This window comes from Ureibacillus yapensis (assembly GCF_003515775.1).
Taxonomy (GTDB): domain Bacteria; phylum Bacillota; class Bacilli; order Bacillales_A; family Planococcaceae; genus Ureibacillus; species Ureibacillus yapensis.
The window spans coordinates 1-57671 of record NZ_QWEI01000005.1 but is presented as its reverse complement, the minus strand read 5'-3'; the positions used below and the strand labels follow the sequence as shown (position 1 = coordinate 57671).

At 39.2% G+C, this 57671-nt stretch carries 50 protein-coding genes; 15 read left to right on the top strand and 35 right to left on the bottom strand.

What is annotated here, in order from left to right; translation table 11 throughout:
• The first annotated feature begins 109 nt into the window (after positions 1-109).
• The 4 genes from D1B33_RS10910 (at position 110) to D1B33_RS10895 (ending at position 6093) form a co-directional block, all read left to right on the top strand.
• Positions 110-1561, top strand: a complete 1452-nt coding sequence (locus D1B33_RS10910) for a S8 family serine peptidase (protein WP_118876434.1) — start codon at positions 110-112, stop codon at positions 1559-1561.
• Between the two features lie 308 nt (positions 1562-1869).
• Complete coding sequence (locus D1B33_RS10905; protein WP_118876433.1) at positions 1870-3279, top strand: YfcC family protein; 1410 nt, start codon at positions 1870-1872, stop codon at positions 3277-3279.
• A gap of 20 nt (positions 3280-3299) precedes the next feature.
• On the top strand, positions 3300-4457 hold the full coding sequence (locus D1B33_RS10900; RefSeq protein ID WP_118876432.1) for a M20 metallopeptidase family protein: 1158 nt from the start codon (positions 3300-3302) through the stop codon (positions 4455-4457).
• 736 nt (positions 4458-5193) lie between these two features.
• Positions 5194-6093 carry a sulfurtransferase gene (locus D1B33_RS10895; protein ID WP_118876431.1) on the top strand — a complete coding sequence of 300 codons (900 nt, stop codon included), beginning with the start codon at positions 5194-5196 and terminating at the stop codon, positions 6091-6093.
• A gap of 80 nt (positions 6094-6173) precedes the next feature.
• On the opposite strand, the gene rlmH is transcribed toward D1B33_RS10895, so the two are convergent.
• From rlmH to rpsF, 21 genes are all read right to left on the bottom strand, one after another.
• On the bottom strand, positions 6174-6653 hold the full coding sequence (rlmH, locus tag D1B33_RS10890) for a 23S rRNA (pseudouridine(1915)-N(3))-methyltransferase RlmH (protein ID WP_118876430.1): 480 nt from the start codon (positions 6651-6653) through the stop codon (positions 6174-6176).
• A gap of 231 nt (positions 6654-6884) precedes the next feature.
• Complete coding sequence (locus D1B33_RS10885) at positions 6885-7049, bottom strand: CxxH/CxxC protein (protein WP_118876429.1); 165 nt, start codon at positions 7047-7049, stop codon at positions 6885-6887.
• Between the two features lie 169 nt (positions 7050-7218).
• Positions 7219-8499 (bottom strand): S1C family serine protease, encoded by a 1281-nt coding sequence (locus tag D1B33_RS10880; protein WP_118876428.1) that lies wholly within the window; start codon positions 8497-8499, stop codon positions 7219-7221.
• Between the two features lie 137 nt (positions 8500-8636).
• Positions 8637-9425 carry an MBL fold metallo-hydrolase gene (locus tag D1B33_RS10875; RefSeq protein ID WP_118876427.1) on the bottom strand — a complete coding sequence of 263 codons (789 nt, stop codon included), beginning with the start codon at positions 9423-9425 and terminating at the stop codon, positions 8637-8639.
• Between the two features lie 36 nt (positions 9426-9461).
• Positions 9462-10319 (bottom strand): two-component system regulatory protein YycI, encoded by an 858-nt coding sequence (locus tag D1B33_RS10870; protein ID WP_158582961.1) that lies wholly within the window; start codon positions 10317-10319, stop codon positions 9462-9464.
• The gene (locus tag D1B33_RS10865) at positions 10306-11610 is read right to left on the bottom strand and encodes a YycH family regulatory protein (RefSeq protein WP_233549462.1); all 1305 of its coding nucleotides are present in this window, start codon (positions 11608-11610) and stop codon (positions 10306-10308) included. The genes D1B33_RS10870 and D1B33_RS10865 overlap by 14 nt, the downstream gene beginning before the upstream one ends.
• Positions 11607-13430 (bottom strand): cell wall metabolism sensor histidine kinase WalK, encoded by a 1824-nt coding sequence (walK, locus tag D1B33_RS10860; protein WP_118876424.1) that lies wholly within the window; start codon positions 13428-13430, stop codon positions 11607-11609. Before walK ends, D1B33_RS10865 begins: the two co-directional genes overlap by 4 nt.
• Before the next feature lie 5 nt (positions 13431-13435).
• On the bottom strand, positions 13436-14146 hold the full coding sequence (gene yycF, locus D1B33_RS10855) for a response regulator YycF (RefSeq protein ID WP_118876423.1): 711 nt from the start codon (positions 14144-14146) through the stop codon (positions 13436-13438).
• A 333-nt stretch (positions 14147-14479) separates the two neighbouring features.
• The gene (locus D1B33_RS10850; RefSeq protein WP_118876422.1) at positions 14480-15964 is read right to left on the bottom strand and encodes a M23 family metallopeptidase; all 1485 of its coding nucleotides are present in this window, start codon (positions 15962-15964) and stop codon (positions 14480-14482) included.
• 428 nt (positions 15965-16392) lie between these two features.
• Positions 16393-16614 (bottom strand): helix-turn-helix domain-containing protein, encoded by a 222-nt coding sequence (locus tag D1B33_RS10845; protein ID WP_118876421.1) that lies wholly within the window; start codon positions 16612-16614, stop codon positions 16393-16395.
• Positions 16615-16623: 9 nt separating this feature from the next.
• Positions 16624-17115 (bottom strand): DUF2975 domain-containing protein, encoded by a 492-nt coding sequence (locus D1B33_RS10840; protein WP_118876420.1) that lies wholly within the window; start codon positions 17113-17115, stop codon positions 16624-16626.
• Positions 17116-17260: 145 nt separating this feature from the next.
• Positions 17261-19228, bottom strand: a complete 1968-nt coding sequence (locus tag D1B33_RS10835) for a methyl-accepting chemotaxis protein (protein WP_158582960.1) — start codon at positions 19226-19228, stop codon at positions 17261-17263.
• Between the two features lie 580 nt (positions 19229-19808).
• Complete coding sequence (locus tag D1B33_RS10830) at positions 19809-21095, bottom strand: adenylosuccinate synthase (RefSeq protein ID WP_118876418.1); 1287 nt, start codon at positions 21093-21095, stop codon at positions 19809-19811.
• 199 nt (positions 21096-21294) lie between these two features.
• The gene (dnaB, locus tag D1B33_RS10825) at positions 21295-22656 is read right to left on the bottom strand and encodes a replicative DNA helicase (protein ID WP_118876582.1); all 1362 of its coding nucleotides are present in this window, start codon (positions 22654-22656) and stop codon (positions 21295-21297) included.
• 11 nt (positions 22657-22667) lie between these two features.
• Entirely contained in the window at positions 22668-23114 is a 447-nt protein-coding gene (rplI, locus tag D1B33_RS10820; protein ID WP_118876417.1) for a 50S ribosomal protein L9, read from the bottom strand.
• The gene (locus tag D1B33_RS10815) at positions 23111-25084 is read right to left on the bottom strand and encodes a DHH family phosphoesterase (protein WP_118876416.1); all 1974 of its coding nucleotides are present in this window, start codon (positions 25082-25084) and stop codon (positions 23111-23113) included. The genes rplI and D1B33_RS10815 overlap by 4 nt, the downstream gene beginning before the upstream one ends.
• Before the next feature lie 12 nt (positions 25085-25096).
• On the bottom strand, positions 25097-26038 hold the full coding sequence (locus D1B33_RS10810; protein ID WP_118876415.1) for a YybS family protein: 942 nt from the start codon (positions 26036-26038) through the stop codon (positions 25097-25099).
• 416 nt (positions 26039-26454) lie between these two features.
• Entirely contained in the window at positions 26455-27810 is a 1356-nt protein-coding gene (locus D1B33_RS10805; protein ID WP_118876414.1) for an MFS transporter, read from the bottom strand.
• 448 nt (positions 27811-28258) lie between these two features.
• Complete coding sequence (rpsR, locus tag D1B33_RS10800) at positions 28259-28495, bottom strand: 30S ribosomal protein S18 (RefSeq protein ID WP_118876413.1); 237 nt, start codon at positions 28493-28495, stop codon at positions 28259-28261.
• A gap of 176 nt (positions 28496-28671) precedes the next feature.
• A complete protein-coding gene (gene ssb, locus D1B33_RS10795) occupies positions 28672-29244 on the bottom strand; it encodes a single-stranded DNA-binding protein (protein ID WP_118876412.1) in 573 nt (190 codons plus the stop codon).
• Between the two features lie 46 nt (positions 29245-29290).
• A complete protein-coding gene (rpsF, locus tag D1B33_RS10790) occupies positions 29291-29578 on the bottom strand; it encodes a 30S ribosomal protein S6 (RefSeq protein WP_118876411.1) in 288 nt (95 codons plus the stop codon).
• A gap of 250 nt (positions 29579-29828) precedes the next feature.
• On the opposite strand from rpsF, the gene D1B33_RS10785 reads away from it, so the two are divergent.
• The 3 genes from D1B33_RS10785 (at position 29829) to D1B33_RS10775 (ending at position 32660) form a co-directional block, all read left to right on the top strand.
• The gene (locus D1B33_RS10785; protein ID WP_118876410.1) at positions 29829-30377 is read left to right on the top strand and encodes a DUF3267 domain-containing protein; all 549 of its coding nucleotides are present in this window, start codon (positions 29829-29831) and stop codon (positions 30375-30377) included.
• Between the two features lie 2 nt (positions 30378-30379).
• Positions 30380-30943 (top strand): metalloprotease family protein, encoded by a 564-nt coding sequence (locus D1B33_RS10780; protein ID WP_118876409.1) that lies wholly within the window; start codon positions 30380-30382, stop codon positions 30941-30943.
• A 253-nt stretch (positions 30944-31196) separates the two neighbouring features.
• Complete coding sequence (locus D1B33_RS10775; protein ID WP_118876408.1) at positions 31197-32660, top strand: S8 family peptidase; 1464 nt, start codon at positions 31197-31199, stop codon at positions 32658-32660.
• A gap of 109 nt (positions 32661-32769) precedes the next feature.
• Here the strand turns inward: D1B33_RS10775 and ychF are convergent, their stop codons facing one another.
• From ychF to D1B33_RS10760, 3 genes are all read right to left on the bottom strand, one after another.
• The gene (ychF, locus tag D1B33_RS10770) at positions 32770-33870 is read right to left on the bottom strand and encodes a redox-regulated ATPase YchF (protein WP_118876407.1); all 1101 of its coding nucleotides are present in this window, start codon (positions 33868-33870) and stop codon (positions 32770-32772) included.
• Between the two features lie 188 nt (positions 33871-34058).
• On the bottom strand, positions 34059-34262 hold the full coding sequence (locus tag D1B33_RS10765) for a DUF951 domain-containing protein (protein WP_118876406.1): 204 nt from the start codon (positions 34260-34262) through the stop codon (positions 34059-34061).
• Positions 34262-35173 carry a mechanosensitive ion channel family protein gene (locus tag D1B33_RS10760; RefSeq protein ID WP_118876405.1) on the bottom strand — a complete coding sequence of 304 codons (912 nt, stop codon included), beginning with the start codon at positions 35171-35173 and terminating at the stop codon, positions 34262-34264. The genes D1B33_RS10765 and D1B33_RS10760 overlap by 1 nt, the downstream gene beginning before the upstream one ends.
• Positions 35174-35277: 104 nt before the next feature.
• Between D1B33_RS10760 and yyaC the strand changes: the two genes are divergently transcribed.
• Positions 35278-35910, top strand: a complete 633-nt coding sequence (gene yyaC / locus D1B33_RS10755) for a spore protease YyaC (protein ID WP_118876404.1) — start codon at positions 35278-35280, stop codon at positions 35908-35910.
• On the opposite strand, the gene D1B33_RS10750 is transcribed toward yyaC, so the two are convergent.
• The 11 genes from D1B33_RS10750 to rpmH form a co-directional block, all read right to left on the bottom strand.
• Positions 35827-36534 (bottom strand): DUF554 domain-containing protein, encoded by a 708-nt coding sequence (locus tag D1B33_RS10750; protein ID WP_118876403.1) that lies wholly within the window; start codon positions 36532-36534, stop codon positions 35827-35829. The two genes, yyaC and D1B33_RS10750, sit on opposite strands and share 84 nt — an antisense overlap.
• Positions 36535-36785: 251 nt before the next feature.
• A complete protein-coding gene (locus D1B33_RS10745) occupies positions 36786-37646 on the bottom strand; it encodes a ParB/RepB/Spo0J family partition protein (protein ID WP_118876402.1) in 861 nt (286 codons plus the stop codon).
• Positions 37639-38400, bottom strand: a complete 762-nt coding sequence (locus D1B33_RS10740) for a ParA family protein (RefSeq protein ID WP_118876581.1) — start codon at positions 38398-38400, stop codon at positions 37639-37641. The genes D1B33_RS10745 and D1B33_RS10740 overlap by 8 nt, the downstream gene beginning before the upstream one ends.
• 212 nt (positions 38401-38612) lie before the next feature.
• Complete coding sequence (gene noc, locus D1B33_RS10735) at positions 38613-39500, bottom strand: nucleoid occlusion protein (RefSeq protein WP_118876401.1); 888 nt, start codon at positions 39498-39500, stop codon at positions 38613-38615.
• Between the two features lie 281 nt (positions 39501-39781).
• The gene (gene rsmG / locus D1B33_RS10730; RefSeq protein WP_118876400.1) at positions 39782-40498 is read right to left on the bottom strand and encodes a 16S rRNA (guanine(527)-N(7))-methyltransferase RsmG; all 717 of its coding nucleotides are present in this window, start codon (positions 40496-40498) and stop codon (positions 39782-39784) included.
• An 88-nt stretch (positions 40499-40586) separates the two neighbouring features.
• Entirely contained in the window at positions 40587-42479 is a 1893-nt protein-coding gene (mnmG, locus tag D1B33_RS10725; protein ID WP_118876399.1) for a tRNA uridine-5-carboxymethylaminomethyl(34) synthesis enzyme MnmG, read from the bottom strand.
• A 38-nt stretch (positions 42480-42517) separates the two neighbouring features.
• Complete coding sequence (gene mnmE / locus D1B33_RS10720) at positions 42518-43903, bottom strand: tRNA uridine-5-carboxymethylaminomethyl(34) synthesis GTPase MnmE (protein ID WP_118876398.1); 1386 nt, start codon at positions 43901-43903, stop codon at positions 42518-42520.
• 339 nt (positions 43904-44242) lie between these two features.
• A complete protein-coding gene (gene jag / locus D1B33_RS10715; RefSeq protein WP_118876397.1) occupies positions 44243-45016 on the bottom strand; it encodes an RNA-binding cell elongation regulator Jag/EloR in 774 nt (257 codons plus the stop codon).
• A complete protein-coding gene (gene yidC, locus D1B33_RS10710) occupies positions 45013-45783 on the bottom strand; it encodes a membrane protein insertase YidC (RefSeq protein WP_118876396.1) in 771 nt (256 codons plus the stop codon). The genes jag and yidC overlap by 4 nt, the downstream gene beginning before the upstream one ends.
• Positions 45784-45934: 151 nt before the next feature.
• Positions 45935-46282 (bottom strand): ribonuclease P protein component, encoded by a 348-nt coding sequence (gene rnpA / locus D1B33_RS10705; protein ID WP_118876395.1) that lies wholly within the window; start codon positions 46280-46282, stop codon positions 45935-45937.
• Positions 46283-46358: 76 nt separating this feature from the next.
• Positions 46359-46493, bottom strand: coding sequence for a 50S ribosomal protein L34 (gene rpmH / locus D1B33_RS10700; RefSeq protein WP_118876394.1), 135 nt, complete (start codon positions 46491-46493; stop codon positions 46359-46361).
• Between the two features lie 635 nt (positions 46494-47128).
• On the opposite strand from rpmH, the gene dnaA reads away from it, so the two are divergent.
• The 7 genes from dnaA to D1B33_RS10665 all read left to right on the top strand — a co-directional run bounded on the left by dnaA (position 47129) and on the right by D1B33_RS10665 (position 57368).
• Positions 47129-48472, top strand: a complete 1344-nt coding sequence (gene dnaA, locus D1B33_RS10695; RefSeq protein WP_118876393.1) for a chromosomal replication initiator protein DnaA — start codon at positions 47129-47131, stop codon at positions 48470-48472.
• 171 nt (positions 48473-48643) lie between these two features.
• A complete protein-coding gene (gene dnaN, locus D1B33_RS10690) occupies positions 48644-49780 on the top strand; it encodes a DNA polymerase III subunit beta (RefSeq protein ID WP_118876392.1) in 1137 nt (378 codons plus the stop codon).
• 165 nt (positions 49781-49945) lie between these two features.
• Positions 49946-50173 (top strand): S4 domain-containing protein YaaA, encoded by a 228-nt coding sequence (gene yaaA, locus D1B33_RS10685; protein WP_118876391.1) that lies wholly within the window; start codon positions 49946-49948, stop codon positions 50171-50173.
• The gene (recF, locus tag D1B33_RS10680; protein ID WP_118876390.1) at positions 50174-51289 is read left to right on the top strand and encodes a DNA replication/repair protein RecF; all 1116 of its coding nucleotides are present in this window, start codon (positions 50174-50176) and stop codon (positions 51287-51289) included. It abuts the gene before it with no gap.
• Positions 51290-51427: 138 nt separating this feature from the next.
• Positions 51428-53356 carry a DNA topoisomerase (ATP-hydrolyzing) subunit B gene (gene gyrB, locus D1B33_RS10675; protein ID WP_199677396.1) on the top strand — a complete coding sequence of 643 codons (1929 nt, stop codon included), beginning with the start codon at positions 51428-51430 and terminating at the stop codon, positions 53354-53356.
• A gap of 167 nt (positions 53357-53523) precedes the next feature.
• Complete coding sequence (gene gyrA / locus D1B33_RS10670; protein ID WP_118876389.1) at positions 53524-56058, top strand: DNA gyrase subunit A; 2535 nt, start codon at positions 53524-53526, stop codon at positions 56056-56058.
• A 212-nt stretch (positions 56059-56270) separates the two neighbouring features.
• The gene (locus D1B33_RS10665; protein WP_118876388.1) at positions 56271-57368 is read left to right on the top strand and encodes an HD-GYP domain-containing protein; all 1098 of its coding nucleotides are present in this window, start codon (positions 56271-56273) and stop codon (positions 57366-57368) included.
• Positions 57369-57671: the final 303 nt, after the last annotated feature.

Below are 57671 nucleotides of genomic sequence, written 5' to 3'. Positions count from 1 at the left end.
GAATACTATAGATAGGCAAATCATCTCCTTTTTTAAAGTTTAAGGATAAACCTTCTAAACGTTGAATAGATAAAAGTATATTTTATTTTTTCAAAGGAGGAGAGTTTAAATGAAGAAAAAACTAGCAATTCTATCTATCTGTTCGGCTCTATCATTTTCTGCATTCGTTGGGTTTCCAACAAATGAAACGAAGGCTGCACCTGAAGAGGAGCATTATGTATTAGCGTATAAAGGGAATTTGCCGGGTAATTACTCAGAAACAATCTCTAAGGCAGGAGGAGCTGTTGAAAGAGTTATACCAGAAATCGGGATTGTTGAAGCAGCATCAGCAAATCCCGATTTTCTTTCAAAAGTGAAGGAAGATAAAAGTATTCAATCAGCTGGAAGAGAACTTGAAGCATACTTGGAAACTGATCCTGATGAGGCAGTGAATTTTACTCCTGGTACCCCAAACGGGCAGAAAGTGACTTTGGATTCAAACGCAGAAAGCTATTGGGATAAACAATGGGACATGCACCGTATTACCCATGAAGGGAAATCATATAAGTTAAATACAGGTAATCATGATACGGTTATCGCGGTTATCGATACAGGAATTGATTTTAGTCATCCGGATTTGAAGGAAAATGCAGATTTAGCGGGTTCAAAAACCTTCGTACCCGGCACTACAGATCCCTGGGACAAAAATGGCCACGGCACGCATGTTGCTGGATCCATTGCAGCTAACGGAAAGGTAAAAGGTGTTGGACCGGATTTAACGGTGAGAGCATACCGAGTTTTTGGAGCAACTGGGGGAGCACAGCAATCATGGATTACCGATGCAATTGTAGAGGCGGCAAATGATGGAGTAGAAGTGATTAATATGTCAATCGGAGGCTGGCGTTGGATGGCTCAAAACTTGGAGGAGAAGGGCGATTCTGCTTCAATGGTAGCCTACCACCGTTCCATTCAGTATGCCATCCAAAAAGGTGTTACTGTTGTGGTGTCGGCCGGAAATGACTCAAAAAATCTCGGTGATTTCCACGATATGCAGGCATATTGGAAGGATACTTACGGTATAGACATTAAAGGTCCATCCCGTGTCGTTCCAGCCCAAATTCCAGGGGTAATTACGGTATCTTCCTCAAATGAATGGTCCAATAATAGCATTGCCTTCTACTCAAATTACGGAAATGGCATCGACGTAGCCGGTCCAGGCGGAGATAACGGCCCATTATATGATAGTTTGTATCGTCAGAACCCAGCTGGGAACTATTTAAATAAACGTGACTTCACTTATCGAACATTGTCTACCTACCCTACCTATCCAGTCGCAGGTGGGAACGCAACTACGGAGTTTAGTGACGGCCAATGGCATGGCTATTCCTATTTGCATGGAACTTCCATGGCTGCACCGAAAGTCGCTGGAGTTGCTGGAGTCATTAAAGCCGCTCACCCTGAGTATACTCCTTCCCAAGTGGCAGCGGCTATCAGACAAAGCGCCATTGATTTCGGGAAAGTGGGGAATGATCCACTATACGGGGCAGGCGAAGCCAATATTTATAACTTCTTATCAAAGTAGGAATCGATAAATAATAGTTAGACCGCTGAGTATAAACTCAGCGGTTTTATTAATGAGTTAGGCTATAAATAATTCTTATTGATAGTCATGTTCATTATGAAGGCAATTCTCATAAATATACACAGTTCACCTAATCAACTGATAATAAAGATATACATATACAACTTTACATTAAATTACCACCACATAAAATTAATAAATTATAAAAAAATATATTAAAAATCATTGAATTGCATTTGAATATATATTAATATAAACTGCATAAATATTCACCAAAACTTAAATTAAACATAAAGGAGTTTATATTCATGCATCACGAACAGACAAAAGGAATAATTAAGAGCAAAAGAGCTCTCAACATAAACGCATTTGTTTTACTATTTTGCATTATTGTTATCGGGGCAATCCTCACCTATTTTTTACCGGCAGGTGAGTATGAGCGAATTGAAGAAAATGGCCGAACTTTAGTCGTACCAGATTCATTTCAATATACAGAATCATCACCTGTAGGTTTTTTAGATATTTTTAATAATATTCATATTGGGATGGTTAATGGAGCTGGCATAATATTCTTCGTTTTAATTGTCGGGGGAGCGTTTGGAATTTTAAAAGCTACCGGTGCCCTCGATGCTTTCATCATTTCAATCACAAAGAAATTGGGAAATAGAGAATTACTGCTAATTCCTGTACTTATGTTCTTTTTTGCCGTAGCCGGTGCCTTAATGGGATTGGCTGAAGAAACGATTGTCTATATTGCCATCATTGCGCCATTGGCTGTATCTTTAAAGTTGGATGCTATCGTTGGATATGCAATTGTTTCATTGGGTGCCGGGGTAGGATTTATGGCTGCAGTTCTCAACCCCTTTAATATAGGAGTTGCGCAAAGTATTGCAGAATTGCCTACGTTCTCTGGCATTGGCTTAAGAATCGCGCTCTTTTTTGTGTTGTATTTTGCTGCGGTACTATATGTATATCGATACGCGAAAAAAGTTAAGGCCAATCCAAACCTTAGATTTTTAGGTCATTTTACAAATGAAGACCAAGTTAAAATAAAGGCAGATGCCATTTTAACTTTCCGTCATAAAATAATATTAACTTTATTCTTGCTAAACTTTGTTGTTTTAATTTTTGGTGTGATCAAATATGGTTGGTATATTACTGAAATAGCAGGATTGTTTTTATTATTCGGGATTATATTTGGGATTGTAGGAAACTTATCCGCAAGCCAGATTGCAGATAGTTTTATTGATGGAGCAAAAGAATTAATTGGAGGAGCTTTAATCATTGGATTTGCTCAAGCAATTCTTGTCGTTATACAAGATGGAAAATTAATCGATACAATCCTGTACTCTGCTTCTACTTTACTTAGTCAGCTATCCCCTTTTTTCAATGTCATCGGAATGTTCTTTTTGCAACTTTTCCTAAATTTCCTAGTGCCGTCCGGAAGTGGGCAAGCTGCACTCACAATGCCAATCATGGCACCATTAGCTGATCTTGTTGGCATAACAAGACAAACGGCTGTACTTGCTTACCAACTTGGAGATGGTATTTCGAATTCCCTATTTCCTACTTCAGGTGTCCTGCTTGCAGGACTAGCTGTTGCTGGAATTCCTTTTACAAAATGGATTAAGTGGGTTTTGCCATTTATCTTTATCCAAATCATAATTAGTATTATTTTCTTGATTATTGCACAAGCCATTCAATATGGCCCATTTTAGTGAACTAATGGAGGTACTTCATGTTTCAATTACACTACGTTGATCAACAGCTAATTGACTGGTCGATTAAACAACGCAGACATTTTCATATGTACCCTGAATTATCGGGACAAGAATATCAAACGGCAGCTTACGTAAGAGAAAAATTAGGCGAATTCGGGATTCCGATAATGGAAAAATTTTCAAAGCCCAGCGTCATCGCTCATTTTAAAGGAACAGATGGTGAAAAAACGATCGCTTTGCGAGCAGATATGGATGCTCTCCCCATTATTGAAGAAGGAGACAAGCCCTATTCTTCAAAAGTTTCTGGCGTCATGCATGCATGCGCACACGATGGTCATACTGCTACTTTACTTGCAGCTGCCAAGTGGATGAGTGAAAATGCACATTTGGTAAAAAACAACATTGTCCTCATTTTCCAAAGCTCTGAAGAAATGTCGCCAAGCGGGGCACAACAACTTGTAAAAGAAGGAGTATTGGATAATGTTGATGCCATTTACGGTATTCATTATATGTCGAATATCCCTTTAGGCCAAATTGGATTTCCAGTAGGTCCCTTCATGGCATCAAGTGATGACTTTGATATCGTTATTGAAGGGAAAGGCGGCCATGCTGGGAACCCTCATGAAACGGTGGATCCCATTTTTATTGCAAGTCACCTTATACAAGCATTTCAGTCGATTGTCAGCCGTAATTTAAATCCTATACACGGCGGCGTGATGTCGATTACCGGAATTCAAACGGGTATGTCCTACAATGTAATTCCCGATAAAGTGATACTTTCAGGAACAATTAGAGCCTTAACGCAAGAAGGTGCCGAATTAATGCTCCGGAAAACGGCAAAGTTAACGGAGTACATTTGCGAAAGCTTTGATGCAAAGGGTCATTTAAAATTAATCGAGGGGACTCCTCCACTATACAATCACCAAGAAGCGTGTGACGTTGCCAGAGGAATTATAGAGAAAACCTTTGGCAATGAAGTCTTCTCATCAATTGAACCTGTATTCGGAGCAGAAGATTTTGCCTTCTACGTGAAGGAAAAAGTCGGGGCCTTCATTCATGTCGGCATGAAAAGTGAAAACAGCTCGTACCCTCACCATCACCCAAAATTCGATTTAGATGAAGCAGCGATTCCAGCGGGGATTGAACTGATGATCCAACTTGCAGTGAACGCGTAATGGGAGAACAATCGATAATGAACAAAAAGCCTTTGGTGTATACCAGAGGCTTTTTCATTGTTTACTTTTCTCTTATTCCTTTTTTAAGTTAGAAAATAACAGCCACCCGCTGATTATAAAAGCATGAGTTCAACCTTCTGCTTACCATTTAAAGAGATAAGCCGAATTTATAATTTATTTCACAAATGAAAAATCCATATAAGGGCATATTATGGTAGTCAAAATTATCGATAATAGAGTGAATTATATGCAAGGAAAGACAGCGATTATTACAGGCCGGGGCAGTGGATTCGGAAGAGAAACCTACTGACATGAATATCCCTCATTTACCAAATTAATTTTATACATAAATATTTCTGCATTTACTCTTCTACCTTTTAAATTCTTCTCTAATCATTTTGGTATACCCTTCTAAAGGTAAAAAAACACCTGAAACACGTTTATACCAGTATTCCTAGAAACATTTTTCTATTATCTATGATAAAGTTCTGCCTCCAAATTTAACTTTCAATTTACTGTGGCAAAACGGTAAACAAGTGCATAGTGCGGCTATTGCAGAATTTTTTGCGAGAGGACCGCAGCAAACCTAAAGTACAGAAAATCCTTGATATTATTAGACTTTACATTGCAAAAACTAGCTAAAGAATAAATAATTTAAACTAACCATTGTTTTACCAAATTTTTTTTGATACATTAATACCAAGTAAACAAATAAGAAAAGTTAAGGGGATGTATTATGACAACTATTCCATTGGTTGTAGATAGCGCTTGGTTACATGAGCGTTTAGATGACCCAAACTTAAGACTGCTTGATGCTACGACATTTTTAAGTATTCCAAACAAGGATGGTGAAACACCTGGCTTATGGTCTGGTCAGGATGCCTTTGATGAAGAGCATATTCCTAATGCTGTATTTGCAGATATTTTGAAAAATTTCTCAGATCGTAACGCAGCATTACCGATGACAATTCCAAGTCGTGAACAATTTGTAGAGGAAATCGAAAAACTTGGTGTTGGTGAAGACACGTACGTTGTAATCTATGATCGCGGTGCACTTGCCAATGCAGATGTAATTGCTTCTTACTGGGCATCTCGTCTTCGCTGGCAGCTAAAATATGAAGGCTTTGACAATGTCGCAATTTTAGATGGTGGACTTGTAAAATGGAAACTTGACGGTTATCCAACAACAACAGATAAGACAAGTTATCCAAAAGGCACATTCAACTTTACACGCCGCCCTGAGCTAGTCGTTAATAAAGATCAAGTACGTAAAGCGATTGATGATGATTCTGTTGTATTAATTAATAGCCTTTCTCCAGCGGATTTTTACGGTGAAACAAACACTTACCCACGTAAGGGCCATATCCCTACAAGTTTTAACGTCTTTTTTGGAAGCCACTCAAATCCTGAAACACATCTACTTTGGGACGACGAAAAGCTAAGTAAAGTTTTTTCTGAAATTGGCGCTCTAGATACAGAAAAAACAGTTATTACTTATTGTGGCGGTGGAATTGCTGCTACGTGGAATGCATTACTTTTAAACAAGCTTGGGCAAGAAAATGTGGCAATCTATGATGGCTCTATGAACGAATGGGCAGCTGATCCTAGTTGTCCGCTTGTAACTGGTAGAGAATAAAAAAACACCAAATAACAATCATAAAAATATGTGTTTTAAAATAAAAAAGCATGAGAATTTTTGTTCTCATGCTTTTTCTATTACTTATGGTACGGTTCTCCCTTAATAATCCGAAAACTCCGATAGACCTGCTCAACTAGCACAAGCTTCATCAACTGATGAGGAAGGGTCATTTTGCCGAAGCTCAGTTTTTCATCCGCGCGCTTGAGTACTTCGTCGTGCAGGCCGAGTGAGCCGCCGATGACGAAGGCGATTTTACTGGTGCCGTAGGTCATGAGGGATTCCAGGTCGGCTGCCATTTCTTCGGAGGATTTCATTTTTCCGTTGATTGCCAAGGCAATGACATGCGTACTGTCATTGATTTTTGCCAGGATCCGCTCACCTTCTTTCCGTTTCACCATGTCCATTTCCGCTTCGCTTAATTGTTCGGGTGCTTTTTCGTCCGGAACCTCTATTAATTCGATTTTGGCATAGGCGCTCAATCGTTTGACGTATTCCTCAATTCCCATCTTTAAATATTTTTCTTTTAGCTTTCCGACTGAGAGTATCGTTATATTCACAGCTTATCCACCTTTACTTTACCTTCACAATTTTATTTCCCAATCGTTCGCTTAAATTTCAATTTTCAATCTCTAATGCATCTGCACTGCATTCTTAGTGCCTTTCTTTTTTCATTTTAATTTGAAAATTTAAATACAAACAATTTATCCACCTTAATATTTCATTTACAAACAACTTATCCACAAAAGTTATCCACATATCCACACAAACAATCTATATATGGTGTAAAGTTATTTACTTGATACTATATATGTTGCATGCTCTTCACAGTAGGAACACTTTGTGGATAACTTTTCTTCTTCCGATACTTTATCCAGGATTGGGAACTCTTCCGTTTCTGCCACAAACATATCTAAAGCTTGATTTATATGGGTTTCACAGCTATAACTAATCAAATTTTTCTGCCTCCTTCTTTGCAAAAATTTTCACAAAATTATTCACAATTTGTTATAAGTTATCCACAAACTATTGTATCAGACAAAAAAAGAGTAGGAAAGAAGAGGTTTTTCTTTCACTACTCAGTGTGTATAAATTTCTATAAGTTATCCACAATTGAAAAATGTTCTATAAAGTCGTTCCTTCAGTTAACGTCATAGTTAACTCCACTAGCTTTCCTTGTCGGTACACTTTTATTGGTAATGAATCGCCAATATCCGTTTCGTTGTACAAGTAATGGCGAAGATCAATGGAGTTTTCGATTTTCTGTCCGCCCATTTCAACAATAACATCATACTGTTCCATACCTGCTTTATGGGCTGGTGACCCTTGAGCAACCTGTGTAACGACAACTCCTGTTGTTACTTCCTCAGGCAAACGCAATGTTTGTTGTTGATAGAAAATCGGAACGTCCGTTAAGTCCAATAGGCCAATTCCCATGGTTGGACGTTTCACTTCACCCGTTTTTTCCAGTTCCTCAATAATTGGGATTACACTATTAATCGGAATGGAGAAGCCCAATCCTTCAATTGTATCTTGTGCAATTTTCATGGAGTTAATGCCGATTAATTCTCCTGCAATATTAATAAGCGCTCCTCCACTATTCCCTGGGTTGATGGCTGCATCCGTTTGAAGTACTTCTACTTCCCAGTCCACCGATCCATTCCCATCTAAGTCAACCGGTACGGAACGCTCCGTTCCTGAAATAACTCCAGTAGTAACAGAACCGTAGAATTCCAGCCCTAATGGGTTCCCAATGGCGATTACTGTTTCTCCTTGCTTCAATAGGTCGGAGTTTCCAAACTCTGCAACTGTATCTACTTTTTCGCTGCTGATAGAAATAACAGCAAGGTCCGTCCAAATATCGCTCCCTACCAATTGGGCTTCTTCTTTAGAGCCGTCTTCCAGAGTTACTTCAAGCTGTTCCGCTCCTTCTACTACATGGTGATTTGTCACGATGTAAGCAGTGTCCCCATCTACTTTATAAATAACCCCGGAACCGCTGCCGACTTCAGAAGTTTGTGACTCTTGGTTCCAAAAATCCGTTACTTTCTGAATATTGGTGATTCCCACGACCGCACCCGAAACTTCCTCTACTGCAGTAGTAATATCCGTTGTGACTTCGGTTGCTGATTGTGTGATAGCCGTTTCTCCTCCATTTTGGTTAGTGGTTGAGTTACCAGGAAGTTGATTCGATAGTGAAGGAACCAGCAGCCAAATGAGGAGGGCACCGATGATTACACCTGCAAGTCCGCTTATAAAGTACCCTGCCTTGCTTCCCCCTTTTTTATTGGCACGCCGTTTGTTTTCTTCTTCCTGTTCCCGCTTCAATCGTTCCTGCAGAGGCGAATAAGAACTTGGGGATTGCTGTTCTTCTTGTTTATTTTCGTCATCATTGAAATAACTCATTTACGTTCATCCTTTCGTTTTCCTTGTTGTCATTATGATACAATCCGAACATTAAAATTACATGAAAATGAAATAAAACAAAAATAAAGGTATAACAAAAAAATGTTATACCTTTCTTTAACCTATCCAGTTGGTGTTTAAACTGTTGCAAGCGCTGTTGGTTCTTCTGCATCCGTATCATGAATATTTACATATTCGCCGGGAATGATTCCACAGGATTGCAAGGTTTGCGTGACGCTCATTCGCGCTAGGTCCTTCATATTATTGTCTTTGCTTAAGTGGGATAAATAAATTTGTGTCGGCTTTTCAAACACTACTTCACTCATCGCTACCGCTGCATCTTCATTGCACACATGCCCTACATCACTTAAAATTCTCCGCTTCACAGACCAAGGATAACGCCCCATTTGAAGCATCCCGATATCATGATTGCTTTCAAAGACAAAGGAATCTGCCCCACGGATGATTCCTTTCATGCGGTCACTGACATAGCCTGTGTCGGTAATCAAGACAAGCTTTCGGCCATTTTCATGAAATACATAAAACATCGGATCTGCTGCATCATGGGAAACGGCAAAAGATTCTACACTTAAGCTTCCAAAGGATTGAACGGCTTCCATGTTAAAAACAAATCGTTGATCCAAAGGAATTTTGCCGATCTGTCCATCCATTGCTTGCCAAGTTTTTTCATTTGCATAGATGGGAACATTATATTTTCGGGCAACCACTCCCAATCCCTTTATGTGATCGCTATGTTCGTGTGTAACGAAAATACCGGATAATTTTTTCATATCGCGATCAATTTTAGCAAAAAGCTGCTCCATTTTTTTCCCGCTCAAGCCAACGTCGACTAAAAATGCATGTTCATCATTTTCAACATAGATGGCATTTCCAGTACTTCCACTTGCCAAAACACTAAATCGCATACAATTACTCCTTACTTTTTTCTAACTCTGTGTCGTTTATTCATCTTCTTCTGTGATGGCCTCTTCTACTAATTCTTCAACTTCTTGGATTTCTGAAGCATTCAGTTTCACATCAATCACTCCGCCCTCAACTGCATTGACGAAGTATTCTTCTTCTGTATCGTTTGCCGTCTTCACACGGATTTCCCATGTTGGAACAAAAACTTGGTTTTTTGTTCCTTGCACGAGTGTCGAATAACCTAAATTCATTTCCTGAATCGTTGAATTTGACTGTAACAGACCTTTATTATAAAGAGTTTGAATCGTTCTTAAAGGGGGTGTCAACACTTCCTGTTCCTCTTTAGCAGTGATATCTTCCAAAAAAGTTTGCTGATACTTGATAATCTCTTCATCATCATTCCAGTAAACGATCACAAGGCTGTTAATATTATGGTAGATTATATTTTTATTGATGGTTTGATAAAATGTCGCTTGTTTCTTTTCGGCATCCACTTCCCATAAAGTATAGGAAGCTCCTTCATAGACATTTGATTTCACGAAATCATTTAAGGAGGATGGATCCTCGATGTTCACGGCCACCGGTTTTTCCAACGTCACCAGAAGCTTATTTTTATTTTCAATGACAACTGTTTGCTCATTTGGAAGGTCAATTTCCGCTTCTGCAAAGTTTTTTACTGTACCCGAAATATAAGGGGCTTTTTCAATATTTATCGGTAAATGTTCGTAAGAAATGTTATCATTTTTTAGCCAAACCTCAAAATTTTGGTCTTCTCCCAATAATGTAGTTTCCATTTTCTGAGCTTCTGTATGCCGGTTTAAGTATAGGGAGTATAAAAAGACATCCAGGATCAGAAATACGACGATAAATATAGATTTCGACTTACTCCAATCCATCTGCTGTCCCTCCCAATGTTTCCGTCGGTATAGGTATTCCAACGCCATCTTTAATGACAAACCAACTTGGTTTAAGTATATAAATGCGTTTCTCGGGATGTTTCTCTAAAGAATAACCCACCAAGATTTCATCTACGTTTTCCAAACTAGAAAGGTTGTCCACAATCTCGCTGCCTGCCGGCAATTGGCGCTGAAATGTCTCAACAGAAACGCCAAATTTAAAATAAGGTCTTTCATATCGGAAAATCTGATATTCTCCCCATTCCATGGATATTCTTGTAGATGTAATGCCGCTGAATACAGGAAGATCTTGAAAGAATAATTGGTATTTTATGATACGCCCTTCAGGGTTACTATAGGCATATCTGTAATCGCCCGTCAGCCCCCCATGATTATTAAGAAAATCCAGGCTATCCTGTATCAGATCAGACCGGTTAATTGCATGAATCCCTTCAGCATCCGGATAGGCATACTTAATTGTTTTTCTTTTCGTATCAACTTCCATAATGGCACTTTCATCATTATAATTAGTAGAAGTTTCATTTTCGATATTTTTCTGTACGATATTTGGATTTTTAAACAATGCCTCTTCAAAAGATTCGAGAGGAATTTCGTCCATATAGTAATGATATTCCCACAATTCAACCGGGTTTTCCGGAAGGTAAAGCGAAAATTCCCCTTCCCTTTGAACTTCGATATAACGTACAGTATTTTGAATAACCTCCGAAAAGCTTTGGGCAAATAGTCTAGCTCCCATCGCTGCATTCATTGTATAAAGCGTCCGATTCTTTTCACTGAGGAAATATAATTTCAATTTTCCTGTTTGGCTATAATCAATGATTAGATGACTAAATGATACGTTGTTCAGCTGTACATTTTCTGGAAAATTCAAAATGGAACGGAATGTATTGATGGGAACTTCATCAGGATAAAATAAAGTCATACGATTTCCGGAATTAATCATTTTATTGAAGTAATCTTCCGATATATTTCTTCTGCTGGACGTAGGTTCCGTAGCATTTAACTGGCTAAGAGCACTGATCACTTTGTCAATTTGGGCTGATTCAACCGTGCCTGAAAGATTTTGATTTTCATGAACCAGCATTCTGTATGGGTTAATTACCTGATCTAACTCTTTTTCTTTATCGGTGCTGATTTTTTTATTTTCGCCTTGGGCTTCTTCGATCGTTTGATAATCCGGTGTATAGGTCCATATCAAGAAAGTGAGGACTAAGCTTAATAAAACCAGGAAGAGGAGGACAAATGCCTTAATTTGCTCTACATGTTTCACTCCCAATCACCCGCCTCGTCCAATTCAAATGGCAATGTGAAGAAAATGGTTGTTCCTATTCCTTCCTCACTCTCAGCCCAAATCTTGCCGTCATGTGCTTCAATCATTTCTTTGGCAATCGCAAGTCCCAGACCGGTACCGCCCATTGCACGGGATCTTGCCCTGTCCACACGATAAAAACGATCAAATATTTTCGTTACGTTTTCCTTTGGAATTCCCATGCCATCATCTGAAACCATTACTTTCAGCATATTTTCATGCACGGTCACTCCAAACCGGATATTCCCGCCATCCGGAGAATATTTCAATGCATTGGAGATAATATTATCAATGACTTGCGTTAATTTATCTGTATCAATTTCAACAAAGTACGAAAGGTCCGGTATATATCGGATGAACTTTACATTTTGGGATTTTGACATTTCAAAACGGTCAATAATGCGATTAAAGAATTTGTTAAACTCCACGACTTCCCTATTTAGTTTATAATCACGGCTATCCATTTTCGATAAGTTCAATAAATCATTCACAAGGCGAATCATTCGTTCAGTTTCTGTTTGTGTAACATTTAAAAAGGTAGGTGCAATCTGTTCATCTTTCCATGCACCATCTGCAAGGGCCTCTAAATAGCTTCTCATCGTAGTTAGCGGCGTACGCAATTCATGCGATACGTTCGCCACGAATTCCCGTCGTTCCATATCGATTTTTTCTTGTTCCGTAATATCATGAAGAACTGTTATTAAACCATTAACAAAGCCGGTTTCTTTTTGAATTACAGAGAAATTTGCTCTTAAAATAAAAGGGTTTTCTTGCGTACTATAATTTAAATTGATCGATTCCTGCATATGAATCAAATCTTCGAAACTATATTCTTGGTCCAATTCCAAAACGGAAGCAATTGGCCTTCCCAACGTAGTTTCACGTGTAACTTCCAAAAAGCTCATTGCAGGATCATTGATTAAGATCACCTTTCCTTTACGGTCGGTTGCAATCACCCCATCCGTCATGTTGCTTAATACAGAGGCAAGTTTTCTTCTCTCCGCTTCAGTTGTAGACTGTGCTTCTTGCAGTCGATTTGTTAGATGGTTAAATGCAATGGCAAGTTGGCCGATTTCATCATCCCCATAAACCCGGACTTTCCTTGAGTAATTTCCTCGCGACATGGCTTGAGCTTGTCTACGCATATCCATAATGGGCTTTGTAATGGTCTTGGCAAATAAAATCCCCAGAATAATGGTGATGGCCAGCGAGATGGAAGTACCAACAGCAAAGATCTGGTTAATATCTTCCATTTGCTCAAAAACACTTTCAATATCGGATTCGATATAAATGACACCAATTACCTCGCCATTTGGGCCGACTCTGTCCATGATTGGAGTTGCCAGCACCCAAACGCGATTTCGCGTTTCTTCGTCCAATTTGATGCTGTCCGCGTAAGTTTCAGAATGGATTGCCTTTGCCACGAGATCATTTTTAAACTGCTGTCCTACACTGGACTGGTTATCTGCCCCTGAAGCAGCCAGTACTTTATTTTTTTTATCAAGAACCAAGATTTTATTAATATCACGAGTCGAAAACTCCCGGACAATCGTGTTTAAGCTTTGTAACGTCTCATCGCTTTCTTTCGACAGCTCTTCACGTATACTATATTGAACCAAGTCAATTCTTTGGGTAATTGATTCTTGAAAATTATCCTTTAAATTATCTTCCAGTTCGGACGAAAAGTAGATGCCAATAATCTGTAATGCGATAATAATCAATAATACATAGATTAAAACAATCTTTACGTGAATTGACTTAATAAAACTCACTTTATGCATTCCTGTTACTCCTGTTCAGGATTTCGTAAGTAGTAGCCTACCCCTCGGCGTGTCACAATCCAGTTTGGATGGCTAGGATTGTCCTCAATTTTTTCGCGCAAGCGGCGAATCGTAACGTCAACGGTTCTTACGTCTCCGAAATAGTCATATCCCCAAACTGTTTGAAGCAAATGTTCACGCGTCATAACTTGGCCGATATGTTTTGCGAGATAATGCAATAATTCAAATTCACGATGCGTCAATTCGATCGCTTCTCCACGTTTTAAAACCAAATACGCATCAGGCTGAATAATTAATGCACCCACCGTAATATCGTTCGATTCTTCTTTTGCTTCATCTACTTGGTTTGATACTTTTAGGCGTCGCATATTTGCTTTCACGCGGGCAATGAGTTCACGGGTACTGAATGGCTTCGTTACATAATCATCCGCTCCCATTTCAAGGCCCAGAACTTTATCAATTTCAGAACCTTTCGCTGTTAGCATGATAATTGGAAAGTCATATTTCTTGCGGATTTCGCGACACACTTCCATTCCATCTCTCTTTGGAAGCATAATGTCCAATAACATTAAATCCGGTTGTGACTCTTCTACTTTTTCCAAAGCTTCGTCCCCATCGTAAGCACAGACTACCTGATATCCTTCTTTTACTAAATTAAATTGCAGTATATCTGCAATTGGCTTCTCATCATCTACAACTAATATTGTTTTCGTCATTGTTTTTTTCTCCTTTTTATTTAATCTATCTATCAAACTTGGTCAAGATAAATTAAGTCCACTATTCGACTATCTATAGAAATGCCATTTATGTAAATTTAAATGGTCATCTAATATTTAACCTCTATTTAAATGAAGTATAGTTTCATTATATCAAATAAACGAACCGAACGAGAATTAGAAACCGTCAATCCATTAAATCAAACAGTTCTACCCACAAAAAATATTTATTTTCCAGGAAATATTTCGACAAAAAAGGCAAATTTTCTTCTTTTGTTTTTCCTCCGCCGCCAATGAAAAAGACAGCCCCTTACCAGGACTGTCTAAATGATGTTATTTTAAATAAGATAATGGGTTAACCAATGAACCATTCTTAAGTATTTCGAAATGCAAATGCGTACCTGTGGATCGACCTGTAGAACCCATGATTCCCATTACGGAACCTTGAGGTACGACTTGTCCAACATTTACTTTGATTTCAGAAAGATGCCCATAAACTGTTTGATACCCATTATTATGATTGACGGTGATTTTCTGGCCATATGTTCCATCCCAACCAGCAAACGTAACAACCCCGTTATCAGCTGCCAGAATATTATAGTTCGACGGGCGTGCAATATCTATGCCCCGGTGGTAGCTTCCCCAGCGTTCACCCATTTGACTGGATATATAACCGCCAACTGTTGGCCATGCAAAGTCGCCCGTACCCCGTGATGAAACCACTTTCGTACCGACAATTGTCACCTGGTCAACCGGCTTGGATAGCACGTTCTCTTCGGTAACCTCTTTTTCAACGACTTTACCATTTACTTCAGATATTACATAAGATACTTCTTTCTTTCCATTAGAGCCTTCTTGTTTTACAACTTTTTCGCCTTTATACTTCTTCTTGTCTTTTTTAACGATTTTTTCAAATGGCATTTTATTGATTGTTTTTTTCTCTTTGACGATTTCTACGTTCACTAATGGTTTTTCAACTGTCACATTGATTTCTTGTCCAATTTGCAGTAAAGCGTCCTCTGCCAACCCTGGATTCAACTCGATCAATTCAGCTGTAGCCAAGTCATGGTCAGACGCAATGGAACCCAGCACATCTCCTTGCTGAACTTCATATTTTTCTTTTTGGAGCGAACCTGTTTTTAAAAATTCCACTGCTTTCTTCGGCGTAACAATTTCTGCCGGATTGACCTTCGCTTCTTCTCCTGAAATCGATTCAGTCAAATTAATTTCTTTAATACGTGTTTCATCTTCTTTTAAAGCGGGTAATGTTTCAACTGAAGCATTCGCTTCATATTGTTTTAATTCACTTTCAGATACGTATTGTAGTTTAAATAAACGGAGTGTTTTATTATAGGCAGCTTTATCCTTTAAATAAATCACAGGTTGCCCATCGATTTGCAAAGCATAGCTTTCTGCTTCCACAATCAACTCTTCGTTTAATTTTTCTAAAGTTGCTAGATCATCCGTTTCATATGTAAATACTTGTTCCGGAATCAAAGTAATATTTGAATTACCATCTAGGTTGTAATTTTTGTAAGTTGCTTTTGCTTGTTTTTCTTTTTCCTCAATCACTTCCGCAACTGCTTCTTTATTTGAAACGGCGCCAATATATGTATCTTTTACATATACATGAAATACCTTTTCAATTGAATCGTTTGCATTTGCTGTTCCATGATTTAAAAAAGTAAAGCCGTAACCAATCACCGTGAATAATACAGCAATCAGTGCAGCTCTCACTAACTGATTTCTTTTGCTATTTATAAGACTTGTAGTTTGTTTCTTTGTAAAGTCTTCGTTGATGTTCCACTTCGAACTCATGATAGGCCCCTTCCAAAGACAGTCCAATTCCTCGGACCAATTTTTCATGTGCAAATTCACACTGTTTAACAGTATCATAATCTTTTTTTCTATTAAGTCTTTTGAAGCTTTTGTAATATAATTGTATTATTTGATTGTTTTTTGTCACAAACTAGGTATAAATATCTAAAATAAGTTTTTTATTCACCTTATGTTATTATTTATTTGTTAGCTTTCTAGTTATTTGATAGAATGGTGCATTTTTCTATGATGCTTTTTGTCTTTTAAGCACCATCCCTTTGATGATTTTTACATACCTTTTCGCGTGTTCACGCTTAGATTCGACAAAACCCACTGGATATTATTTCGTAAAAGAAATAAAAAACAACCGGGAGCCATTCCTTACTAGGATTGTTCCCGGTTGCGCAGTTACAGCCACAACAAATTCGTTATTCTTGCGTTTTTTCTTCATCTTTATATTCCAAAATATCCCCTGGCTGGCACTCCAAAGCCTTGCAAATTGCTTCCAATGTTGTAAATCGAATGGCTTTTGCCTTGCCATTTTTCAGGATTGAAAGGTTGGCCATTGTAATTCCTACCTTCTCTGATAGTTCAGTTACGCTCATTTTTCTCTTCGCCAGCATTACATCTAGATTAATGATAATCCCCATATTCCCACCTCAGACCGTTAAATCGTTTTCTGATTTTATAAGAATCGCTTCTTGCAAAAGTCTTTGGAGAACGGCGGCAAAGACAGCAATAACCAATGGAGCGAAAACAAAAACCATCCCAATGATTACAAGGCCTGGTGCATCGTCCACCTCGGCGATTATATAGATGAATGGCAAAGCTGCCACATAAAAAGCCGCAATAATAATTGCACAGTTTTTTATTTTTTTAAGCGCCTTGACCGAAAAAGCGGAGAAAGCCAGGTTATTGTCTATATAGCTTAACAGGTTAAAAGACTGATACAACGCAAAGTAGAACGGGATTACCGATATATACATGATCATCAATAACCCATATACCATAAATGCCAAGTCGGACCCTTTTTTTACTGCCTCATTTGCCTCCATTGCAATCTGGGGCAGCAAAAATAAGCATGCTGCCAAAACCGGTATCCCTATAAAAATAAGCGCTATCTTTAAAAAGAGCGTTGAACTTCGTTTCATAAAAACACCTCACATAGTATTATGTATATGATTATAGATAATTATTTATCGTTTTTCAATAAATTTTTATTGATTTACTCATTCTTTCATAAAAATAAGCACCATTTCTATTTTGAAATGGTGCTCCTACATTTACATCGGAATTCTAAATATTAAATTCCGCAATAAGGGAACGCAAATCTTCTGCCATATTGGAAAGTGATTGAGCAGAAGCCGTAATTTCTTCGGAAAAAGCAAGTTGTTCTTCACTTGATGTTGTAATATTTTTCGTGCCCGCGCTTGTTTCAAAGGCAACATTCTTCACTTTCAGCATCGTCGTTTCAAGTTGTTGGGAGCCTTCATTGATTGTATGGATGGAAAGTAAGATATCTTGGATTTGTTCGACGGTTTTCTTCATGTAATTTTCAATTTCCTTAAATCTTTCTTGCGATTCGGAAACCACATTTAGCCCTTCCATAACTTCTACTTTTACCTTGTCGATATGCTTCACTGAATTTTTGGTATCGATTTGAACCTCCTTTATGATCTCAGTGATTTGCTTCGCAGATAAACTGGATTCTTCAGCTAGTACTCTTACCTCATTGGCTACCACTGCAAAGCCTTTCCCTTGTTCTCCCGCACGTGCCGCTTCAATGGCTGCATTTAGCGCAAGAAGATTGGTTTGGTTCGCTATGCCTGTAATCACATCGAGAATTTTAACAATTTCATTTGATCGTTGAGATAAGGATTGGATATTGTCATCCGTATTTGTTACCGACTTGGAAATGGAAGTCATCTGCTGCAATGTTCTTTCAACAGATTTTCCTCCTAATTCTGCTTGACTTGTTGCTTCAGCCGATACACCGGAAATAATCGAAGCCTTTTCATTTAACTCCTGAATACAGCCTGTCATATCCAATAAAGATTGTGTACTCGATTCAAGAATAGCATTTTGCGTTTCTGCGCCCGCCGCTACTTGCTGTATAGCAGATACGACCTGTTCGGAGGCAACGCCTGTTTGTTCAGCGCTGGCGCTTAGCTGTTCGGAAGCTGCAGCCAGTATTTCCGACTTTTGATTGACATCCAGTAAAACAGAATGCAGGGATTCCTTCATTTGATTAAAGGTGCTTCCCAATTGTCCCAGCTCATCTTTGCTATTCTGAGGGATGTTGCTCACTTTTAAATCCCCTTGGCTAATTAGATGGGAAGCTTCGACTAAAAGCTGGAGGCGGTTCGTAATGGAACGAATAATGAATGTTATAATCGCCAATCCAAGAACTAGGGAAATGAGAATGACGATCATCGTTTTATATAAAATCGGCATGGTCTCGCTTTTAATTTCAGAACCTAAAATTGTGCCCGTAAGCTTCCAACCCGTTAATGGATTTGTTTCGAAAAGCATGATTCTTGAGTCTTCATCTGTTTGATAAGAGAAAGAACCAGCATCTTTTTCATAAACATTTTTTATATAGGATTCCTTTATCGTTGAACCGGGTTCTTGATTTGGATGAACAATAATTTTTCCATCTTGATCCAAAATGGAGACAAATCCGTTCTCCCCAATTTTAATATTGCCTGCCATTAAAGCGATATTATCTAAATTTAAATCAAATCCCACTACTCCGGATGAATCTTTCAGAGATTTGGCAACGGTCACAACAACTTTTCCTGTAAAGGCATCGATATAAGGACTGGTCACATAGGCTTTATCCTTATTTGCCATCGCCCCCTTGTACCATTCTCGTTCTCTTGGGTCATACCCATTCGGCAGCTCTTGCTCGGGTTTCAATAAGGTAACGCCAGTATCTGTACCAACATAGGCCGCTAATAATTCAGGGTGATTTTTTTGGTACTCTTCCAACAGCTTACCTGTTGAGCTGTTCGCACCTTCCAGAATGGAGGAACGATCGAAGAAACTGGCAAGGTAGGTGGCATCATTGATTTTCATCTGAATGCTTTCTGTAATAATGGAACTTAAAGTTTTCGTATTCTCTGCTGCTGAATTCTCCATTTCCATTTCAATTTTATTCTTCATGGTGAAATAGGAAATCGACCCAATAATCAGAGTAGGCAATAATAAAACAACAAAAAATGATAGATATAATTTCTTTTTTAACGAATAGCCTTTAAACATTTTTTCAACCCTTTCCAATTCGGTGAAGAACATCTGATTTTACAAAAAATAGCATTTTTAGAGACCTCCTCTATTATTTCGGTTTAATGGTTTATTTTATTTACATTATTTTTACTTAAAATTTAATATTTTTTAAATTTTCTAATATTAATTCAAAAGAATAGAAACAGAAAAAGCCCAATTTCTCGAGTTTGCTGAGAAATTGGGCTTCTTTATTAGTTTTTGGGTTTGGGAGTTTTTACTTCCAAACTCGGATTTTTTATTTGTTTGCGCCTGTCGCTTTGCTGTCGGTGCAGGACTAACATTGTTAATCCCAAATAGGATTCTTTATCCTGTTTGCGCCTGTCGCTTTGCTTTCGGTGCAGAACCAACATTGTTAATCCAAAATAGGATTCTTTATCCTGTTTGCGCCTGTGGCTTTGCTTTCGGTGCAGGACTAACATATTAATCCCAAATAGGATTTGTTATCTGTCTGCACCTGTCGCTTCGCTTTCGGTGCAGAACAAAATAGTTAATCCCAGATAGGATTCTTTATCCTGTTTGCGCCTGTCGCTTTGCTTTCGGCGCAGGACTAACATAGTTAATCCCAGATAGGATTAACTATGTTAGTCTGCTCGCGTGCTGGTCCTACTGAGAAGGTCATTAGGTTGATACCTGTTAGTTCCACAACACGTTCTACGTATTTGCGTGCGTTTTCCGGCAGTTCTTCTAATGTACGGACACCTGTAATATCTTCCGGCCAGCCTGGAAGTTCTTCATAGACCGGTTCACAAGCTTCTAGTACCTTCAAGCTTGCTGGGTACTCCGTAATGATGTCGCCATTGTATTTATAAGCTGTACAGATTTTTACTGTCTCCAGTCCTGATAATACATCAATGGAATTTAAGGCTAGATCTGTAATTCCGCTTACACGGCGGGAATGGCGAACCACAACCGAGTCAAACCAGCCTACACGGCGAGGGCGGCCTGTTGTTGTGCCATATTCACGGCCGACTTCACGGATTTGTTGACCCACTTCATCAAATAATTCCGTTGGGAATGGACCATCGCCTACGCGGGATGTGTATGCTTTACATACGCCCACTACTCGGGAAACTTGTGAAGGGCCAATTCCTGTACCTGTCGTTACACCGCCCGCAACAGGGTTTGAAGAAGTAACGAAAGGATATGTCCCATGGTCTACATCAAGCATAACACCCTGAGCACCTTCAAATAGGACACGGCCGCCTTCATCCAATACGTCATTCAATACTTTTGAAGTATCAGTTACATATTTTGCGATTTCTTGGCCATACCCGTAATATTCTTCAAAGATATCTTCGAATTTTAAACCTTCCACTTCATAGAACTTTTCAAATAGACGGTTTTTTTGCTCTAGATTTTCACGTAATTTTTGTTCGAAAATCTCGCGATCAAGCAAGTCCGCGATGCGAATTCCGATCCGTGCAATTTTATCTTGATAGCATGGGCCAATTCCCTTGCAAGTTGTCCCGATTTTATTATCCCCACGCGCTTCTTCATCTACTTTATCTTGATAGATGTGGTAAGGAAGGATGACTTGTGCACGGTTGGAAATAAGCAAGTTCGATGTATCAATTCCGCGCTCTTCCAATCCCTTTAATTCCGTTACCAATGACTTGGGGTTAATGACCATTCCATTCCCCATCACGGATGATTTCTCTTTATAAAAAATACCCGATGGAATTAAATGCAATTTATATGTTTCATCGCCAATTTTGATGGTATGGCCTGCATTATCGCCGCCTGAAAAACGAGCGATTATATCTGCTTTTTTTGATAGGAAGTCCGTAATTTTCCCTTTACCTTCGTCTCCCCATTGTGTCCCAACAACTACAACTGATGTCATATCAGCACCTCCGCTAAATTCGCATACGCTATTAACAAATTTGATTTATATTTTACTAAAACACTAAATTTTATAATTCATAATTGCTTTATCAAACCGAATTAATTGTAACAGTGAACATTCATGAAGTCAATGAACAAACAGAAAAAACACGAACAAACGGTTATAAACCAACAACCATTGTTCGTGTTCTAAAAACCTAACCAGCACTTACAGGCATTGGGTGCTGGGACCAATCGATATTAATGAATTTGTTAAACTCTTTCTTAAAGGCGAGCGTTACCGTCCCGGTTGGACCATTACGCTGTTTGGCAATGATGATTTCAATCATGTTTTTATTTTCACTTTCTTTGTCGTAATAATCATCACGATACAAGAAAGCCACGATGTCCGCATCTTGCTCAATACTTCCGGATTCACGGATATCACTCATCATCGGGCGCTTATCTTGGCGTTGCTCAACGCCACGCGATAACTGTGATAAGGCAATAACCGGAACCTTTAATTCACGCGCAAGCGCTTTTAATGAACGGGAAATTTCGGATACTTCCTGTTGACGGTTTTCACCGCTTCGCCCGCTCCCTTGGATTAACTGCAAATAATCGATCAGGATCATGCCCAATCCATGTTCCTGTGCAAGTCGACGGCATTTGGCACGAATTTCATTGATACGCAAGCCTGGTGTATCATCAATATAAATGCCCGAGTTCGATAGACTTCCCATCGCCATCGTTAACTTGCTCCAGTCCTCTGCCGTTAAGGCACCTGTACGCAACACTTGCGCATCGATATTTCCTTCCGCACACAATAGACGCATGACAAGCTGCTCTGCTCCCATCTCGAGGGAGAAGATTGCCACATTTTCACGCGCCTTTATGGCAACATTCTGGGCAATGTTCAAGGCAAAGGCTGTTTTCCCTACAGAAGGTCGAGCGGCTACAATAATCAAGTCATTGCGTTGGAACCCGGCAGTCATTCGGTCCAAATCATTAAAGCCTGTCGGTATTCCCGTCACATCGCCTTCGCGGAATTGGAGCTGTTCAATATTATCATAGGTGTGAACAAGTACGTCTTTTACATGTTTGAAGTCGCCAGCATTTTTGCGGTTGGCGACTTCCATCACTTTCTTCTCGGCTTCAGACAAAAGGACTTCCACTTCGTCTTCGCGTGTGTATCCATCTTCAACAATCTTTGTTGCTACACGAATCAAACGTCGCAAAAGCGCTTTTTCTTCTACAATTTTCGCATAGTATGCGATATTCGCAGCAGTTGGTACAGCATTCGCAAGTTCTGTTAAGTAGGAGAGGCCGCCAACATCTTCAAGTTCTTTTTTAACCGAAAGCTCTTCCGTCACGGTAACAACATCGATTGCTTTCCCTTGATCACTTAAATCAAGCATTGTCTGGAAGATTTTTTGATGGGCAATCCGGTAAAAATCAGCGGCAAGCAAAATTTCGGATGCTGTAATTAAACTTTGCGGTTCAAGAAAGATGGCGCCAAGCACGGACTGCTCTGCATCATGGTTATGCGGTGGAACACGGTCCATAACGGAATCGTTCATAGACATCTCGCTTAAGCCTCTTCTACCACATGGACTTTTAACGTTGCTTTTACTTCATGATGCAGCTTAACTGGAACGTTTGTATAACCTAAAGAACGTATGCCTTCGCTCTCCATTTTGCGTTTATCAAGTTTGATGCCGTGCTCTTTTTGCAGGCTTTCAGCTATTTGTTTTGTAGAGATTGAACCAAATAGTCTTCCGCCTTCTCCTGATTTTGCTTTGATTTTGACTTCCAGCTTTTCAAGCTGTTCTTTTAAGTCTTTTGCTGCTTGCAACTCTGCTGCTGCATTCTTTTCTTCAAGCTTCTTTTGGCCTTGCAATTGGCTTAGCGCTTGGTTTGACGCTTCCACTGCATAGCCATTTTTAATAAGGAAGTTTTGTGCATACCCATCTGCTACATTTTTAACTTCACCTTTTTTTCCTTTTCCTTTTACATCTTTAAGAAAAACTACTTTCATTCTTCATTACTCCCTTCAACTGTTTCAGAAATTGCATTTTGCAATAATTCAATTGCATCTTCGATTGTATCTGTTTCCAGTTGGCACGCGGCGTTTGTTAAATGGCCGCCTCCACCGAGTTTTTCCATAATGATTTGCACATTGACATTTCCAAGCGATCGGGCGCTAATCCCGATTAAACCATCTGGACGATGGGCAACAACAAAGGATGCCGATACATCTTTCATGGTCAATAAAATATCCGCGGTTTGTGCAATCAAGACAGAGTCATATGCTTTTTCATTTTCCCCTTTGGCAATCGCTATGCCTGAAGAAACAAATTCGACTGTTTGAATTATTTTGGAACGCTCAATATACGTATCAATGTCCTCTTTCAATAGTTGCTGGACAAGAATTGTATCGGCGCCGTATGTTCTTAAATAAGAAGCTGCTTCGAATGTACGGGCGCCTGTTCGTAAAGTAAAGCTCTTCGTGTCTACAATAATACCCGATAATAATGACGTAGCTTCCAGCTTTGTTAACTTTTCCTCTTCGGGTTGATATTCCAGCAATTCGGTTACTAATTCTGCTGTAGAAGAGGCATATGGTTCCATATAAACAAGCGTGGGATTTTGCAGGAACTCTTCTCCCCGGCGATGATGGTCTATGACAATGACTTTGTCGGATCGTTTTAGTAATCGTTCATCCATGACAAGACTAGGTTTATGTGTATCTACAACAATAACCAAAGATTTTTCCGTCATCATGGCAATCGCTTCTTCTGCTGTAATGAAGTATCGATAAAGGTCCGTATTTTCCTCAATTTCATTCATTAAGCGGCTTACACTGCCATTCAACTCATCAAAATTGACCACAACATACCCATTCACTTTATTCTTCTGAGCCATTTTTCGTACGCCGATTGCAGCTCCGATGGCATCCATATCCGGGTGCTTGTGCCCCATAATAAATACTTGATCACTTTCTATGATTAAGTCCTGCAAAGCATGGGAAATGACACGCGCTCTTACACGCGTTCGTTTTTCTACCGGGTTGGTTTTTCCTCCATAGAATCTTAATTTTCCGCTAGGCTGCTTAATGGCTACTTGGTCACCGCCGCGCCCCAATACCAAATCTAGACTGGATTGAGCTAGTTCCCCTAATTTAATAAGGGAGGAGGAGCCGGCGCCCACCCCTATACTAAGCGTAAGCGAAAGGTTTTTTTGAGCGGTTTTCTCACGAATATCATCCAGAATGGAGAACTTTTTCTTTTCAAGTTCACTTAAGATCGATTCATTTAAAACAGCTAAAAAGCGGTCGGAGTTAATCCGTTTTGCAAAGATTCCATGTTCAAAAGCCCAATCATTGATAATTGATGTAATGACTGTATTGGTTAAACTGCGGGTTTGATCGTCCATTCCTTGAGTTAGTTCATCATAATTATCGATAAACAAAATAGCCACAACGGTTCGGTCCGCATAAAATTGAGATTCAATTTTCACTTGTTCTGTTACATCAAAGAAATAAAGAAGTTTTTCTTCCTGTTTATAAACCACTTTATATTTGCGCTCATTGATTGAAACGATCAACTCACGTTTTTCTTCCGATTTCGTTAAACTTTGCAGTTCTTCCGAGAGGATAAACAGTTCTTCGCCAATTAAGGAGTCCCCCTCGAAAAGGTCCGTCATATAGGGGTTCGCCCACTCGATCTCAAACTTATCATTGATAAGCAAAATCCCTATAGGCATCTCCAGGAGGGCTTCTGAACCGACTTTTTTCATTCGAAAAGATAGTGTCTCTATATGTTTTTCTGTTTGGGAGAAGGTGATTTTTTCAGTTCTCCATGCATATATTAACCCGATGGCTGTGACAACTGTGTAGGCTATTCCACTCCAAATATTATAGTAGAACAAAAGAATTGCACCCACTAAGCCGACCATCGTTAGGTAGATCAAAGGATGTCGAATCTGTCGCTTCCTGTAAGTATCCATTTTATCAGCTCCCTACTTCTGAATCTTGCCCTTGATGAGTGAACGAATATCAAACCCTAAATCAAATATTCCGAGTAATACAAAGAAGGAATACAACGGGATTGCCATGATTGTTGCAAGCACCTTTAGAAATGGAGGTGCTGTATAGGCATCAAGGACATAATGAACAAATGAAATCCCTTGTAAAGTCAGCAGCAACCATAAGACTAATGAAAAATTTAAACAAATCACATAAAGTGCTGTACCAGTTTCAGGGCTAATAAATAAGTTAATGGACAAGACGATCAAGTAGTACCATAACACTGCTTTTGGCATTCGCATATTTTTAAATGCTCTAAATTTCGGCACATTGATACCGAGACGTTTCAACATTGGCAAATTCGTTGAAATAAGTATAAATGCAAAGAAAAAGGCGCCCATCGTAATCGTTGCTGGAATAGCCGCTTCCATTGTGTCGAACATCACATTTAACATTTGTTGATTGGCAGCGGTTTGACCGGTTAGATTTTCTGAAAGCTCCATCGTCTTTGTATAACTCTCTCGCATCAATTGCATAAATTCTTGAATAAAGTCCGTCTCGAATAATTTCAGGGAAATGACATATTGAATGGCAAAAGTCATTAATACGGCAATTCCTGTGGACATAAATAAATATATTTTGCTTTTCTTTAATCGAAGGCCATCGCCTATGACCACACCTACCGCCGCATATATAAGCGAAAACGGAAGGATTAGGAGTCCTCCGAAAAAGAAAGTAACAATACACGCTATTATTGCAACAAAGATAGAAGAACTTCGATCGTATTTTGCACTGTACCAAGCAAGCGGCAATGGGGCAAATAAAGTTGCAATTAGACTAATGATTGGCACATAAAAGGCTATGGCGATAAAAATCGTAAATAGTGCAATCATCATCGCACCATGAGCGAGCCTTCTGGTCTGATTATTCGGCATTTATAACCTTCCTTCTACTAAATAAGAAATGCGCAAGCGCCCTGTTTAGCCCCGACAAGCGCTGGAAGGCCCGAATCGAAAGCATCTTTCTAGCTTTCGACCGAGGGACTGAAGCGACCTCGAGGGGCTGGGCGCTGGAGCTAGACATTGCCCAAACTCACAAATTTTAAGCTTTCTTAGTTTAAATAAGAAAATCCTTTCATTCGTATATTGTACCACCTTTTTATACATTGGACAAAAAAGCGGAGGTGCACAAAGATTTCTATTTTATAAAAAACTCGACAAACCTGATAAGATTTTGTCGAGTTTTCATTATTATATTCAACCTTTTTAGAAGAAGTTTTAAAATAGTCCATAAAATTCATAAATAGTCACTTTCAACTACTTGTTTTAAATCGTTAGGATATTGAAAATTTCTAATGAATTGCTGCGTGATCAGCTTGTACTTCATCATGTTCTTCAGGAGCTACCAGGTGTCCATATTTTTCTTGGACAAGTAAAATGGCCAATCCGGCGATTAAACAAGGAATTGCGAAGGCCAAGAAGTTAAAGTGGATTGGTAAATTAGAAGATAATAAGAATCCGCCAATAACCGGTCCAAGCATTCCACCTATTCGTCCGATACCCAATTCCCAGCCAACCCCTGTTGAGCGGATACCAGAGGGATAATATTGTGATACATAAGCATTCGTATTAATCTGAGTTCCGGTTGTTGTAGCCCCTGCGATAAAGATCATGATATACAGGAGCACCTGGCTCGGACTAAAGCTCAGTGCAGTCAGTGAAACGAATCCCAATGCAAAGAATACAAGCAATATCCGACGTGAACCAAATTTATCGCAAAGCTTTCCTGCAAAGATGGCACCCGTTACACCGCCCAGGTTTAAAACAATTAGGAAGATGAGACTGGAGCCTATTGGATATCCGGCACTTTGCATGATTTTTGGCAACCATGTACTCAAACCATACATGACCAATAAACACATGAATGCTGCAACCCAGAACATGACTGTGCTAAAACCACGTTTCTCTGTAAACAATTTTCGCAGCGAGGAATCAGTATCGTCCGACTCGTGCATAACCAGCTGATCCGATTTTTCAAATTGGAAGTCCGGATTGATTCGGTTCAATGTACGAACCAACTGCTCTTGTTTATTTACTTTAATATAATAGCTGTATGATTCAGGCATTACTTTATAAAGAAGCGGCAATAGTAAAAGCGGAAGACATGCCAAAAACACAACACCACGCCAACCAAAGCTTGGCAGGATTGCCAAAGCGCCCAACGAAGCAACAATCCCACCAAATGCATGTCCACTAAACATTATTGCAACGAGGGTGCTGCGCAATTTTGCCGGTGCATATTCCGTCACGAGCGCAATCAAATTCGGCATTACTCCACCAAGGCCAACACCGGCGATAAATCGTTGTATCCCGAATGAATTTGGTCCGTTGGCAAATCCTGAAGTAAAAGTAAAAAGGGAAAATAAAATGGTGCAAATCAATATGACATTTTTACGTCCAAACCGGTCGGCAACTGGCCCGAAGACAAGCGCGCCAATCATCATTCCGAATAAAGCATAACTTCCCAATTGACCTCCTGCGACAGCATCCATTTTCCATTCTTCCATTAATGTCGGCATAATGGCACCAAGCATGAACATATCATAACCATCAACAATAATAATGAAAATACATGAAATCAATAATGCGAAATGAAATCGACTAAATTTCTGATTGTCAACAAACTCACTGACAATTACCTTTCTCATTCTTTTTCCTCCCCATAAATAATAAATAAGAATTATTGTCTATAAATACCTTTCATAACACTTGAATAGTGAAATCAGTCTTTAACTTCAGAACAATTCCCCTATTAGAGAACAAAGAACCTTATTTCACGGTGTTATATAACACATTTTAAAACTTAATAAAATATGTTGCAATAATTTTTAGAAAATTGGATGTTATCCGACAATAATGAGTTGATTTGGAACAGAAGATAGAATTTAAAGCGGAACAAATGGAATAGTTCCAAGGGAAATTTGAAGAGGGAATCGTACTCTGATATAGAGTTATCATTCCAGGTAAATTATTTGGGGTGTTTTTATCGATGTGATAAGGAGTAGTATTTATTAATTTGGCAACCATTTGCATCCAAATCAAAAAAGCACAACAAGACCAGTTCGGCCTTGTTGTGCTTTATTCAAGCAATCAATCTTATTTGTCTTCCGCTACGAATGGAAGAAGTGCCATAATGCGAGCACGTTTGATAGCTGATGTTAGTTTACGTTGGTATTTTGCACTTGTACCAGTTACACGGCGTGGAAGAATTTTTCCGCGCTCTGAAATGAACTTTTTAAGTAAATCTACATCTTTATAGTCGATGTGTGTAATATGGTTAGAAGTGAAGTAACAAACTTTACGGCGTTTGCGGCCTCCGCGACGTTGTGCCATTTCGATATTCCTCCTTTATAGTTTTTGGGTTTCAAAAACGCTTGTGCATTTCTATTGTCTAGCTACAGCGGCTAGGCTCTCGCGTCGCTTCGACTCCTCCTACGAAGGCAAAAAGCGCCTTCTTGTCGGAGTCTCCATCGCGTGTCGAGCCTGAGCAAGCCGCTTCCGCTTTTCTATTAGAACGGTAAGTCGTCTTCGGAAACTTCGATTGGTCCTTTGCTTGATGCAAATGGATCCTCATCTACACGTGTATAATTTTGCTGATTGCCAGAAGGCTGAGATTGCGGGAAGGATGCAAATGGGTCTTGACCCATGTTATTGCCGCCGCCAAATTGTTGAGTCTGTTGGCTTGTACCATATGAAGGTTGGTTGCCCCCATATTGTTGCCCTCCATACTGTTGATTTGGCATTCCTGCTCCACTGCCAGAGTTGCGCGGTTCCAAGAATTGAACTGAATCCGCTACAACATCTGTTGTATAAACACGTTTTCCATCTTGACCTTCAAAACTTCCTGTTTGAATACGGCCTTCCACTCCGATCAAACTTCCTTTTTTCATGAAGTTTGCCAAGTTTTCAGCTTGTTTTCTCCAGGCAACACAACCGATAAAGTCTGCTTCACGCTCACCTTGCTGGTTCGAGAAAGTTCGATTTACAGCGACTGTAAAACGGGTCATCGGAACGCCACTCGGTGTATAGCGAAGCTCTGGATCTTTCGTCAGTCTTCCAACTAATACGACACGGTTTATCACAATTTCAACCTCCTTTACCAGCGATTTTAATTAATTTCAATGGTTATTAAGCTTCTTCACGAATAGACATGTGACGAATGATGTCTTCGCTGATGTTAGCTAAACGAGTGAACTCGTTGATTGCTTCTGTGCCAGCGTTCGCTTTTACGATTTGGTAGTAACCTTCACGGAAGTCGTTGATTTCATAAGCTAAGCGGCGTTTGCCCCACTCTTTAGACTCGATGATTTCAGCGCCGTTTGAAGTTAGAACTTCGTTGAAGCGTTCTACTAATGCTTTTTTCGCGTCGTCTTCAATGTTCGGACGAACGATGTACATTAATTCATACTTTTTCATCTATTTTGCACCTCCTTATGGACTTGGGCTCTCCGACGTTGCGGGAGCAAGGAGTAAGTAACATATACTCACATCAAAGAATTGTATCACATTAAAAGTCTTTACGCAATTAGAAAATGCAGCTCGACCAAAATAAGTGCAGTTGCAATCTTTTCCATTCATGAAACCTTCTGCTTCCTACCCCCAATAAAGGTTGATTCAAAAAACAGATCATAACCTATATAATGATAGTTAAGAGGGAAGTGAAAAAATGTCTCCTGACGCAACACCAACCATTATTAAACTCGATATGCGACAAATTGCCAAAATGAACATCCTGTTAACAATTGGTTTATGCTTGTTGTTTTTGATTGTGAATGGCTTGATTCATCAAAATTTTGCCGGGTCCATTACCGTCTGGGATTTCTTGCTTTTTTTCATGTTTTATTTCATATTAATAGTTCTCCATGAGGTTTTCCACTTAATCGGTTTTATGGTTTTTGGAAAGGTAGCGTATAAACAATTGGATTACGGAATCAATTTAAAGTTGGGAGTAGCCTATGCTACCACAACACAACCTCTATCAAATAAAGCGATGAAAAGGTCTTTGTTATTGCCCTTTTGGACAACCGGCGCACTACCTTCCATAATTGGCTTGGCGGCGAATTCCAACCTGCTCGTAATTTTGGGTGCTTTTTTGATTGCAGGAGCAGTAGGCGATTTTTATATGTATAAAGAATTGCGGAAATTCCCGAACGACGCTCTTGTAAAGGATGACCCGGAGCTGCCTCAGCTGTATGTATTTAAAGAAAGGATTTAAGAATGTCTAAACAAGTACAAGTAATTTCAATCAACGAACAAAAGGTGATCAAACAAACGATCATGCTCACAATCATATTAAGCGTTTTATTTGTAGCCATCAATTATATGATTCAACCCCAGTTTTCTTTTAGTATTTTGCGATTCCTATTGGGAGCAGCGATTTACTTGATCATTTCTTTGGTTTTAGTAGTGCTTAACGAAATATTGAACCTTATTGGGTATCGATTGCGAGCTAAAGTAGCTCCTGAATCGCTATCTCTTTCGATTTATCCCGAAAAAGGGCTCATCTTTTCAAAAACGACAGAGAAAATCAAAAATGTACACTATCAATCTATTTTCCTAACGTCCTTTTCCTTTTCGGGAGTCATCCCGTTAGCGATTGGCTTTGCTACGGGAAGCTACCCTTTACTGCTTGCGAGCGCCTCTTTTATTGCTGGTGGCCTGGCAAACTTTATCGGCATCTTCAAGCTTAGGAAATACCCGGATGATTGTTTGGTCCAGGACCTTCCGGAGCAATTCAGTGTGCATGTTTATTTAGATGAAAAGCAAGCCTCCCATAAGTAAATAAAGAGCAAATCCTCGTACACAAAGTATGGAGTGATTTGCTCTTTTTTATATCAAGTTTGAAATTGCAGGCTATTTTTATAGGATAAAAGTTATAGATTTTTATTTTAATAAGATGATAAATTTTTTCTAAACAAATATAAAAAAGTGGTAAGTGCTGACGATAAATTACAATGTACTCGGAAAAAACCGAGAAAATTACAATGATTAAATGATAATAGTCGTTGTGCAAAAAATAAGGGAGGCATTACTTTTGAAGAAAAACATAGCAATTTTGCTTGTATTCATACTCGCGTTTTCACTTCTTTCCGGCAGTGTATCCGCTGCGAACCTTGCAGGAAAAGAAAATGCAAAAAACAGCAATGGCAAAGAGAGGGTTATTGTCTTATTCAAAGAAAAAACCGATAAAACTTTGGTGTCCAATGCAAAAGGCCAAGTGAACCGTGAATATAAACACGTTCCAGCTTTAGCGATTTCAGTGCCGGCAACAGCAATTAAAGGTTTGCAAAACAACCCAAATGTTGCAGCGGTGGAAAAAGATGAGGTTGTAAAAGTTACGGCTCAAACACAAGACTGGGGAATTCAACGAATCAATGCACCAAAAACATGGTCAGGCGGCGTAACAGGAAAAGGTGCCAATGTCGCTGTTATTGATACAGGGGTCGCTTCTCATGAAGATTTAGTCATTGCCGGTGGCGTTTCCTTCACCGACTATACTTCTTCTTACCAAGATGATAACGGACATGGTACACATGTAGCAGGAATTATCGGTGCCGAAAACAACATAATTGGAACTGTAGGCGTTGCTCCGGATGCAAATGTCTATGCAGTAAAAGCATTGGATGCAGATGGCAGCGGATATGTTTCCGATATTATTGCGGGGATTGATTGGTCCATTACCAATAAGATGGACATCATCAATTTAAGTTTAGGGTTATCAGGTGAATCATTGGCTTTAAAAGATGTGGTGAATAAAGCATACAATGCAGGGATTTTAGTAGTGGCAGCTGCCGGGAATAGTGGCACTGCTGACGGCTCCGGGGATACTGTCAATTATCCGGCTCGCTATGATTCGACTATTGCTGTCGGTGCAACCAATAATTTAGATGCAAGAGCTTTCTTCTCATCAACTGGCACTGCAGTGGATGTAGCGGCACCTGGGGAAAGCATTTTAAGTACATACATAGGAAACCAATATGTTTATATGAGCGGTACATCAATGGCTGCACCATATGTTGCGGGTAATCTAGCATTATTAAAACAAACATATCCTACGCTATCTGCTTCGGACTTGCGCAAAAAATTAGAAAGCAGTGCAGTGGACTTAGGCTTGGCAGGCAAAGATACATTCTTTGGGTATGGTCTGATTCAAGCACCAGTCGTTTCAGCTAACACACCAGCACCTGCAGCATTAACAACAAATACGACGGTATCTACCAATAAAACATCCTACCTTGGTGGAGAAAGAGTAACAATTACCACAAAAGTAGTGGATGCCAATGGAGCGGCTCTTTCCAATGCGAATGTTACGCTTACGATTACTTCTCCAAGCGGTAGAGCAACAATTTTAAAATCTGCAACAAATTCAAACGGTGTGCTAACTTGCTATATGTCAACATCAATCTTTACAACAAAAGGTACATATAAAGCAAAGAGTGACACAACGAAATTAAATTATACAAGCAGTTCAGCGACAACTTCTTTCCAAATTCGTTAAACTGGACAAAAAAACATGAACCGTGATCAATCCCGGTTCATGTTTTTTGATATAAGATATAATCAACTCGGCCTTCTTTGGGTCGAGTATTTTTTATAAAGCAATTTTTCTATACATTGAAGCGGAATAGCATAACGTCGCCATCTTGAACAACATATTCTTTTCCTTCCAGACGTACCTTCCCGGCTTCTTTTGCCGCAGCCATCGATCCAGCTTCCACTAAATCATCGTAAGATACTGTTTCGGCACGGATAAAACCGCGTTCAAAGTCCGAGTGGATGACTCCGGCACACTGAGGAGCTTTCATGCCTTTTCGGAATGTCCAGGCACGCACTTCCTGTACCCCTGCAGTAAAATATGTGGCCAAGCCCAGCAAATCATATGAAGCACGAATCAATTGGTCAAGTCCCGACTCTTCGATTCCCAATTCTTCAAGGAACATTGCTTTTTCTTCGTCATCCAGTTCCGAAATCTCTTCTTCAATCTTCGCACAGATGGTAATGACTTGGGCACCTTCCGCACTTGCAAATTCGCGAACTTGTTGAACGTATGGATTGTTGTCAGCATCTGCCACTTCATCTTCCGAAACATTTGCTACATACAACATTGGTTTAATTGTCAACAGGTGAAGCCCTTTTACCACTTTTAGTTCATCATCTGATAATTCAACCGAACGTGCGGGCTTTTCCATTTCCAAAGCTTCTTTGATTTTAGTTAAAATTGGTTCCTCAATTAAAGCTTCTTTGTCTTTTTGTTTCGCCATTTTACTTACACGCTGCAGACGTTTCTCAACAGATTCCATATCCGCCAAGATAAGCTCCAAATTTATGACTTCGATGTCATCTATCGGGTTTACCGATCCGGAAACGTGTGTAATATTTTCATCTTCAAAACAGCGGACAACTTGGCAAATTGCATCCACTTCACGAATATGGGATAAGAACTTATTTCCAAGCCCTTCTCCTTTTGATGCCCCTTTTACGATTCCGGCAATATCCGTAAACTCAAAAGCGGTTGGAACAGTTTTCTTCGGTTCAACAAGCTCCGTTAGCTTGTCTAAACGTGCATCGGGAACTTCTACGACTCCCACGTTAGGATCAATCGTTGCGAATGGATAGTTTGCAGCCAATGCGCCTGCTTTTGTAATTGCATTAAATAATGTAGATTTCCCAACGTTCGGCAAACCTACGATACCAGCTGTTAAAGACATATAACTGACACGACCTTTCTATTTCTCTGCCATTTTGATTTGGTTCGTATATGTTGATTGTATTTTCCAAAAGTTTAAGTCTTCCAAAAAATCGTTTTTATAAAGCCATTGTTAATTATATGGATAAGTGATGAAAAAGTCTATTTATGTTCTGAATTTATCGGTATAACTACTACCGAAGAGTAGAATCAAGACTGCTCGTTTGCCTTCTGGATAACCTTTTTCATTTTTTTGCCGAATTCACGGCGAGGAATCATGACGCTATGCCCGCAACCTTGGCATTTGATGCGGATATCTGCACCCATGCGGATAATTTTCCATGCATTGGTTCCACATGGATGCTGCTTTTTCATTTCTACCACATCATTTAATTCAAATACTTTTGGTTCCATTATGCCTCTTCTCCCCCTGATTCTTTGCTACCTCGATCATAAAGCATCATCTTAGGATATGCCATTGGAATTCCATTTCTCTCTAAGATTTCTTTCACATCGCGCCGAATCGTCCGCGCCACTCCCCAATGCTGCAACGGCTGCGTTTCGGCAATAATTCGGATTGTTACTTCTGTTCCCACTACATTTTGTACACCCAAGAATGTTGGGACATCGACCAATTCTTCAAATTTCGAAGGCAATGTCTTTAAATATGCTTTTACCAAGTTTTCCACTTTTTCCAGATCCGCATCAATCGCAACTTGCATATCAATGATTGCTTTGGAATTGTTAACGGAGAAATTGACCACATCCAAAATTTGTCCATTTGGAATGATAAATTGCTCTCCAGTTCCTCCAACCAGCTTGGTCGTTCGCAGCCCGATTTCTGTCACTGTACCTTCAGCCTGATCCAACCGAATATAATCCCCTACACCGAATTGGTCCTCCAGGATAATGAAAAACCCGGTAATGATATCTTTTACTAAACTTTGTGCCCCAAAACCGATCGCCAACCCGGCAATCCCTGCTCCTGCCAGCAATCCGCCAATATTAATTTCGACTGCAGACAAAATGGCAATCATGGCAGAGAAATAAACCAAATAAGATAAAGTACTATGCAATAGCTTGATGATGGTCTGCTGCCTGCGTTCATTTTGATTGATCGGTGTTTTAACTTTCAACGTAAGAATACGGGTAATGATTTTTTTCCCGATAAACGTGACAATATAAGATATCAGAAGAATTGCCGTAATTTTGATGGAAGCAGTGATGATAAAACTCCAAAATTCCTGCCCCGTAAAATAGTTCCATACTTTTTCCGATAGTTTGGTAATCTCTTCTGTTTGAGTTTCTAAAACTTCTACAGCCATTTTTCCACTCCTTGTATAACTAACCAAAAATTTGAATATACTTGATTACAATATCATTCATTTTTTACCATAATTCATCAACTTTAAAGAAAGTGAGGTTGCCTATGAAAAATATTATTAAGGTTCCTTTAAATGCATTTGTTCACCACGAACAAACCGGTGCCTTGTGGCAGTTAAGCGACTTATTCTTAAACCATATACCCTTTGACCATGAAGAGTTGATCTTTTGCTGCATTGGAACCGATCGTTCTACAGGGGATTCGCTCGGTCCTTTAACAGGCAGTTTTTTATCGAGTTATCACTCGTTCCCTTTCCAGATCATTGGGACACTTGAAAAACCATTGCATGCTATAAATTTAGCATCAACAATCGAAGAAATAAATCAAAAATCCCCAGCTCCTTATATTGTAGCCATTGATGCGTGTCTAGGAAGTGAACGAAACATCGGACATATTGTTCTGCAAGACGGCCCTTTATTTCCAGGAAAGGCTGTAAAAAAAGAATTACCCCCAATCGGTGACATTTCCATTAAAGGAATTGTCAATGTTGGAGGATTTATGGAGATGCTTGTCCTGCAAAATACTCGTTTAAATGTGACCTATTCAATGGGCCATAAGATTGCTCGTGCCCTGTTGCTTGCTTGGCAACGCCATTTATTGAAAAAGAAAAACGAAAGCCACGATGACGCCAACTATAACGATGCCGGGCAACAGATTCGCTACCCGAATTTTCGTTAATCCAGCGATATTCAGCCCAATGGCCATGATCATCACACCGCCGGTTGCTGTCATTTCTTGAATAAATAATTCTAATGCAGCATCGGGGATATATTTACTAATCACACCCGCAAAAAGGGTAATCGCCCCTTGATAGAGGAAAACGGGGATTGCAGACAACATCACACCCACCCCTAGTGTCGATGATAAAACAATCGAGGTAAATCCATCAATAATCCCCTTTGTAATCAAAATAGAATGATCATTTCGAATCCCGCTATCCAATGCCCCCAAAATAGCCATAGAACCAATAACAAAGAATAATGTGGCATTTATAAATCCTTCAGCTATACTGTTTTCAGACGATTGATTCCCTATTTTGGATTCAATCCACTTTCCAACCCGAAATAATTGGTGATCTAAATCAAGCCATTCTCCAATCACTGCCCCCACTACAAGACTAATAATAACAAAAACAAAATTTGTCGTTTCCATTCCCATTCCAATGCCCAGCACGGCAACAGCGAGCCCTATAATCGACAATACCGTTGATTTCATTTTTTCGGGAATGCCTTTCAGCAAACGACCAAGTGATGCTCCTAAAATAATTAAAAGGGCATTTATAATTGACCCTAACAAAATCATATACTTTCTCCAATCCGATACTAGAGAAGTGGAGAACGCCATTTAGCTCCCCGTCGACGAAAGCATAGTCTACATGACCGCTTTGCACAAACCCTAACAACCGGCCGGGAAAAATGTCGATTGTATCTCTTGTCTGCACCAGCAATATTAAGTGTAGGGTTTCGAAGTTGTCGAGGAGCTGGCGTTCGCAGCTAGACAAATCTTTGTGCTGTCTAGAAAAAAAAAGCGCCTATTATTGGCGCCACCACTTTCTATTCTTGTTCTAGTTGTAGTATTTCCAGGATACGCTCTAAATCATCCTCGGAATAAAACTCAATTTCAATCTTACCTTTATTTTTGGATTTTTTTATTTGTACATTCGTTCCAAAGCGTTCTCTTAACTGAGTTTCTGTAGCTTGTACAAAAATATCCTTTTTTACGGCTTTTTCAGTTTCACGTGAAACTTCTTCATTCAATTGTTTAATAAGAGCTTCCAATTGACGGACATTTAAAGATTGCTTCAATACTTTGTCTGCAACTTCCGGAATTCTTCTTTTATTTTTCAGCCCCAAAAGTGTACGTCCATGTCCCATTGAAAGTTCGCCGTTGTTAATCAATTGTATGACAGAATCGGGCAATTGCAATAAGCGAAGGTGGTTTGTTATATAAGGGCGGCTTTTTCCCAAACGTTTTGCAAGCTCTTCTTGAGTAAAATTCAGTTTTTCGATTAAACTCTGATAGGCTTCAGCTTCTTCAATAGGTGTTAAATCTTCCCGCTGGAGGTTTTCTAAAATGGCTAGCTCCATCATTTGATTTTCTGTCAAATCTCTTATAATTGCAGGGATTTCAGTTAGATTCGCTAGTTTTGCAGCACGGAAACGTCTTTCTCCAACAACAATTTCATATTTTTTTCCTTTTTTTCTTACAACGATTGGTTGGATAATTCCATGTTCCTTTATGGATTGAGCCAATTCCTCGATGGCTTCATCCTCAAATTTTTTTCGTGGTTGAAAAGGATTGACGATCAGTTTTTGTAAATCTATTTTCTCGATTTGATCTTCATTAGGCTGTAAATTTTCTAACGTTTCTGTTGGAAACAACGCTCCAATTCCTTTACCTAGCCCTCTAGCCATTTTTAATCACTTCCCTTGCTAACTCTAAATAGACTTCAGCACCTCTGGACTTTGGATCATAAATAATGATTGGTTCACCATGGCTTGGCGCTTCGCTTAAACGGACATTGCGGGGGATAATGGTTTTGTAAACTTTATCTTGAAAGTACTTTTTCACTTCTTCAATGACCTGTATACCAAGATTTGTGCGTGCATCCAGCATCGTTAAAAGGACACCATCTATATATAATTTTTGATTCAGGTGTTTTTGAACCAGCCGAACCGTTGATAGCAACTGACTTAACCCTTCAAGGGCATAATATTCGCATTGTACCGGTATAATCACGGCATCCGAAGCAGTTAGTGCGTTGATTGTTAGCAAGCCTAAAGAAGGAGGACAGTCTATAATAATATAATCATATTGATTTTTTACTTCCTGAAGCGCATGTTTTAATCGTACTTCCCGGGAAATGGTGGAAACCAGTTCAATTTCTGCTCCCGCGAGTGAGATGGTTGCGGGTACGACATCCAAATTTTCAACTTTGGACTGGCGGATCACATTTGATACTTCTTCATCATCGATTAAAACATCATAGATACAACTTTGAATTTCACCTTTATTTATACCAACACCACTTGTAGCATTACCTTGTGGATCAGTGTCTATTAAAAGAACTTTTTTCCCTAAATAAGCAAGACAAGCGCTCAAATTTACAGATGAAGTCGTTTTTCCTACTCCACCTTTTTGGTTTGTAACGGCAATAATTCTTCCCAAGCCTTTTGCACCTGCTTTCATCTGTCGGTTTTATCACTTGCAAGTTTCAATATTTAGTCTATTTTATCAAAATTTTTAACGATATGGTGTGAAGTTTATAGATAATTAGCATTAGAAAACTAGGCTTATCGCCAAAATCCTACGATAAGCCCTCATAATCTTATGCAGCCGGAAGAGAGTGTTTTCGTAATTGGCCCCGGGATTTTAACAGTCTATTTTTTCTTTGGAATGCGCACCGTAATTTGATAATAATCCTCATTGTCTTCTTCCTCGGTTTTCACATTAATCCCGCTCTTTGTAACCATCGAAAGAGACTGCTTAATCGTATTTAATGCAATACGAATATCTTTACTGATCGCTTTGCGCTTTGGCTTTTCCTTTTTGGCTTCCTCTTCTTTTGGGGCATTGAGCTGCTGGATATGCTCTTCGAGTTGACGAACATTCCAGTCGTATTCTTTTATTAGAGAGATTAATTGGGCTTGTACTTCTTCATCTTTAACCGAAATCATTGCCCGCGCATGGCGTTCCGTAATCTCTCTTCTCAAGATTGCTTCCTGTACAAACTGTGGAAGCTTTAACAAACGTAACTTATTTGCAACAGTTGATTGACCTTTACCTAAACGCTGAGCAAGTGCTTCTTGTGTTAATGAATGAAGTTCTAATAATTGCTGATAAGCTAATGCTTCTTCAATGGCTGTTAATTCTTCTCTTTGAAGATTTTCAATCAAGGCAATCGAAGCTGTTTCCTTATCCGTTAAATCACGAACGATGGCCGGAACTTCTGTCCAGTCAAGTTTCTTCATTGCTCTGTAGCGACGTTCCCCGGCAATGATTTCAAAGCGATCCTCATCAAAACGACGTATCACAATCGGTTGAATTACACCGTGCGTATGAATGGTTCTTGATAATTCTTCTATTTTTTCTTCATCAAAAACTGTACGAGGTTGGAACCGATTTGGAATAATTTTATCGATTGGAATTTTTACTACTTCTTCTGCAGCTTTTGTTTTTTCAACTTGTGCGACTTGTTCTACTTCACCTTTTCCTTCAGAACTTGCTTTATCTCCGCCTCCGAAAAAACGTGAAAAAGGACTTTTCATTCAATAGGCACCACCTTTGGAAACTATCTTGCTCAGATACTTTATATATTATTACTTATTATAATCTATAATTGTACAGAGTTCGATAGATTTAAAATCTATTAAATAACATAAATATAGAATATGTATGCTCAAAGAGACAAATTTATATCTAAAAAATTGTGACAAATACATTTTTTCACATTTATTTTCGATGTTTCATGTGGAACGTTTACAATAGACCATTAGGATTAAACATAGAAAGAGGTAGTGCCCTTTGAAGAACACTACTCATCACTTATTTATATTATAGGAGATTTGTTTGGCACACCAGGTTTGCGTGGGTATTTTTTTGGCGTTGGTTTTACTTTCTCAAATACATATAATGTACGGTCACTTTCTTCAACGGGTAAAAGATAAGAGAATTCTTCCTTCAATGAAGCGCCAAAAGTTGCAATTGCCTTTTTTGCATCTACCAACTCTTCCGGACCGGCTGCCGCTTTCAAAGCTACAAAATGGCCTCCTTGTTTTACCAAAGGAATACAAAGTTCCGAAAGGACAGATAGTCTCGCTACCGCGCGGGCGGTTACAACATCAAATTTTTCCCGATACACCGGATTCTGGCCAAATTCTTCGGCACGAGCGTGAACAAAATTCACATTGTCCAATTGCAATTCACTGCTTAAATGGTTTAGGAAAGTAATTCGTTTATTTAATGAATCAACAATCGTTACATGCAAATGAGGGAAGCATATTTTTATTGGCAGACTCGGGAACCCGGCTCCTGCCCCTACATCGCAAACGGATTCAACTTTTGTGAAGTCAAAGTAAAAGCTTGCACTAATGCTATCGTAGAAATGTTTCAAATAGACGCTTTCCATATCTGTTATGGCTGTTAAGTTCATTTTTTCATTCCACTCAACCAAAAGCTCGAAGTATTTTTTGAACTGCTTTATTTGTGTGTCAGTTAAAGCAATCCCCTTCTCTTTTAATGCTTCTATAAATTGTTGTTCGTTCATGGGAATCTCCTTTATGTTTCGATTCGTTTATAATAGAACAAGCGTCCGAGAATCTTTGTACTCGAACGCCCGTTTAATTGATGATTCGTTATTCGTTGCTTACTCGTGCAATTTTTCCTTGTTCAATATATACAGCCAAAATGGATATATCGGCAGGATTTACCCCTGAAATACGAGAGGCTTGTGCAATCGATAATGGACGTACTTCTTTTAGTTTTTCCCGTGCTTCTGTTGCCAGACTCGAAATAGCATCATAATCAATATCTTCAGGAATTTTCTTGCTCTCCATTTTATGGAGCTTTTCTACTTGCTGTAAAGCTTTTTGAATATAGCCTTCATATTTTAATTGAACTTCAATTTGTTCTTTTACTTCTTCGCTAAATTCCATATCCGGCGGCGTCAATGAAGAAACCAACTCGTAGTTCATTTCCGTTCGCTTTACCAGATCTGCAGCCCGAATGCCGTCTTTCAACTCCGCCCCACCAACGGAACGAATCACTTCCTGCGTTGTTTCATTCGGTTTAATAATTACTTCACGAAGGCGTGCAATCTCTGCTTCGATTTGCTCTTTTTTCACAATGAATTTTTCATAACGTTCTTTTGAAATCAACCCTAAGTTAAAGCCCATTTCCGTTAAACGTAAATCAGCGTTATCATGTCGAAGCAATAATCGGTATTCTGCCCGGGAAGTTAATAAACGATATGGCTCGTTAGTTCCTTTTGTTACCAAATCATCGATTAATACACCGATATAAGCATCGGAACGTTTTAAAATCACTTCTTCTTTACCCAATACTTTAGCGGCGGCATTGATCCCTGCCATTAAGCCTTGCCCCGCGGCTTCTTCATAGCCGCTTGTTCCGTTAATTTGACCTGCCGTATAGAGACCTTTAATCCGTTTTGTTTCCAATGTTGGCCATAGTTGCGTTGGTACGATTGAATCATATTCAATTGCATAGCCGGCACGCATCATTTCGGCTTTTTCCAAGCCAGGAATGGTTTTCAGCATTTGGCGCTGAATATGTTCCGGCATGCTTGTTGAAAGACCTTGCACATACACTTCTTGCGTATCGCGCCCTTCCGGCTCAAGGAAAAGTTGGTGGCGCGGTTTGTCATTGAAGCGTACGATTTTCGTTTCGATTGATGGGCAATAACGCGGCCCTTCTGAAGTAATCAACCCTGTATACATCGGTGCTTTATCCAAATTATCATTAATAATTTGGTGTGTTTCCGGACTTGTATACGTCAACCAGCATGGAATTTGATCCATGATGAATTCAGTTGTTTCAAAACTGAAGGCACGAGGCACATCATCACCTGGCTGGATTTCGGTTTTGCTATAATCAATCGTTTTGCTGTCTACACGTGGTGGTGTACCTGTTTTAAAGCGAACCATGTCAAAACCAAGTTCACGCAAATTGTCTGCCAATTTAATGGATGGCTGTTGATTATTCGGTCCACTTGAGTATTTTAAGTCTCCGATAATAATTTCACCGCGCAAGTACGTACCTGTTGTCACAATAACAGATTTCGCACGGTAAATTCCGCCTGTCTGTGTAATGACACCGCGTACTTCATCATCTTCCACGATTAATTCATCTACGATCGCTTGGTGTATCGTTAAATTTTCTTCTTCCTCTAATAAGCGTTTCATTTCACGTTGGTAAAGGACTTTATCTGCTTGTGCTCGTAATGCACGTACTGCTGGTCCTTTCCCTGTATTTAACATGCGCATTTGGATATGTGTTTTATCGATGACTTTCCCCATCACACCGCCAAGTGCGTCAATTTCACGGACAACGATTCCTTTTGCCGGTCCACCCACTGATGGATTACATGGCATAAAGGCGATCATATCGAGATTGATTGTCACCATGAGTGTTTTTGCACCCATTTTGGCTGCGGCATATGCAGATTCTACACCCGCATGGCCTGCACCGATGACAATCACATCATATTGGCCTGCTTCATATGTTGTCATGCCGTTTCTTCCTTCCTTTAATAATGAATGATAATCATTTATTTTCCTAAACAGAATTGAGAGAAAAGCTGGTTGATCAAGCTTTCCTGTACTGTATCACCGACAATTTCACCTAACAGTTCCCACGTTTTTGTTACATCTATTTGAATCATATCCACTGGAACACCGGCATGCGCTGCATCAATAGCATCTTCCATTGTTGATTTTGCTTGGTGCAATAGTGCAATATGGCGAGCATTTGAAACATAAGTTAAATCATTTGCTTCTACTTGCCCTTCAAAGAACGTCTTGGCGATGGCTTCTTCCAACTCGATAATTCCCTCTTCCTGCAAAATCGACGTTGTGACGACAGGTCGGCCATTCGCTAATTCTTTTACTTTTTCCAAATCAATTTTCTGTGGCAGATCTGTTTTGTTCACAACAACGATGAAGTCCATATTTTGAATCGTTTCAAATAGACGTTCATCTTCTTCCGAAAGAGTTTCCGCCGAGTTTAACACCAATAGAATCAAATCAGCTTCTTTTAATACTTGGCGTGATCTTTCTACACCTATGCGTTCAACGATATCTTCTGTCTCGCGAATACCGGCTGTATCGACCAGACGTAAAGGCACCCCACGCACATTCACATACTCTTCTATAATATCACGAGTAGTACCTGCAACATCAGTAACAATTGCCTTATTCTCATGAACCAGACTATTTAATAGTGACGATTTTCCGACATTCGGTCTTCCTAAGATGACCGTGGATAATCCTTCACGCAATATTTTCCCTTGCGATGATGTTTGCAGAAGCTTGGTGATTTCATCTCGAACCCAAGTACACTTTTCCAAAAGTACCGGAATGGTCATTTCTTCTACATCATCATACTCAGGATAATCTATATTAACCTCTACATGCGCCAATGTCTCGATTAATGCTTGGCGCAATTGGCCGATCAAACGTGAAAGTTTTCCATCCATCTGGCCCAGTGCAACATTCATTGCGCGATCGGTTTTGGCGCGGATTAAATCCATTACTGCCTCAGCCTGCGATAAATCAATACGGCCATTCAAGAAAGCACGTTTTGTAAATTCCCCTGGCTCGGCCAACCGTGCGCCATTCTGCAAGACAAGCTGCAAGACGCGATTAACTGAAACAATGCCTCCATGGCAGTTGATTTCAACTACATCTTCGCGAGTGAAAGTCTTCGGAGCACGCATTAGCGATAACATAACCTCTTCGACTACTTCCTCTGTGCGCGGCTCGATTAAATGCCCATAATGGATGGTATGTGACTTTTCATCCATCAGCTGTTTTCCACTTGGCGATTTAAATATTTTATTTGCTATATGAACTGCTTCATCTCCACTTAAACGGACGATGGCAATGGCACCTTCACCCATTGGCGTGGAAATGGCAGCAATCGTATCATAATTCATTTTAATCCTCCTAATAGAATCCGCCTTGGCGAATTTGCTTGTGTCGACTGAAGTTCAATCCTTTGTATATTGATTTCTCTCCTCTTGCAACAAGCAATACTATCTTTTTTATCTTGTGAAAATTAAATAAAGTTATCCACATGTGAATAACTCCGACGACAGCATTTACTAACAATTTAGAATAACATATTTTAGCCAGATGCGAAAGCAAAGCAGTTTTTCCACATGTGGATAAAATCTTGCGATAAAAAAACCACATGATTCCCTTTAAACGGATCTTTTGGCCAAAAGAAAACGGCCTTGAAAAACAAGGCCGTTTGGAAGTCTGTATGTGTTTTTTTATCTAACTGGTTCAATGACTAAATGTCGATGAGGCTCTGTGCCTTCCGAGTAAGTTTCAATATCTACCCGATTGGATAATGCGTTATGAATAATCTTTCTTTCATAAGAAGGCATTGGTTCAAGCGCTACTTTTCTTCCTGTATAAACCGCCTTTTCAGCCATTCGTTCCGCGAGTAGTTCCAATGCTGCTTGGCGGCGTTCGCGGTAATCTTCGACATCCAGCTTTACCATCAAAAATGATTTTGCATTTTTGTTTACGATTAGTTGTGTTAACTGTTGCAGGGAATTCAATGTAGCTCCGCGCTTTCCGATTAAAAGTGCTGCTTTTTCGCTTTGCATTTTAAATAAAAGGTTTTTCCCCTGTTTTTCTGTCTCGATAGTTAAATCATCAATGCCCATTTCCTTTGCAATACTATTTAAGTAGTCCCTTGCAGATTCGATGGGATCTTCTTTTTCAACTGCTGTCCCTGCTTCCTCATCAGGATTTTGCATTGTTGTTTCTATTATTGCTTCCTCTTTTGGCAGAACAGGCACTTCTTGTACCGGGATTGACACATCCGGCTGTTCGTCTTCGATTTCATTCGAAAGTTTTTCTTCTTCCTCTTTTACCGCAACACGAACTTTGGCTTGACGTGCTCCAAAACCTAAAAATCCTTTTTTCGCTTCTTGTAAAACTTCAACTTCTACTTGCTCACGAGTAGTATTAAGCTGTTGTAACGCTATTGAGATCGCTTCTTCTACTGTCGCGCCTAATTGCGTAATTTGTTTCACTTTTTCGCTCCTCCTGTAATAGCAGGTTCTGATTTTTTTCTATTCCAAGGTTTATAAATAACAAGGTTTTGTATAACGGAAATTATATTTCCGACCACCCAATATAATGATAATGCTGCTGGCAATACTACACCAAAACCAATGATCATTAATGGCATAATGTACATCATGACTTTCATTTGAGGGTTGTCCATTGCAGGTCCGGTCATTAACACACCATATTGAATCAAACCAGCCAAGATAGCCAGGAAAATGCTTGGTTCTGTTAATGGGAATACAAGGAATGTACCTAAATCAAAGGCAGGTGTCGCATTCATCCGACTGATTGCATGGTAGAAACCAATAAGAATAGGCATTTGAATAAATACCGGCAAACATCCAGCCGCGGGATTTACACCCGAATTTTGCATAAGTGCCATCACTTCTTGTTGGTACTTTTGCTGAGTTACGGCATCTTTTGACGCATATTTTTGCTGCAACTCTTTCATTTTGGGTTGGATTTCTTGCATTTTTTTCGAGCTTTTAACTTGTTTAATAGTCAGCGGAAGTAAAACTAGGCGGATAATAATTGTTACCGCAATAATCCCCCAGGCATACGTTCCCAATAAATCAGCGAAATAACTAATAGCTGATACTAATGGCCAAACGATAAACTCATTCCAAAAACCTTGGCTTTCAGATGAGATGGGTTGATCAAATTCTGTACATCCAGATAGCAATAATGCTACTGAAACAATCGCCAGAATCATCCAATGTCTTTTCTTCAACCTTCATCCTCCTACAGTACTTATCACTTTTTTCTGCTATTTTACCACGTGTAGACGCTTACACTCTACTACTTGTTTCATTCAAAGCAATCCTTATGATGAAGAATCATCAATCTATGTCATTTTTATATCAGTTAAATGGCAACTCAAACTAACTTTTCTTTTTAAGCACTTTCGCAATTTTCAGCACATGCTCAATGCTTTTTTTCGTTTCATGAAAATTTAATGTGGCCGCCTGGTTTCGGGCGATAATAACATAATCCATATCCTGCTTCAGATCTTCTTTCAACTCCAGAAAAACTTGGCGAATATAGCGTTTTATTTGAACTCTTGTCACGGCTTTCCCAATTTTTTTACTGACGGAAAGCCCAATGCGAAATTCTGCCTGATCCTCTTTTGGCAGGCAATACACAACAAATTGGCGATTTGCGAAGGATTTCCCCTTTTTGAACACCTTCTGAAAATCTTCATTTTTCTTAATGCGTTGGCGTTTCTTCATTCCTTCACCTGCTACTCCTTTATCTTTGCATCACCTTTTATCAGAAAAAAAAAGCCACTGAAGAGGTTCAGTGGACTTATGCTGATAATACTTTTCTTCCTTTACGACGGCGAGCTGCTAAAACTTTACGTCCGTTTTTTGAACTCATGCGTGCACGGAAACCATGTACTTTACTGTGTTTACGTTTTTTCGGTTGATATGTGCGTTTCATTATATATGACACCTCCATTTATGAAAGTAATACTATCCTACATACAGACCATAACATTATATAAAAAAGGGAAACTCCTTGTCAATGAATTATTTTATTTAAGTATATACCCTCCAAAACCACTCTCTGGATCCATGTAAGTTTCAATTAAAAATTTATCCACAAAGTTTACTGTTCATTGCAAACAGCCATTGTGGATAATTTTTTTAAGCTATTTTTTATCCACAGGAGTTATTTACAAGTTTTGCACAAATCCCATCCCTGTGGACAACTTGACGGTGAATAAAATGCTGTAGTGTGGATAAAGTGTATCAGCTATTGAAATGACAATCTTTTTTTGTTACGATAATTGTGTTTTCCTTTGTGGAAATGTTGTCTGGGAAATATATTATCCACAGAATGTTAATAACTTGTGGACAAACTTTAACACAGCTTATGGATAATTGTTATCCACAAGCTGTGAATATGTTTTTAACTACATTCACAGTTTTGTATCAAGCTTATAAAAGCATCTTTTTATAAATTGTTCGAAATGCTTGTCTCAAACAGATTTGCTTCATTTTTTGATATCAATCATATATAGATGTAGTTTATTTTTTTGTAATGGAAAATATACATGAAAAGGAGTTTAAAGCTTGGAACATTTAGAAGAATTATGGAAAAATGTCCTGGCACAAGTAGAACAAAAAATTTCAAAACCAAGCTTTGAGACGTGGCTTAAATCAACGAAACTACTCTCTTATAGAGGGTCGAATGTTACGATTGCCGCGCCTAACTCATTTGCTCGTGATTGGCTTGAAAATCATTATGTTCATCTAATCGCGGGCATTTTATCTGAACTTACAGGTGAAGACTTGCTGATTAAATTTGTTGTTCAAAAAGATCAGGACGATAGCCTTGATTTACCCGCTCCGGTAATTCAGGCAAAACATGATGACGAGCATGCGGAAGTCACTCCAGGCATGCTAAATCCCAAATATACCTTCGATACATTCGTCATCGGGGCAGGAAATCGCTTTGCCCACGCTGCATCACTTGCAGTGGCTGAAGCACCCGCAAAAGCGTATAATCCTTTCTTTATCTATGGGGGAGTAGGATTAGGGAAAACACACTTAATGCATGCCATTGGACATTATGTCCTTGAACATAATCCAAATGCGAAAGTTGTTTATTTATCATCAGAGAAATTTACAAATGAATTCATTAATTCAATCCGTGATAACAAAGCTGTAGATTTCCGCAATAAATACCGCAATGTCGATGTTTTATTAATTGACGATATTCAATTTTTAGCAGGAAAAGAATCTACACAAGAAGAGTTTTTCCATACATTCAACACGCTGCATACAGAATCAAAACAAATCGTTATCTCAAGTGACCGGCCCCCAAAAGAGATTCCAACATTGGAAGATCGGCTGCGATCCCGCTTTGAATGGGGATTGATTACGGATATTACACCACCAGACCTGGAAACGCGTATTGCCATCTTGCGCAAAAAAGCAAAAGCGGATGGATTGGATATCCCGAACGAAGTCATGCACTATATTGCCAATCAAATCGATACCAATATCCGTGAGTTGGAGGGTGCTTTAATTCGCGTTGTTGCATTTTCCTCTTTAGTAAACCAAGATATCTCGACGGAGCTTGCTCAACAAGCTTTAAAAGATATCATTCCAAATGCAAAACCACGCATGATTACCATATTGGATATCCAGACTGCTGTTGGAGAGCATTTTAATATTAGGCTGGAAGACTTCTCTGCGAAGAGACGCACGAAATCCATTGCCTTTCCTAGACAAGTTGCGATGTATCTGTCCCGCGAGTTAACCGACTTCTCACTTCCAAAAATCGGGGAAGAATTTGGAGGACGCGACCATACGACAGTCATCCATGCACACGAAAAAATTGCAAAGCTGCTAAAGGAAGATCAAATCCTGCAGCAAGATATTAAACAAATTCGTAGTGTTTTGGGCAAATAATCTTGTGGATAACTAAATGAGTTTCCAACATTTTTATTCACAACTTATCAACATGTGGATAGCTTGGTCTTAAGCATGTTTCAATAAGTTATACACAAATCCACAGGCCCTATTACTATATCTATTAATATCTTTTAAAAAAATAATAATATTTATAAGTGAGGTATAACGATGAAATTTGATATTATGCGAGATCGTTTACTAGACGGATTAAACAATGTCATGAAAGCGGTAAGTTCCAAAACAACGATTCCAATTTTAACGGGAATCAAAATTGATGTAACAGAAGAGGGAATCACGCTAACTGGATCGGATGCAGATATTACAATTCAAACATTTATCCCAGTTGAAGAAGATGGAGACCAATTAATCAATATCTCCGAAACAGGTTCCATTGTGCTGCAAGCGCGCATGTTCAACGAAATTGTCCGCAAGTTGCCGACGAATGATGTGGAAATTGAAGTTTCAAATGGTTTGCAAACACATATTCGCTCAGGAAAATCCGAATTCCACCTGATCGGATCGGATGCTTCCGAATATCCACTATTGCCCGAAGTATCGACAGATCAGCAATTTGCAATGCCAGCTGATTTATTAAAATCGATTATTCGCGAAACAGTATTTGCTGTTTCAACTTCTGAAAGCCGTCCTGTATTAACAGGTGTCAATTGGCAAATCAATAATGACGAATTAGTATGTGTAGCGACAGACAGCCACCGACTGGCAAGAAGAAAAACAACAGTTGAACAATTGCCGTCGGATATTGCTTCGGTTGTCATTCCGGGGAAAAGCTTGAATGAGTTAAATAAAATCCTGGGGGATACTACAAATCCGGTTGAAATCGTGATTACAAACCAACAAGTTTTATTTAAAGCTGATAATGTATTGTTCTTCTCTCGTTTGCTTGAAGGGAATTATCCAGAAACTTCACGTTTAATCCCTGAAGAATTTAAAACAAATATCACGATCAACGGGAAAGCACTATTACAGGCAATTGACCGTGCTTCTTTATTGGCACGTGAAGATCGCAACAACGTGGTCCGTTTTGAAACGTTTGATGGCAACATTGTCGAAATTTCCTCCAATTCACCTGAAATCGGGAAAGTTGAGGAACAAATTCAAGTGGAAACATTGGAAGGGGAAAACCTGAAAATTTCCTTTAGTGCAAAATACATGATGGAAGCGTTAAAAGCGATTGATGGGCAAGATGTAGTCATCCAATTCACTGGTGCAATGCGTCCATTTATTCTTCGTTCAGTACATGATGATGCTATTTTGCAATTAATCCTTCCGGTCAGAACGTATTAATCGATCGTTCCGGAGCGTCTCTCTTTAGAGGCGCTCTTTTAAATTTCCCCCTTTATGGCCATTAATTAACGGGCCCATTTCTTGGATTCTGCTTTCCTTGGATTTTTTTATAATTTTTCGGTATGATAGAAGGATAGATGTACGTGTAACGGAGGATGAATTGATTTGGATGAAATTGTAATCGATACGGAGTTTATAACACTGGCTCAAGCTTTAAAAATAACGGACGCCATTAGTTCAGGTGGCATGTCTAAATGGTTTCTTCAAGAAAATGATGTCTACGTGAACGGTGAAGTCGATTCGCGCCGTGGACGCAAATTACGTCATGGCGATGTTGTAAATATTCCCGGTTGCGGCAGATTTGTCATCGTGAACAAGAATGAGGAAAATTAAATGTTCATTGAGCATTTAAAATTAACAAATTATCGCAACTACGAAACATTGGATTTACAATTCTCTCCTAAAATTAATGTATTCATTGGTGAAAATGCACAGGGCAAAACAAATGTCATGGAATCCATTTTTGTTTTGGCAATGGCCAAATCGCATCGAACAAGCAATGATAAAGAATTGATACGTTGGGATGCAGACTATGGTAAAATAGATGGTGTTGTAAAAAACCGTTATGGCAGCATACCCATGGAGCTTTCGATTAGCAAAAAGGGTAAAAAAGGAAAAATTAACCATTTGGAACAAACAAAATTAAGTAATTATATCGGACAAATGAACGTCGTAATGTTTGCACCGGAGGATCTGAATGTTGTAAAAGGGAGCCCGCAAATAAGACGCCGTTTTATTGACATGGAAATTGGCCAGATTTCCCCTGTTTATTTGCATGAACTTTTAACATTCCAGAAACTTTTGAAACAGCGCAATCATTTACTGAAAATAAATCAAGGGAAACAGCACATTGATGATGTTTTATTTGCTATTTATACTGAGCAATATATTCAATCGGCTGTCCAAATTATTCGCAAAAGATTGCAGTTTATTGACCTTTTACAAGAGTGGGCCGAAAAAATCCATTCCGGCATATCGCGCGGTCTCGAGAAATTGACCATCAAGTATCGAGCGCCTTCCGGTTTGAATCCCGATTGGTCACAAGAAGAAATGGCTACATATCTTGAACAAAAATTGGCAGAGGTCAAAAAGAGGGAGCTTGAAAGGGGCGTAACATTAGTCGGTCCGCACCGAGACGATTTGCAGTTCTTTGTCAACGACTATGATGTTCAAACATATGGCTCGCAAGGTCAGCAACGCACAACAGCACTTTCTTTAAAACTTGCCGAAATAGAGTTGATTAAACAAGAAACCAAAGAAGCACCCATTCTTCTCTTGGATGATGTATTGTCAGAGCTGGATGATTATCGCCAATCACATTTATTAAATACCATTCAAGGTGAAGTGCAAACGTTTGTCACAACAACAAGTGTTGATGGGATTCACCATGAAACAATACAACATGCCAAGATGTTTCACGTGAAACAGGGTGCAGTAGAGAGCGAATAAAGTAATTCAGTGCAGCAAGTCCAAAAGCAGGCTTTAGGTGCATTAGAAATTATGTCCTTATAAGTTGAAAAAGATGTATAGAAAGTTTAAAGCTTTTTATATTTGACACATACTGAGGTAATGAAAGAGTAGGTGAATATGGTGGCTTTAGAAGAGAAACAAGTACAACAAGCATATGATGCCGATCAGATTCAGGTTTTAGAAGGTCTAGAAGCTGTTCGTAAACGTCCAGGGATGTATATCGGCTCCACAAGCTCCAAAGGGCTTCACCATTTAGTTTGGGAAATCGTGGATAATAGTATTGATGAGGCCTTGGCTGGTTTCTGCGATCATATTACTGTTGCAATCGAAAAAGATAATTGGATTCGTGTTGAAGATAATGGCCGAGGAATTCCGGTTAATACTCAAGAAAAAATGGGCATGCCGGCTGTGGAAGTTATTATGACTGTCTTGCACGCCGGAGGTAAATTTGGCGGCGGCGGTTATAAGGTTTCAGGTGGATTGCATGGTGTAGGGGCATCCGTAGTAAATGCCTTGTCTGTCACTACAGAGGTATTTGTAAAACGTGATGGGCATATTCACTCCATTGTATTTGAACGAGGCAAAACGGTGCAGCCATTAAAAGTGGTTGGAGATACTGATGAAACAGGAACAACTACACGTTTTAAGGCAGACCCGGAAATTTTCAAAGAAACAACGGTCTATGAGTATGATATTTTAGCGACGCGTATCCGGGAATTAGCTTATTTAAATCGTGGAATCCGCATCACGATTCAAGACGAAAGAGAAGAAGAAATCCGTTCGGATAGCTTCCATTTCGAAGGCGGTATTCGTGAATACGTTGAACATTTAAATAAATCAAAAGAACCAATTCATGAACCGATTGATATTATGAATGAAAAAGACGGGATCAGCGTTGAGATTGCCATGCAGTACAACGAAGGATTCTCATCAAATATTTATTCATTTGCCAATAATATCAATACCTATGAAGGTGGTACACATGAATCAGGTTTTAAAACGGCCCTTACTCGCGTCATAAATGATTATGCGCGTAAAAACGGATTGTTAAAAGATTCTGATGCCAACCTTTCAGGGGAAGATGTACGTGAAGGGTTAACAGCCATTGTGTCGATTAAACACCCTGAGCCGCAATTTGAAGGGCAAACAAAAACAAAATTAGGAAACTCCGAAGTAAGTTCCATCACGAACTCCCTATTTTCTGAAGGCTTCGAACGTTTTATGCTAGAAAACCCTGCTATTGCACGTAAAATTGTGGATAAAGGTTTGATGGCAGCACGTGCTCGAGTTGCAGCAAAAAAAGCGCGTGAATTCACACGACGCAAATCTGCTTTGGAAATATCCAGCTTGCCTGGTAAATTGGCAGATTGTACGTCAACAAACCCTGCCGAATCAGAAATCTATATCGTTGAGGGTGACTCTGCGGGTGGATCGGCAAAATCAGGCCGCGATCGTTACTTCCAAGCCATTTTGCCACTGCGCGGAAAGATTTTGAACGTTGAGAAAGCCAACTTGAACCGTATATTATCCAATGCTGAAATTCGTGCCATGATCACTGCCTTTGGTACAGGAATTGGCGACGAATTCGACTTGGAAAAAGCGCGTTATCATAAAATCGTTATTATGACAGATGCGGACGTAGATGGCGCACATATCCGTATTTTGCTGCTTACATTTTTCTTCCGTTTCATGCGCCCATTAATCGAAGCGGGCTATATTTATGCTGCTCAACCACCTCTTTATCAAGTTAAACAAGGTAAACATGTGGAGTACTGCTATTCAGACGAAGAACTGCAAGAAATATTGAACCGCCTTTCCAGCATGCCAAAACCAGTCGTACAACGTTATAAAGGTTTAGGTGAAATGAATGCTGAACAATTATGGGATACAACAATGGACCCAGAACACCGTACACTTTTGAAAGTGGAACTGGATGATGCGATGCGAGCAGATCAGATATTCCAGGAGTTAATGGGTGACGAGGTTGAACCTCGTAGACGTTTTATCGAAGAAAACGCTGTTTATGTACAAAACTTGGATATTTAACTATATGCTGCACTTTTTTTAGTGTGCGAAAGCGAAGCGACAGCAACAAATGGTTTATTCTGTGCGAAAGCGAAGCGACAGCAACAACAACAACAACAACAACAACAGCCATATAAATATATACCAAGGCGAATCTGATATGACCGTTTTGAAAGGAGGTCTTCCTTGTGTCTGAAAGTCAACACGAAGGTGTAAAAGGAATAAAAATTAGTGAAGAAGTCCAAACATCGTTTTTAAATTATGCGATGAGCGTAATCGTTTCACGTGCATTACCGGATGTTCGTGACGGTCTAAAACCTGTACATCGCCGTATTTTATATGGGATGCAGGAATTGGGAAATACATCTGATAAGCCTTACAAAAAGAGCGCCCGTATTGTTGGGGACGTAATGGGGAAATATCACCCGCATGGTGACTCGTCCATTTATGATGCCATGGTTCGTATGGCGCAAGATTTCAGTTATCGCTACATGTTAGTCGATGGGCATGGAAACTTCGGTTCAATCGATGGCGATGGGGCTGCAGCCATGCGTTATACAGAATCCCGGATGTCCAAAATTACAATGGAAATGCTCCGGGATATCAATAAAGATACAATCGATTACCAAGATAACTATGATGGAAACGAAAAGGAACCAGTTGTGTTGCCTGCACGTATTCCAAACTTGTTGTTAAATGGGACATCCGGTATTGCCGTTGGAATGGCAACAAATATTCCACCGCATCAACTAGGTGAAACAATCGATGCGGTAATTGCATTATCGGAAAATCCGGCAATTACCACAGAAGAGTTGATGGAAATCATCCCTGGCCCTGACTTTCCAACAGGCGGAATCATTTTAGGACGCAGCGGAATCCGTCGTGCGTATGAAACAGGCCGTGGTTCAATTACGGTTCGTGCCAATGCGGAGATTGAAACGAAAGCGAACGGAAAAGAAACAATTCTTGTTCACGAGCTTCCTTATCAAGTAAATAAAGCGCGATTAATCGAAAAAATTGCGGAATTGGTACGAGACAAAAAAATAGATGGCATTACCAATTTACGAGATGAATCCGACCGCCGAGGTATGCGGATTGTAATGGAAATTCGCAAAGATGCGAATGCAAATGTCATTCTAAATAATTTATATAAACAAACGGCAATGCAATCTAATTTTGGTGTGAATATGCTTGCTTTGGTTAATGGCCAACCAAGAGTTTTAAGCTTAAAGGAAGTATTGCATTACTACTTGGAGCACCAAAAAGAAGTAATTACACGCCGTACTCAATTTGAGCTTAGAAAAGCAGAAGATCGGGCTCATATTTTAGAAGGTTTAAGAATTGCTCTTGATCATATTGACGAGATCATCTCAATTATTCGTTCATCCCGTTCCGGTGATGAAGCAAAACCGGTTTTAATGGAACGGTTTACTTTAAGTGACCGTCAAGCGCAGGCAATTTTGGATATGCGTCTTGTCCGTTTAAGCGGATTGGAACGTGAAAAAATTGAAAATGAATATCAAGAGCTTCAAGCGTTAATCGCCAAACTGAAAGCAATCCTAGCAGATGAAGGCAAAATCATCGAAATCATTCAGACGGAATTAACGGAAATTAAAGAACGCTATAATGATACACGCCGCACAGAAATTGCTTCTGGCGGAATCGAAATGATTGAAGATGAGGATTTAATTCCACGTGAGGATTCCGTCCTTACTTTAACGCACAATGGCTACATAAAAAGACTTGCCTCAAACACCTATCGCAGCCAAAAACGCGGCGGTCGGGGCGTTCAAGGTATGGGTACGAATGATGATGATTTCGTAGAACATTTATTATTCTCATCCACGCATGATACAATTTTATTCTTTACAACAAAAGGGAAAGTATACCGTGCAAAAGGATACGAAATTCCTGAATTTGGCCGCACAGCAAAAGGCCTTCCAATCGTAAACCTGCTAAACCTTGAAAAAGAAGAAAAAGTAACAGCAATGATTCGCGTAGACGAATTTAAAGAAGATGCTTACTTAATCTTTACCACTAAAACAGGGATTACTAAACGTACGCAGCTTTCACAGTTTGCCCATATTCGTACAAACGGTTTAATTGCGATTAACCTACATGAAGATGATGATTTGATTTCAGTTCGTTTAACAGACGGAACAAAAGATATCATTATCGGTACGCATAATGGGATGTTGATCCGTTTCAAGGAAGAAGAAATTCGTTCAATGGGACGTACTGCTTCAGGTGTACGAGGCATTAAATTACGTGAAGACGATTACGTAGTTGGCATGGAAATTGTGGAACCAGGGCATGAGATTTTGGTTGTTACAGAAAAAGGGTATGGAAAACGAACGCCTGAATCTGAATACCGTCTTCAAAGCCGTGGAGGAATAGGTTTAAAAACCATTCATATTACGGATAAAAATGGCCCAATGTGTGCAGTGAAAACAGTGGATGGAACTGAAGACATCATGCTTATTACAATCCATGGCATTTTGATTCGCATGGATGTAAATGATATCTCGGTGATTGGCAGAAGTACGCAAGGTGTCCGGTTAATCCGTCTTTCCGATGAAGAACTTGTAGCCACAGTGGCACGCGTCAAAAAAGTTGAAGAAGAAGAAATGTTAGAGAGCTCAGAACATGGGAATGTAAACGAGGAATCGGATACGATCGAAATAGTGGAAGAACCTCCAGCACCAGATTCTGAAAATGAATAAGCAACAAACATTAGTAACCAGTAGCTTTTATAAGCCTACTGGTTATTTTTGTTTATGCTTAATGAAGAAATTCATAAGAGAAGAGAAGAAATTACCAAAATTTTATTATTTTATGAGTAAAAAATGGAAAAAGTATTGTATAATTCGATTAAGTCAAAAATGATTGATTATAAAAAAGTGTATTTAACATTTAAAGAAGAGAGGTTTTTAGGTTGGAAACCGCTTATATAAATCTTAATGACCTTCGAATTGGAAGAATAGTGGCAGAAGATATCTTCGCGAATACGAAATATCCGATTATACATAAAAATACGTTAATTACTCCCAATCATTTAAATGTTCTTAAAGCATTCCATGTTTTGAAAGTTCCGATTGAATTAGATGGAAATGAAAAGCATCAAGACTTTATGAACGATGATATAGAGCAAGAGATGGAAGAATTAGAAATACGGCCATCAGCTGCAACATTTGAGAAAAGATACAACGATGCAGTTGAAGAATTTGAGAAAGTATTTTTCTCTTGGGAATCGGGAGCCAAAATCGAAATTACAAAAATCAGGGAAATTATTCTGCCATTAGTTGATGAAATATTAAACGATCGTGCCATCCTTTTTAAATTAAATAATTATTCAATTCCTAAAAATTACTTGTATCACCACTGCATTGCCACAGGACTAATCAGTGCTAGTATTGCAAATAAACTTGGTTATGAGCGCGGGTTTGTCCTGCAAATTGCCATTGCAGGTGTATTGGCAGACTGTGGGATGGCGAAAGTTCCTCAATCGATTCGCGAAAAGCAAGGTACTTTAACAGAACACGAATTTCTTTTAATCCGAAAGCATCCCTTATTCAGTTTTAAAATGATAGCAAATTTGCCTGCTATGAAAGATGAAATGAAACTTGCGATTTATCAGCATCATGAACGTTTGGATGGAAGCGGATATGTGGAAGGTATAAAGTTAGGCAAGATTTCCACATTCGCCCAAATCATTGCCGTAGCGGATACTTTCCATGCCATGACCAGTGAACGTTTTTATCGCTCTAAAGAATCGCCATTTAAAGTAATTGAAATGTTCAAAGGAACAGAGTTTGGCAAGTTCGATATTAAAGTTGTGGAAGCTCTTGTTCAGTTAATTGCTACTCTGCCAATCGGAACGTTGATAGAATTATCAAATCTAGAGCATGCAAAAATTATGTATATTAATAGTTTTTCTCCTACACGTCCATTAGTAAAACTATTAAATACTGGGGAAATTATCGATCTTTCCAAACAAAGAAGCTTATACATTTCAAAAGTGATTCCGGACTAAGAAAAACTTATCCAGTTTAAATGCAAGAAGGGGTTTGGTTTTTTGCCAAACCCCTTCTTGCATTTAGTTATTGAAAAAAGATAAAGTAATAGATAGTCTTTGTTGAAATTTTATTTATTTGAAAATTTATTTCTACAAGAAGATATGATATACTATCAAAACAACATTCACAGTTTTATAGTAAATAGAGGAATTTTTAAGTTAAATTAATCTTTTTCAATAAAAGTGTTGACTTAATGTTATAAACTTGTTATTATAAGTAAGTCGCCAAGAGGTGACGGTAAAATGAACCTTGAAAACTGA

Bases quoted from the DNA above. Each gene is read 5' to 3' on its own strand.
- D1B33_RS10910 (WP_118876434.1), top strand. From the start codon at position 110: ATGAAGAAAAAACTAGCAATTCTATCTATCTGTTCGGCTCTATCATTT.
- D1B33_RS10905 (WP_118876433.1), top strand. From the start codon at position 1,870: ATGCATCACGAACAGACAAAAGGAATAATTAAGAGCAAAAGAGCTCTC.
- D1B33_RS10900 (WP_118876432.1), top strand. From the start codon at position 3,300: ATGTTTCAATTACACTACGTTGATCAACAGCTAATTGACTGGTCGATT.
- D1B33_RS10895 (WP_118876431.1), top strand. From the start codon at position 5,194: ATGACAACTATTCCATTGGTTGTAGATAGCGCTTGGTTACATGAGCGT.
- D1B33_RS10880 (WP_118876428.1), bottom strand. From the start codon at position 8,499: ATGAGTTATTTCAATGATGACGAAAATAAACAAGAAGAACAGCAATCC.
- D1B33_RS10875 (WP_118876427.1), bottom strand. From the start codon at position 9,425: ATGCGATTTAGTGTTTTGGCAAGTGGAAGTACTGGAAATGCCATCTAT.
- D1B33_RS10870 (WP_158582961.1), bottom strand. From the start codon at position 10,319: ATGGATTGGAGTAAGTCGAAATCTATATTTATCGTCGTATTTCTGATC.
- walK (WP_118876424.1), bottom strand. From the start codon at position 13,430: ATGCATAAAGTGAGTTTTATTAAGTCAATTCACGTAAAGATTGTTTTA.
- yycF (WP_118876423.1), bottom strand. From the start codon at position 14,146: ATGACGAAAACAATATTAGTTGTAGATGATGAGAAGCCAATTGCAGAT.
- D1B33_RS10850 (WP_118876422.1), bottom strand. From the start codon at position 15,964: ATGAGTTCGAAGTGGAACATCAACGAAGACTTTACAAAGAAACAAACT.
- D1B33_RS10845 (WP_118876421.1), bottom strand. From the start codon at position 16,614: ATGGGGATTATCATTAATCTAGATGTAATGCTGGCGAAGAGAAAAATG.
- D1B33_RS10840 (WP_118876420.1), bottom strand. From the start codon at position 17,115: ATGAAACGAAGTTCAACGCTCTTTTTAAAGATAGCGCTTATTTTTATA.
- D1B33_RS10835 (WP_158582960.1), bottom strand. From the start codon at position 19,228: ATGTTTAAAGGCTATTCGTTAAAAAAGAAATTATATCTATCATTTTTT.
- D1B33_RS10830 (WP_118876418.1), bottom strand. From the start codon at position 21,095: ATGACATCAGTTGTAGTTGTTGGGACACAATGGGGAGACGAAGGTAAA.
- dnaB (WP_118876582.1), bottom strand. From the start codon at position 22,656: ATGAACGATTCCGTTATGGACCGTGTTCCACCGCATAACCATGATGCA.
- rplI (WP_118876417.1), bottom strand. From the start codon at position 23,114: ATGAAAGTAGTTTTTCTTAAAGATGTAAAAGGAAAAGGAAAAAAAGGT.
- D1B33_RS10815 (WP_118876416.1), bottom strand. From the start codon at position 25,084: ATGGATACTTACAGGAAGCGACAGATTCGACATCCTTTGATCTACCTA.
- D1B33_RS10810 (WP_118876415.1), bottom strand. From the start codon at position 26,038: ATGCCGAATAATCAGACCAGAAGGCTCGCTCATGGTGCGATGATGATT.
- D1B33_RS10805 (WP_118876414.1), bottom strand. From the start codon at position 27,810: ATGAGAAAGGTAATTGTCAGTGAGTTTGTTGACAATCAGAAATTTAGT.
- rpsR (WP_118876413.1), bottom strand. From the start codon at position 28,495: ATGGCACAACGTCGCGGAGGCCGCAAACGCCGTAAAGTTTGTTACTTC.
- rpsF (WP_118876411.1), bottom strand. From the start codon at position 29,578: ATGAAAAAGTATGAATTAATGTACATCGTTCGTCCGAACATTGAAGAC.
- D1B33_RS10785 (WP_118876410.1), top strand. From the start codon at position 29,829: ATGTCTCCTGACGCAACACCAACCATTATTAAACTCGATATGCGACAA.
- D1B33_RS10780 (WP_118876409.1), top strand. From the start codon at position 30,380: ATGTCTAAACAAGTACAAGTAATTTCAATCAACGAACAAAAGGTGATC.
- ychF (WP_118876407.1), bottom strand. From the start codon at position 33,870: ATGTCTTTAACAGCTGGTATCGTAGGTTTGCCGAACGTTGGGAAATCT.
- D1B33_RS10765 (WP_118876406.1), bottom strand. From the start codon at position 34,262: ATGGAACCAAAAGTATTTGAATTAAATGATGTGGTAGAAATGAAAAAG.
- D1B33_RS10760 (WP_118876405.1), bottom strand. From the start codon at position 35,173: ATGGCTGTAGAAGTTTTAGAAACTCAAACAGAAGAGATTACCAAACTA.
- yyaC (WP_118876404.1), top strand. From the start codon at position 35,278: ATGAAAAATATTATTAAGGTTCCTTTAAATGCATTTGTTCACCACGAA.
- D1B33_RS10750 (WP_118876403.1), bottom strand. From the start codon at position 36,534: ATGATTTTGTTAGGGTCAATTATAAATGCCCTTTTAATTATTTTAGGA.
- D1B33_RS10745 (WP_118876402.1), bottom strand. From the start codon at position 37,646: ATGGCTAGAGGGCTAGGTAAAGGAATTGGAGCGTTGTTTCCAACAGAA.
- noc (WP_118876401.1), bottom strand. From the start codon at position 39,500: ATGAAAAGTCCTTTTTCACGTTTTTTCGGAGGCGGAGATAAAGCAAGT.
- rsmG (WP_118876400.1), bottom strand. From the start codon at position 40,498: ATGAACGAACAACAATTTATAGAAGCATTAAAAGAGAAGGGGATTGCT.
- mnmG (WP_118876399.1), bottom strand. From the start codon at position 42,479: ATGACAACATATGAAGCAGGCCAATATGATGTGATTGTCATCGGTGCA.
- mnmE (WP_118876398.1), bottom strand. From the start codon at position 43,903: ATGAATTATGATACGATTGCTGCCATTTCCACGCCAATGGGTGAAGGT.
- rnpA (WP_118876395.1), bottom strand. From the start codon at position 46,282: ATGAAGAAACGCCAACGCATTAAGAAAAATGAAGATTTTCAGAAGGTG.
- rpmH (WP_118876394.1), bottom strand. From the start codon at position 46,493: ATGAAACGCACATATCAACCGAAAAAACGTAAACACAGTAAAGTACAT.
- dnaN (WP_118876392.1), top strand. From the start codon at position 48,644: ATGAAATTTGATATTATGCGAGATCGTTTACTAGACGGATTAAACAAT.
- recF (WP_118876390.1), top strand. From the start codon at position 50,174: ATGTTCATTGAGCATTTAAAATTAACAAATTATCGCAACTACGAAACA.
- gyrB (WP_199677396.1), top strand. From the start codon at position 51,428: ATGGTGGCTTTAGAAGAGAAACAAGTACAACAAGCATATGATGCCGAT.